Source organism: Arthrobacter ginsengisoli (assembly GCF_031456935.1).
GTDB classification, from domain to species: Bacteria; Actinomycetota; Actinomycetes; order Actinomycetales; family Micrococcaceae; genus Arthrobacter; species Arthrobacter ginsengisoli.
The window spans coordinates 1-56,516 of record NZ_JAVDVQ010000007.1 but is presented as its reverse complement, the minus strand read 5'-3'; the positions used below and the strand labels follow the sequence as shown (position 1 = coordinate 56,516).

Sequence of the window (56,516 nt, the reverse complement as noted above, 5' to 3'; positions counted from 1 at the left end):
GATTTTCATCGCCGGATCCTCCGTCGCCGCCGCGATCTCCGGGCCCATCGCCGGAATGCTGCTCAGCCTCCACGACGTCCTCGGCCTGCGCGGCTGGCAGTGGCTGTTCGGCTTCGAGGGGCTGCTCTCCGTGGTGGTCGGGGCCATCGTATTCTTCCTGCTGGACGCCAAAGTCCAGGACGCCAGATGGCTGAGTAGCCGTGAAAAGTCCGCCCTGGGCGCCGCGATCGCGGCAGAGGACGCCCTGCACGCGACCGCCAAAGGACATACCGGCCGCTGGGGAATGCTGCTGAACCCGCAGATCCTGCTGCTGTGCGGCATCTACTTCGCCATCCAGCTATCCGTCTACGCCAACACGTTCTGGCTCCCCAGCATCATCAGGCGGATCCCGGGAACCACGGACCTCAGTGTGGGATTCCTGTCCGCGATTCCCTGGGTCTGCGCCGTGGTGGCCATGTATTTTGCGGCGCGGTGGCAGGACAAGGCGCAATCCAAGCGCCCGCTGCTGGTGGTCGCGCTCCTGGTCGCCGCTGTCGGGACCCTCGCGGCCGCCGTCGCCTCTCCGGTCCTGGCGCTGGTCTTCCTGTCAGCCGCCGCGATGGGCTTCAAGAGTGCGTCCCCGTTGTTCTGGACCATCCCCCAGTCGGGCCTCCATCCGCTGGTCCTGGCTCCGGCGATAGCCATCATCAACTCGCTGGGGAACCTGGGCGGCTTCGTGGCGCCCGTCGGATTCGGGATCATCAAGGAACAGACCGGAAGCGTCGCGCCGGGGCTCTTCGCCCTTGCCGCCGCCTCTGCCGCCGCCGCCGGGCTGGTCTATTTCCTCAAGGAATACCGGGCCGACGGCCGTCCCCCGGCCCGGGCCGAGGAAATGTCCCGCGAAACCGTGCGTTCCACGGGCACCGCGGACGCTGCCGCGGCCGTCACCGGAAGAATCATGCCGTGACCGACCTGGATCTTGACGTTAGCTGGAGCGCGGGCAGGCGGCGGTCCCGCCGGGGAAGTGCTGGTCCGCCGATCCAGGTCCACCGGGCGGCAGGGAACACTGTCCTGCTCCGGCAGAGCATCACCGACAATTTTGAAGCGCCCTTCCTTTACCTGCTCTTCGGCGAGGACCGCGCCTTGCTTCTGGATACGGGCGCGACGGCGGATGTCACCCGGTTTCCGTTGCGGGCGACGGTCGACACACTCATGGAGGGGTGGCTGAACGGGCATCCCAAGGACGATTACGAACTCGTTGTGGCCCACTCGCACGCCCACGGGGACCATATCGCCGGGGACGGGCAGTTCACAGGCCGGCGACATACCCGGGTGGTGGGACACGCCGCCGAAGATGTTGCAGCCTTCTTTGGCCTCGATAGCTGGCCCCGGGGCAGGGCGAGATTTGATCTCGGCGGTCGCGTGCTTGAGGTGATCCCGACGCCGGGGCACCACCCTTCCGCCGTCTCCATCTACGACGGCGACACGGGTATGCTGCTCACGGGAGACACGGTTTATCCCGGCCGGCTCTATGTGCAGGACGTTCCGGCCTTTCAGGATTCGCTCCGCACCCTTTGCGACTTCAGTACAGCGCATCCGGTCAAGGCCGTCCTTGGCGCACACATCGAAATGTCGACCAGGCCGTTCAAGGATTTTCCGCTCGGCTCGAGCTGGCACCCTGATGAGGCTTCCCTCCCGATGACGGTCCGCGATTTGCAGACCATCAGGGATGCGGCCGTGCGGCTGGCCGGCCGTCCCGGGGCGCACCGGTTCACCAACTTCATAATCTGGAACGGGCCCTGCCGGCGGGAGGCGGCAGTCCAGTCCGTCCGGCTCCTCCTGTCCACGGCACTTGGCCGGTAGCACCCGCCAAAGGTTGCCGGCTGGCGGCCGTCCACGGCAGCCGGGTCGCCGCCCGGGAGGATAATGGCACCAAGAGCCGGCAGCCAGCACCGGCGGGAGGGGTCCGAATGCAAGCGGCGCCGCGCATCACCGTGGAGGTACCCGTCCTCAGAATCGGCTCAGGGCCGGCCGACTATGAGGGCCTGGGCAGCCGCGTCGATGCTCTGCGCCGGCAGCAGGGCCTCCACCTGACCCTGCTGCACGTTGGTGTGCTGGAGGACTTCGCCCAGGACGTCACGGACTGGACCAAAGGCAACACGACTGCCGAGGAAGCCATCCGCATGACGGTTGCCTGGCTGGAGGGGCTGCCGGCGCTGGGCGGCTTCTCCGCCAGCACCGCGAGGCTGGTCCTGCTGGGCGGCGGGCGTGTGAGCGGGCTGGAAGTGGAAGTGCCCCACCATGTAAGGGACTATCAGGTCTCGCTCGTGAAGGCGCTGCATGAACTGCTGGACGAGATGCTGGTGGACAATGTCGATGACTTCATCCTCAGCTCAAGGGCCCTCGGCTTCAGGTACCCGCGCTGGACCCCCCACATTGCCGTCGGCCGCCCCAAGACGCGGGACCGCGGGCCGTGGGCGATTGAACCATTGGCAGTCGAATTCGGCGGATCACGGATCAGGAACCGCCAGTTCCTCCCTGCCCCGGATGCCGGATAAGGACCACCGGACCACGGTTTGACACTCCAGCCACGTGGAGGGCACATGACAATTCGAAGCGCAGGCATCCTGCTCTACCGCCGCGGCCCTGGATCGGAAGTGGAGGTGTGGATCGCCCATATGGGCGGACCGTTCTGGTCGCGCAAGGAGTCGCGCGCCTGGTCAATTCCCAAAGGGGAATACCTCCCCGACGAGGACCCACTGGCCGCCGCGCAACGCGAGTTCGCCGAAGAAATGGGGACCCCAGCACCGGCTGCAGACTATCTCCCGCTGGGTGCCTTCCGGCAGCCCTCGGGCAAGATCATCACGGTGTTCACTGCCGAGTCCGACTTTTCGCCCGAACGGATCGTGAGCAACACCTTTTCACTGGAATGGCCGAAGGGGTCCGGTATCGTCCGAAACTACCCTGAGGTCGACAACGCCGAGTGGACAGCAGCGCCCGCAGCCCGCACCCGGCTGGTCAGGGGCCAACTGCCGGTCCTCGACGCTCTCCTTCGGCAACTGGGGAACGACGTCCCATGACGGCGGACTCACCGCCGTCGCCCTTACGGTCGCCATGCCAAGTGTCGGCGTGGCGTTGCTGGCCAGGCGGCGGACTGCCATTCTAGGGGAATCCGCACTCCCGCAGCGATGAAAGGGAAAGACGATGCCGCTCTATCTGTCGAAGTTCAGCTATACCCCTGAGACCTGGGCCCGGATGATCAGCAACCCGGAAGACCGCGGAAAAGCTGCCAAGGCATATATCGAATCGGTTGGAGGGAAGCTCCACGGCTTCTGGTACTCATTCGGCGCCCACGACGGCTACAACCTGTGGGAGGCCCCGGACAACGTCTCCATGGCCGCGGTGTCGCTGGCCATCGCCGGAGGCGGTGCCCTGCGGTCATTCGAAACGACCGTGTTGTTGAGCGTTGACGAAACGATGGACGCCCTGCGGATGGCGGCGGAGGTCAAGTACCGCGCCCCCGGCGCCTGATGTTCGCGACCAACCACAGAGAGGCTTTCCTCGATGAATGTGACCGAACCGACCGGGCGGCCGGAACCGTCTGCCAGCCAACGCGCGGCGAGCCTCAAGGAGCGCGTCTACATCAGTTTCACCAGCCTGGCGGTAGTACTGGCGCTTGGGAGCCACGCCAACGAGACGACTCCCGCGGCTGCGGCGGCGACCCTCAGCATCGTGGTCATCGGTTCCCTGCTGGGGATCCTTGTCGCCGATCTGCTGAGCCACCTGACGGTCCACGCGAAACTTCCCAGCAGTGAGGAGTTTCGCGGCATGGTCGCCGTCAGCACCGAGGCTCTCAGCGTTTTGGTGACACCGCTGCTGCTCCTCACAGCGGCCGGCCTCGGTCTCTGGTCGACGGCGGTGGCACTCCAATGGGCAATCGTCGTCCTGGTTGTCACCCTTCTCGTCATCGGCTACCTCGCGATCCGGCGTCTCGATCTGCCGTTCCACCACAAGGTCATCATCGTCTTCGCCGAAGTCGTGCTGAGCATTTCAGTGATCGGGCTGGAGCTGCTGGCCCACAATCTCTGACCGCAGCCGCCTGGACCGCCTTGGCCAGGGATTATCCGACGGGTTCAAACGTTGGGTAAGTAGCGCCCTGACACCACTACCCCTAGAAGGAGACTGCTTGCTTATCGTATTAACCGGGATTGACGGCTCGGGGAAAACGACGGCGGCCCAGGCCATGATTGATGCCGCCCGTCACGCGGGGAACAAAGTCCTGCTCCTCCGGAACCACGCAGGCCGCCGACGGATGTCCCTGCTCGGCGCCAAATTCGGGGTTCACCTGCCCCCGCGGCTGGCGGACCTCATCGAAACGGCAGTTCGCACTTTCAACGTCCTGAACGCGCACCGCCGCGCCCGGCGATTCCAGGGCCTGGTCGTCATGGACCGGCACCTTCACTGCCAGCTCGCGCTGCGCCAGGTGCGCGGACTTCCCAGGGGACGCTGGCTGCCATTCCTCATCCGCACGCTCCCCCAGCCCGACCTGGTCATCCATCTCGACGTCGACCCGTGCGAGGCCTATGCGAGGGTAGTCGCGCGGGGTACGGACTCAGAACAACTCGAAGACCTCGAGTCCCTTCATGAGGCCTACCGGTTACTGCCCGAATTCCCGCGGTTCACCAGCATCCCCGCAGGCGGGCCGCCTGCCGACGTGCTCTCCCGGCTGCACGCCGCCATGACGGTCGCCAGCCACGGGCCGGCCGGAGTGTTCTCCCCCACCGACCCCGCCCGAGTGGATCCGGCTCCGGTGTCCCGCGCTAACTAGCGGGCGAGGTACTCTTCGTGCTGGCGGTGCGCTTCCGCGACGAGTGCCCGAATCTTGTCGATGTCCTTGGCCTTGTTCCGGTATTTCGGATCCATGGCCAGGATCTGGGACTCTTCTGCGGTCAGCAGCCGGTAGATGCGCTCGCGTTCGGAGGCGTCGGCGGTGTATTCAAGGTCAAGGTAGTTGACGGCGTGCCGGCGGGCATTGTTGATGGAGGTCTGTGCAATGCCGGCCTTGCTCAGCAGCGAGGCGATGACGGTGACCGTCAGCACGCCGATGATGATGCTCAGGGACACACCGGTGCTGATCTCGACGACGGGAACGGGCTGGCCGTCGTTGATGAACGGCAGGGTGTTCTCGTGCAGGGCGTGGAGTACCAGCTTGACACCGATGAAGGCAAGAATGGCAGCCAACCCGTAGGCGAGGTAGATGAGGCGGTCCAGCAGTCCGTCGATCAGGAAGTAGAGCTGGCGCAGGCCCATCAGGGAGAACGCCGTGGCGGTGAAGACGATGTAGACATTCTGGGTCAGCCCAAAAATCGCAGGGATCGAGTCCAGGGCGAAGAGAATATCGGTTCCTCCGATGGCAACCATGACCAGCAGCATCGGCGTCAACGCCCGCTTGCCGTCCTGGATGGTGAAGAGCTTGTCCCCGTCGTAATGCTCGGTGGTGTGGAAAAGTTTTCTGGCAATGCGGATCATGAAGTTGTCGGCCTGGTCGTCGCCATGGGCATCCGGGCGAAGCAGATTGCCCGCGGTGATCAGAAGAATCAGGCCGAAGATGTAGAACACCCACGCGAAGGAATTGATCAGCGCCGCGCCAAGGAAGATGAATCCTGTGCGGGCGATCAGTGAAAAGATGATGCCGAAAAGCAGTACTTTCTGCTGGTCCTCACGGGGCACCCGGAAACTCGCGATGATAATCAGGAAGACAAAGAGATTGTCCACGGAGAGGGCCTTCTCCGTGATGTAGCCGGCGAAGTACTCCGAGCCCATGCCGCTGCCGCCGAAAACCCACACCAGGACACCAAAGATGACGGCCACGCCCACGTAGAGAGCCGACCACACGGCCGCCTCCCTGAGCGTGGGCACATGGGCCTTGCGTATGTGGAAGAAGTAGTCAAAGGCGAGCAAGGCCACGATGACGACCATGGTGATTGCCCAGATCAGGGGGGAAACGGTCATTTTGCTCGTCCTTCCGTGCAGGAACCGGCACTTGCCGCCGGCCAGGAGGGTGGACAGAAGTATATCCGCACCGGCCAAGACGCCGCCGGATCCCCGCCTAACCAATTCGCACAGCACTTTCACAGGAACGCGCTATTGAAGATACAGCTGTATCCACAAGAATGGTCGAAACTGATAGCGGTATTCGCGGATTCAACGGTGACCGCGGCCTCCCTGCGTCAGTGGCGAGCGTTTTGACCTTTCGGCCCCGAAACCTACCAATGACGGGTTTCCAGCATGTTGACTCTGCGCAAGCACGTACTTCCTTCGGTACTGGCCGTGATGCTGCTGTCGGCGACGGCCTGTACGTCCGAGTCCGGAGCCGGCTCCCCAGGCCCGGAAGCGACCAGCCATGTCACCAGCGGCCCGGGCAGTAAGTCCACCGGCCCCAGTGTCGCGGTTCCGCGGCTGGTGCCGGCCGGGGGTGTGGACGCGCGGGCGGTGCTGGCGGAGTTCAAGGGCCGGGGCATGGTGGGCCATCTGGAGGCGCTGCAGCGTGTCGCTGATGACCATGACGGCAACCGGGCGTCGGGGACTTCCGGGTATGAGGCCTCCGCGCGCTATGTCGAGGAGCAGCTGCGCGCGGCCGGGTACAACCCGGTCCGGCAGGCGTTCACTTTCCGCGGCGAGGGCCGGAACCGCAGTCAGGTCGAGAGCTTCAACATCCTGGCCGATACCGGGGGCAGCGCCGAGAACACCGTGGTGGTCGGCGGCCATCTGGACTCGGTGCGGGAGGGGCCGGGGATCAACGACAACGGCAGCGGCGTCGCGGCCATGCTGGAGGTCGCCCGGTGGCTGAAGGACAGCGGGATCACGCCGGTGAACCGGGTCCGGTTTGCGTTCTGGGGCGGCGAGGAGGACGGGCTCTACGGGTCCCGGCACTACGTCGATGAGCTGGGCCCGGCCGGTACGGCGCAGACCGCGGCGAACCTGAACGTGGACATGCTGGCCTCCCCGAACGGGGTGCGGTCCATTCACGACGGCGACGGCTCGGATTTCGGCCACGCCGGGCCGGCCGGTTCGAAGCAGATCGAGGACGTCTTTTTCCGGTTCTTCCAGGAGAACTCGCTGCCGGCGGAAACCACTGCCTTTGACGGCGGCTCCGACTATGACGCGTTCCTGCAGGCCGGCATTCCCGGCGGCGGACTGTTCAGCGGCGACGAGGAAAAGAAGTCCACGGCCCAGGTGCAGACCTACGGCGGCGTGGCCGGCAGGCACCTCGATTCCTGCTACCACGAGGCCTGCGACACGATCAGCAACACCGACGCGGACCTGCTCAAGGAAATGTCCGCCGCCCTGGCCTACGCCACCGCCAGCTACGCCGCCGCAGCACGCGGCTAAACCACCCGGTGACAGGGGCGCCCGGTGGCGGCGGGGTGTCTCAGGAATTGATGGATGTCCCGCCGACCACTATTGATCCCTTTTCCCGGGCGTCCCGGGTCGCTCCTTCGCGGCCTCGGTGAAGAGGTCTCCCTGCGCGGCTCCGGAACCCGACCTTCCGCCGCCCGCGCCGCGCAAAATGAAGGCGATCCCGACGGCGACCACTGCGCCAGCCAATGGCCCGGCGACATATACCCAATAATCGCTGAAATTGCCGCCCGCGAGATCAGGCCCGAACGTTCGTGCCGGATTCATCGACGTGCCGGAGATGGGACTGCCCCACAGGCCGGCCAGGGCAATGTACGCGCCCACCGCAAATGCCCCGAGCAACCCGACGTTCTGGGCCCCGGAGGCGGTTCCCAGGATGACGCTGACCAGCGCCAGCGTCAGGAGTGCCTCCATCCAGAACGCGGCGCCGGCTGAATAATCCGCCGCCGGATAGTTCGAACCGTAGGTGGCGGAGACGCCGATCACGGCCTGCAGCAGCAGGCAGGCCAGCGTGGCTCCGAGGAGCTGAACAGCGACGTAGCCTGGCACCCGGCGCCACTGGAAATCACCCCGGAGCGCGAACGCAATGCTGACCGCAGGGTTCAGATGCGCGCCCGAGATCTTGCCCATGAACAGGATGATCCCCATCACCATCAGGCCCGGGGCCACGACCGCCGCCGTGCGGCTGATGACACCGGGGAATGCCTGGCTCATCATGCCACCTCCGGCTGCGACGATGACGAGCAGAAATGTGCCGTACAGCTCCGAGAAGAGACGCCGCCATTCCTGCCGTGGATCACTAAAATCCTGGATCCGCAGCAGGATGTTCTGCTCGACAACTCCAAGCTCGCTGGCGAGGTTGTGGCTGTGCCCCCGGTCCCCACCCGCACCCACGCGTCCGGTTCCGTATTTGCCCTGATTTTCCTCCATGGCTTGTCGCCTCCGCTGGTCCTGGAATCGTGCCATGCCCAGCGCGGACCGGCACCTGAGAACGCTAATGTACCGCTGCCGCTGACGGTTGTCAGCGCCGCGCGGGTGACCTGCTGCCGGCGAGGACCGAAGGAACCGAAGTGCCAGAAGCATCCGGATCGAAGGGCCTTCGCGACGTGCCGACCGGACCCGGACTGCAGATTAGTGGGGACATCCGCAGGACAAAGTTCTAGCATTCAGCCATGACGCAAGAAACCTGGCAAAAGTATTCCGAGTGGCCCCTCGTCGCTGCGGCTTTTCTCTTTCTGGCGGCCTACTCCATCCTCGTCATAGCCGAGCCGCCGGAGCCCTACGCCGCCGCTCTGGCATTCGTCATGGGGTCAACGTGGCTCGCCTTCGGCGTTGACTACATGGTGAAATTGCTCCTGGCACCCCAGCGGGGCCGATGGGTCGTCCGCCACCCGCTGGACCTTCTGATGGTGGTGCTCCCGGTCGCCCGGCCATTGCGGCTCCTGCGTCCGTTCACCTTGCGCCGGGTCATGGAGCGGGCCCCGGGCACCGCCATCAGGACACGCGTCATGGCCTACGTCATTTTCTCCGCGGTCCTGTTGATCTACACCGTTGCCCTGAGCACCCTCCACTTCGAAAAGAACGCTCCGAACGCGAACATCACCTCGATGGGGGACTCCTTGTGGTGGGCGATGGTCACCATCACAACCATAGGTTATGGCGACTTTTACCCGGTCACCATTCCCGGTCGGTGGGCTGCGGCGGCCCTGATGGTCGGCGGGATTGCAGTGCTGGGCATGGTCACCGCGTCTGTGTCGTCCTGGCTCGTTGAAAGTGTCTCTGCCGCAACCGCTGCCCGCAGGCCAGCGGACGAACTCAACGGCAGCAAGGAGCTTGACCGCCTAACCGCCGAGATCAACAGGCTCCGTGACCAACTGGCCCGGGGGCCGGGCGAATCCGACAGTTCCCCTGCCGATAGGGGACGCCGCGAGGAACCACGTTAGAGCCATCCGGCTCCAAGGATGACCCGCCCCGCTTGGTATTTCAGTGACGCCATGGCCGCATCCGGCAGGAACATGTAGAAATGAGTCATGACGACCTCTCCGTTGGTGCTCGGCCCGATGATGCGGTACGTGGATGAGACCTCGGCGAGTGTCTGGGTGGAGACCCGGTTTGCTGCCCGGGTCTCGGTCCGCGCCGGCGGCAGGGACTGGGGAGCCGGTACGTTCGCGGTCCACGGTCACCACTACGCGCTGGTGGAGTTGGACGGACTTGAGCCCGGCAGCGTCACGTCCTACGCCCTCGACGTCAACGGAACCCCGGTCTGGCCCGATCCGGCAACCGGGTTCCCGCCGTCGATGATTGCGACGCTGAAGCCCGGCAAGCCGCTGCGAATGGCGTATGGCTCCTGCCGGACCAGTGTCCCGCATGATGAGTCCGGCAACCGGACCCATGGCGTCGACTCCCTGCGCGCGTACGCTTTGCGGATGGCCTCCGGCGGCGACCTGCCGTGGCCGGATCTGGTGGCCTTCCTCGGCGACCAGGTGTACGCCGACCTGACCAGCGATCAGATGCAGGAGTTCATCCGCGCCCGGCGCGACATCAATGAACCGCCGGGCGAGGAACTCAAGGACTACGAGGAATACGCCCACCTCTACTTTCTGGCCTGGTCAGACCCTGCGAACAGGTGGCTCCTGTCCACCCTGCCCAGCGCCATGATCTTCGATGACCACGACATCCGCGACGACTGGAATACCTCGCTGAGCTGGAAGAAGAAAATGGAGGCCACCTCCTGGTGGCATGAGCGGATTGTCGCAGGGCTGGCCTCGTACTGGGTCTACCAGCATCTGGGGAACCTGTCACCGCAGCAGCGGGCCGAGGATCCCATCTGGCAGCAGATCGCCGGCCACAGCGGCGGGGACGAAATCGACGTGAGCGCGGCGCTGGACAATTTCGCGGACCGGGCTGATCGGGACCCGGAATCCTACCGGTGGAGCTATTGCCGGGATTTCGGGGATACCCGGCTGATCGTGGTGGACTCCCGCGCAGCCCGGGACCTGACCCCGGACGACCGCGCCCTCGTTGACAAGGCCGAAATGGCCTGGCTCGACGGCCGTATGCGCGGCGGTTTCCGGCACCTGCTCGTGGCGACCTCGCTGCCGTTCCTGCTACCGATGGGCCTGCATTACGTCGAGTCCTGGAATGAGGCCGTTTCCCAGGGTGCTTGGGGAAGCGTTGCGGCCGGTGTGGGCGAGAAGCTGCGCCGGGCGGTGGACCTTGAACACTGGGGCGCCTTCCAGAACAGCTTCCGTCAAGTGGCGGACATGGTGACCGAGGTCGCCGATGGCAAACGAGGCCCGGCACCGGACACCATCAGCTTTCTCTCCGGGGACGTCCACTACTCCTACGTTGCGGAGGTGGAACGTGCCTCGGGCAGCCGAATCGTGCAGGCCGTCTGCTCCCCTATCCGGAACCCGCTGCCCCGGCTGATGAGGTCCTTCGCGGCCATCATGTCCTACGGGCTGGCCACGCCGGTCGGTGCGCTGGTGGCGCGCTCGGCAAAGGTCCCGGACCCGCCGTTCCGCTGGTCCGGGACCAGAGGTCCATGGTTCAACAACAACCTGGCCGGCCTGGAAGTCACCCCGGAGGGGCTGAAACTGTGGTGGCAGACCGGCGTGGTCGACGGCGGCGACCACTTGCATCCAAAGCTGGAAACCGTCGCCTCCGTCACCGTCACTCCGCGGCCGGTGGCGGAGACTGAACGAGACAATTAACCGCTCCTGACAGCAGGCGGCAGTGTTGTCGACCGGTGCACGTCTACCGGTATGGGAGCGGCGCCGCGGGGTCAGGAGGGATGGTGTCCGCCGATCCCTGCTGGCCGCCATCCACCGCGATTTCGTCGCAGATGCTGTCGACCTCAGCCCAGAATCTGGCGTCAACCCAGTAGCCCGTATGGCTCAGGATTCGCGGCAACGGCTGGCCGAACACGAATTTGTGCGTCGGCGGGTCGACCAGGCGTACGTCGATATTCCTGGACGCAGGCCAGTCAGCCGTGACGACCGGCCCGCCGATGTAATCGGTCTCGTAGTAGACGTTGCGCCAGCGGACCGCACCGAGGCCTCCGGTGCCGCCGGCGAAATTCCGCAGGAGTCCATCGCTGACCAGCGCGGGAAACGCCCACCGGTACAGCTTGGCCAGTGGAGAGCCGAGCGTGACAAGCCCGACGGTCTTCTCCTCGAGGCGGCCGGACTGGCGTGCCAGCACTGCGGCGGCCACCACACTGCCCTGTGAGTGGGCGGTGAGCACCACTCTGCCGTGGTTGTCATGCAACCGCCAGATCCGACGCGTCAGCTCCGGTACTGCACGCTCGGTGTAGGAAGGCGGGGCGAAGGGGTGGAATGACCGCGGAAAAAACGTCCCGACGTCGAACGGGGACATCAGGACTTTTCGCCACTTCTCCTGCCGGAACGCGAGCCTGAGCACCACCCCGTAGACAACAGGCAACGACGCACTGATCCACGTGGCCAGTCCGATGTTGAGGAACGGCGGTTCCTGGTTGAACACCAGGACTTGAATGACGAAGAGAGCCGCCCCCGCCAGAGCCGAACCGGCGACCGCAATCATCAGGTAAGCCGCCAACGTGGGGGCGTGCTCGCCGATCAGGTGCATCCTCGCCACGTTGCGGACCCAGGGGCTGGGGCGCATTCCGTCCCCTGCCCGTGTCGGTGCGGCACGGGCCCGGCTGAACGGCGCCGGACCGAATGCAGACACCGTCCAGGCGTCCCGTCGTTTCCGGGAGGATTCGTCTGCCGGCGCCGAACCCATTGCCGGCAAACTGGCTTGCAGCTCCTCCGCTTGGTCATAGTCGCGCCGGAGCCCGACCGCGAGCGCCGCAGCCGTCTTCCTCGACTTCACGGACAACCACACGCCGGCGGCCACAGCGAACAGGACCAGGACGCTGATGAGGCCCAGTGCAAGTAGGGAAGCGATGGACCCCACCGTCTTCGGCACCCACAGCACCGGAGCCGCGTTCCCGCCCGCTGCCGGCCAGGTACTGCCGTCCGCCGCGGCTCCCCCGTCAGGGCCGAGCCCGTACTCAACCGTTCCGAGCCACTGGGCCGCGAGCATCATCAAAGACAACAGCACAGCATTGGCCAGCACGAGCGCCACGACATTCAGGACGACAGGCGCCGCCCACGGGAACACACTGACGGCACCGCGGGCCATCACTTTCAGGCGCTGGACACGTCCCGGCCCGCGACCCTCGAGCGTCAGTGCGTTCCGCCACCGGTTGCCCCACGCTCCCACCAGCTGAAACATCAACGGGACCAGCAGCACCACGGTGAGGGTCCAGCCCGCAGCGACCGACGGAACGATTCCCGGCAGGACGCCGGGCGCCTGGGCCGCTTGGCCCGGGCCGCCGCCGGCGGAGGGGACGTCCAGCGGCAGCGTTACGGCGCCGGCGACCGAGGCCAACAGGACGCTGATGGCAACACAGAGCGTTCCGCGGGCGAGGTGCTCGTGCGCATCGTCCGCGGCGAGCATCACCATGACAACAGCAATGACGGCGGCGGAGGCTGCGCTGGCGGCCCGGGAAGTCACGACGGCGCCGCCCGGCTCGAGGTCCCCGGCCTCACCGAGTTCGGACACGCACCAGCCCAGGGTCCCTGCCGCCACCGCAATGCCCGCCGCGAGGTGCAAGTCCGAGAGGTGCTGGTGCCACCGCAGCCCCGACCAGAAGTCGGCGCTGCGCAACCCGCCAGCCTGCGCTGCGGCACAGCGGCCATACGGCACGGGCCTGGCCGCTCCCGGCGTCGGCGGTTCCACGCCTTCATAGCTGGTGCGCGAACGGGAAGCCAGGATGTAGAAAAGCACCGCGACGGCAACAGGCGCGATGATGCCCGCGGCCAGCCGCAGCCCGGGGCGGTCGTACGGCGCAAGAACGTTCAACAGCGGTGAGCCCCACAGTTGGGATCGGCACTGCTGCTGGCCCAGGCATTGGTAGGCGAACAGGTCCAGGCTGGGCATCGTGACCATGATCGCGGTGCTGAGCGTCAGCGCGAGGGCGGCGAGCCGCGCAAACCACCGGTACATCCTGGTCATCGGCTCTGCCGTTGCCTCCTGGTCCCCGGGCATCACCAGGCGCCGGACCATCCACCCGGCCATGTTGGCAAGCATCGACGGCAGCAGCGGAGTCCACAGCACGCGAAGCGGCGAGTGCGATGTCAGTCCGCCCCACGAGTACGCCTCACGGTGGCGGCTGCGGGCGTCGGTTGTCCGATAGAACCCGGCGATGCGGTCGCCTGCGACCCTCGTGGGCCGCGGATCGCCGAGAAGCTCCTCTGGCCGTGTGCCGCCCACGCCGTGCACACGGATCTCCGTAAGGCCGTCGAGGTCCACGGCGGCGGGAACCAGCCCGGCAGAGTCCTTGGTGTCGCTCATCGCGCCCCCTGCGTCTGTCGTCAGCCGAAAACCGGGTTCAGCCGCGGCGTCGGCAGCTGGGGCCGGCGGCGCTCATCCGGGTGGGCCGGCCTGGACTGCCTGGCAAAATCCGCCACGATAACCTCCTGCCTCAGCGGGACAGCGCAGGGCTGAACTCGATATTGGACCTTGTGGCCGCAGATGGCAATGACCGGGGCGCGGGACTGCCGAGGGGTTCTGCGCTAGCCCAGACGGTGGCTGTAGTGGTCAGTTCCGCGCATCCGGACGGCCACGACGAAACCGGACAGGGCCGTGAGTCCTGCGACGACGCCGACGGCGGCCGGAATGCCGTAAGCGTCGGCGATGATCCCGGCGAGCAGGGCGCCGACGGCGAAGCCGCCGTCGCGCCACAGCCGGTAGATGCCCACAGAACGCGCACGCCACTCCGGGTGCGCGACGTCGCCGATGGCGGCGAGCAGGGTGGGGTAAACCATCGCCGTACCGAGGCCAAGGAGGACGGCGGCGGCCAGCCAGATCCCGAAGTCGTGGCCGACGGCGATCATCGCGAGGGCGGCGGCCTGGAGGAGCATACCGCCCACGATCAGCCATTTCCGGCCGTATTTATCCGACAGTGCCCCGGTGACGAGCTGGGCGGCGCCCCAGACGGCGGGATAGACGGCGGCCAGGATGCCGATCTTTTCGATGGTCAGTCCGGCGGCGGCGAACAGGACGGGGAAGAGTCCCCAGGCAAGGCCGTCGTTGAGGTTGTTGACCATGCCGGCCTGGCTGACCGAGGACAGTGATTTATCCCGGAAGCTGGTGAGCGTGAAGATTTCCCGGTTGCTCAGCTGTCCGTGGGCGGTGGCGTGGGCCGACGTGTGGTTCGCGGCTTCAAGCCGGGCATGTCCCCGGGTTTCCTTCACGGCGAAGACCGAGAGGCCCAGACCGAGGGCGATATAGGCCGCGCCGAGCAGGAACGGTCCGGGCCGCAGGCCGTAGGTGGCCGCGATGTAGCCGGTGGCGAGGGCGGTGCCGGCGACGCCGAGGTACCCGGCTGCCTCGTTCAGGCCCATGGCCAGGCCCCGCTTGGACGGGCCGACGAGGTCCATTTTCATGATCACGGTGGTGGACCACGTGAGGCCCTGGCTGATGCCCAGGATCACGTTGGCCGCGACTATCCAGCCCCAGGAGGGTCCGAAGATCAGCATCAGGGGGACGGGCAGGGCAATGACCCAGCCGACGACCAGAACGGGTTTGCGGCCGTAGCGGTCCGAGAGGGTGCCGGCGAAATAGTTGGTGGCGGCCTTGGCGAGGCCGAAGGCCAGGATGTAGGTCAGCGCGGACGTGTAGAGGTCCAGGTGGAAGACCTGTCCGGCCAGCAGCGGGAGGACGGTGCGTTCCTGGCCCAGGGTGCCGCCCACGAGGGCGTTGACGGCGACGAGGAGCATGAACTGGGCGAGGTTCTGCCGCAGGCCCAGCGTGATGCCGGTTCGGCGGTGCCGCTGCTGCGGCGGGTTGGTGGTGCCGGAGTTCATGGTGCTCCACGTGGTTGGGACGAAGGTGTGGCGGCGGCCCTGTTGTGGGGGCCGCCGCCAAGGCTGCCGTCAGTTATTGCTGGTGGTGCGGGTTAGTTGGCGGGGATGGTTTCGCGTGCCTGCCGGTAGGCGGTCCAGGCGTTGTAGCTGCCGTCGAGTTCGACGACGTCGTACCCGGCGCGGCGCAGTGCGCTGGCCGCGACGGCGTTCCGGACCCCGCTTTGGCAGTAGCTCACGATCGTGCCCCGGGCCGGGAGTTCGTCCAGGTGCCACATCACGCGGCCGCCGCTGAGCTGGTGGGAGCCCGGGATGCGCCCGGCGGTGTGCTCGGTGCGGTTGCGCACGTCCAGGACCATCGCGGCCTCGAAACCCTCGAGCTCCTCAGGCTGAATGAGTTTCGGGGTGCTGGTCGGCAGGCCGGTGATGCCGGTGACGTACCCGGCGACGTTGTCGATCCCGACCCGGACCAGGTGGTCCCACATGTCCTGCGCGGTCTCCTGGTCATCGGCCAGCAGCACCAGCGGGTTCGGATCGGTTTCCGGGTTCACGACCCAGGCGCCGAAGCTCGCCACGGATTTGCCGGCCGGGACGTTCAGGGACCCGGTCACGGTGCCCTGGTGGACCTGGTCGTTGGACCGGGTGTCGATGAACGTCAGCGTGTCCGCCGCCAGGGCCTGCGCGACGGCGGCGGGGTCCAGCTCGGCCAGCGGGGCGCGGTCGCCCATCACGGCCGGGCCCTCACGGTTCTCACGCTTCATCCGGCCGAAATACGCGTGCGCGTCCGGCTGGCCGTCGAGGAGTTCATCCACGAAGCCCTGCTCGTCGTTCGCCGCCAGGTACGGGCCCCACCAGGCGTAAAGCCGCTCGTAGCCGACCGTGGAGGACGGGATCGCGCCCAGGGCCTTGCCGCACGCACTGCCGGCACCATGCGCCGGGTGGACCTGGACATAATCCGGGAGGGTCAGGAACTTATCCCGCAGGCTCGCAAAGAGCTGCTTGGCGCCCGCGAAGCGGGTGTCCACACCGCCGGCGGCCTCGTCCAGCAGGTCCGGGCGGCCCAGGTCCCCGGAGAAGACAAAGTCACCCGAGAGCAGGTACCCGGCGTCCTCGCTGAACGCGCCGTCGGTGACCAGGAAGGACAGGTGCTCCGGGGTATGGCCCGGGGTGTGCAGGGCCTTGATGCGGATGTTGCCCAGGGTGATCGTGTCGCCGTCGAACAGCCGCTCGCCCTCGAACCCGTACTGCCAGTCCGGTCCGCCCTCGCCCGAGACGTAAATCTTCGCGCCTGTCGCCGCGGCGAGTTCCCGGGTGCCGGAGAGGTAGTCGGCGTGGATGTGGGTCTCGGTGACCGCGACGATCTTCATGCCGTTCTTCGCCGCCAGCGCCTGGTACACCGCAATGTCCCGGCGGCCGTCCACCACAACCGCTTCACCCTTGGCCTGGCAGCCGATCAGGTAGCTGGCCTGGGCAAGGTCCTCGTCATAAATGCGTTCCAGAAGCATGTTGTCTCCTTCGTAAAGAGGTGGGGTCTCCCCCGTCGACTACTAACAATAATAATACCCCTGGGGGTATCTGGCAAGGTGGGCTGGTGCTACTCGCACCGGCCCCTGCGCTGGTCCTCGCGATCATGCCGCCGTCCATGGTGTCCGCGGTGAAGCCGGCACCGTTGAAGGCATCCGCCACACGGGCGCTGCGGTTGCCGCTGCGGCAGATGGCGATCACAGGGACGCTCGCGTCCAGCTCGGACAGTGGGGCCTGCAGTGATGCCTTTCGTTTCAGGAGTGGCTGATGGAGGGGCCGAACTGCTCAGACGGGTGTGGGTTGGGCTTCCTGGCGGGTGGGGCGGGTGGCCCGGCGCAGGGGGCAGGCGCTGACAAAGAACCAGCAGACGGCGGCCGCGACGAGCGCGGCTCCGGCGACACCCAGGGCGATCGGTCCGCGCAGATCCACGGGGGCCTGCTGGATGAGGACGAACGCGCCCATCACCAGCACGAACCAGCCAAAGCCCTTGCGCAGGACCGCTTCCGGAATGCGTCCAGCGAGCCTGGACCCCATCAGGGTGCCTACGATGGCGGCCGCCGTCACGGCCAGCGTGATCCCCCAGTCCAGCTCAACGGTGGTGAGGTAGCCGGCCAGGCCGGCAAAGGACTTCATGGCGATCACGACGAGCGAGGTTCCGACGGCGATTGCCATCGGCAGGCCGCCAAGCAGCGCCAGGGCCGGGACCACCAGGAATCCACCACCGGCGCCCACCAGGCCGGTGACCAGGCCGACCACGAGGCCGTCGAGCAGGACGCGGAACAGCGGCAGTTCGGTGTGCTTGGGCACCTCGGTGCCCGCGTCAGCCTTCTTCTTGCGTCCGCGGATCATGGCGATGGAGGTGGCCACCATCATCAGTGCAAACGCGATGAGCAGGATCTGGCCGGGGATGTGTCCGCCCAGGAAACCGCCCACGAAGGCGCCGGCCATGCCGGCCCCGCCGAACAGCAGGCCAGTGCGCCACATGACTCGTCCGGCACGGGCGTGACTGAAGACGCTGACAGCCGAGGTTACGCCGACCACGAACAGGGACGCGGCAATGGCTTCCTTGGCTTCGAATCCGGCCACGTAAACCAGGATCGGCACCGTGAGGATGGATCCGCCGCCGCCGAGCACACCGAGCGACAGCCCGATGAGCACCGACAGGACAAGAACGAGGATCAGCGTGGTGGTCATGAGGCCTTGGACTCCGGGGTCCGTGAGCCCGCGACGGGGAACTGCAGGATGGCGGACTCGCGGGTCGGCTCCCGGGCTGCCTTGTTCCAGGGCATGGCCGAGATGGCCTGGCCCATGGCACAGGTGTTTGTGGCGGCTGAGAAGGCCAGGCCGGCGCCGATGGCTCCGGCGAGGAGTCGGATCTTGGGCGAGACGAACTTGCCTCCGGTAAGGCCCAGAACCACGAGGGAACCGGCGGCAAGCCGGACCTGGCGTTCGAGATCCCAGCGCGCCTTGCCGCGGACCACGTCGCCGCCTGCCTCGGCGAATCCGGGGGCGCCGCCCGCCAGGACATAGGCGGTGCTGATGCCCGCGCCGGCCAGGCGCTGCCGCGCTTGCTCGGCCCGCGCTCCCGACTGGCAGACGAGCACCACGCGGCTGCCCAGGCGGGCGGCCAGTTCGTCAGTGTGCTCGGAGAGCAGCGGGAGCGGGACGTTGTAGGAACCGCGGATGTGCATGTTTTCAAACTCGGCGGCCGAGCGGACATCGATCACGATGAGGTCCTGGTGTTCCTGGAACCAGCTGCGCAGCGTTTCCGGAGCCAGCGAGGTGACCGCGGGGGCGGCGGCGGAAGCCTGGGCGGACGAAGTGGTAGGGGGCGTCATGGGTGTCCTTTCGAGACGTTCTAACTAAGCCTGAATACCCCACCGAGTATTGCAGATACCCCCGGGGGTAGTCAAAAATACCCATAGGGGTATATTCTGGAGCATAGCCATCCCTAGCTTTGGAGACACCCATGGACCTCGATTCATCCGAACTCACCCCGGCCATCAACCGGCTCAAGCGCGCTCAGGGGCAGCTGGGGGCGGTCATCCGGATGCTTGAGGAAGGGCGCGACTGCAAGGACACCGTCACGCAGTTGGCCGCTGTCTCGAAAGCGCTGGACCGGGCGGGATTCGCCATCATTGCCAGCGGACTGGAGCAGTGCGCGGTCCGGAAGGACCCAAGCATGAGCACGAAGGAGCTGGAAAAGCTCTTCCTCTCCCTCGCCTGAGGCGCCGGCTGGCCCTGGTGACGCGTCGACCCGGCGGCTCAGGTCCCGCAGAAGGTCCGGTAGGCGCCGAAGCCTTCGGGCGCGGCGGCGGCGTATCGGCCCAGGCCGGGACGCTCGTCGTACGGCCTGGTCACCGCGCCCAGGAGGCGTCCGAGCGGATCCAGGTCGCCGCCCGTGGCGGCCTCGAGTGCTTCCTCCACCAGGTGGTTGCGCGGGATGTAGGCGGGGTTGACCCGGTCCATCGCGTCGGCGTCGGGGCCTTGGGCCCGCCAGCGCGCGGCCCACGCATCGAACGCTGACGGATCGGGCAGCAGGCTCCGCACCGGCCCGGTATCGCCCCGGGCGGCCGCGCCCAGGCTCCGGAAGAACCAGGTGTGGTCAGCCCGGCCCGCCTGGAGAAGACTGAGCACCTCTTCCACGAGAGGCGAGGCCACGCTGTCGTCGAGCCCGGCCGGCAGGCCGAGTTTGGCCGCCATGCCGGCCGACCAGGCTGCGCTGTACTGCCGGCGGAACGCGCCGAGGGACTCCTGCGCCTGGGCGACCGCCTGCTCCTGCTCGTCGTGGAAGAGGGGCAGGAGGGACTCCGCGAGCCGCGTGAGGTTCCATTCCGCCATGACCGGCTGGTTGCGGTAGGAGTAGCGCCCGGTCTCATCGATCGAGCTGTAGACGGTGGCCGGGTCGAAGGCGTCCAGGAAGGCGCAGGGCCCGTAGTCGATGGTCTCGCCGGAGATGGTCATGTTGTCGGTGTTCATGACCCCGTGGACGAAACCCACGAGCATCCACTGTGCCACCAGCGACGCCTGGGCGGCAACCACCGCCCGGAACAGTGCGAGATAGGGCTGCTCGGCCTCCGCGGCGCCGGGATGGTGGCGGGTGATCGCATGGTCGGCGAGGCGGCGCAGGAGGTTGAGGTCGCCCGTGGCGCGGGCGTACTGGAAGCTGCCCACACGCAGGTGGCTGGCGGCGACCCGTGTGAGTACCGCGCCTGGCAGCATGGTTTCGCGGAGCACCGGGCGCCCCGTTGCCACAACAGCCAGGGACCGTGTGGTGGGGATGCCCAGGGCGTGCATCGCCTCGCTCACGATGTACTCCCGCAGCATCGGACCGACTGCCGCCAGGCCGTCTCCGCCGCGGGCGAACGGCGTGCGCCCGGACCCCTTCAGATGGATATCGCGAAGGTGGCCGTCCGCGTCGGTGATCTCACCGAGCAGCAGCGCCCGGCCGTCGCCGAGGCGGGGGGCCAACCAGCCGAACTGGTGGCCGGTGTAGGCCTGGGCCACCGGAGTGGCGCCGCTGGGCACCAGGTTGCCGATCAGCAGACGTATCCCGTCGGGATGCCGCAGGTAGGCGGGGTCCAGCCCCAGTTCGGCGGCCAGCGCCTCGTTGAGCACGAGGAGCTTCGGGTCCGGCGCCTCCTCCGCCCGCCAGGGTATGGCCATTTCCGCGAGCTCCCGGGCAAAGCGTCCGTCCAAGGCGACGGTTGAGGGGGCTGCGGCAGTCATACATCCAGAATATCCTGCGGCACCTTCAGCGGCTGTTGCGGTCCAGTGATTGACCGAGGATGCGCGCACCGTCGGAAAAGGCGCCGGGGTTGGGCCCGGCGTAGTTGAGCCGGATATACGGTCCCGTGGCCTCCGCCGGGAACCACTCGGTGCCGGCGGCGATGACGACGCCGGCGGCCTCGCAGTCGCGGGTGAGCTGTTCCAGATCGGTTCCGTCGGGCAGGCGCGCCCAGAGATTCAGTCCTCCGCTGGGCATGTGCTCGACATGGGCCTGCGGGGCGTGCTCCCGGAGGCTGCCGACCAGCAGGTCGCGGCGGGCCCGGAGCTGGTGGCGGAGGCCGCGCAGATGCGTCTGCCACGCGGGCTGCGTCACGACGTCGAGCGCCGCCGCCTGGAGCACGCCGCTGACATACATCGACTCGGCTCCCCGGTCGGCCAGAATGCGCTCGCGCGCTGGCCCCCGGGCAACGACGGCGGCAACGCGGATGCCCGGCGACACGCTCTTGGTCAGCGAGCGAAGGTAGACGACATGGCCGGAATCGTCGCGGGCCGCGACGGGTGAGGCGGTGGTGGTGATGCCGAAATCGTGCGCCCAGTCGTCTTCCACGAGGAAGGCGCCATGCGCCCGGACGACGTCCAGTACCTGCTCGGCCACCCGCGTCGGCCATTGCGCACCGGTGGGATTCGCATAGTTCGGTTGTGCGTAAAACAGTCGTGCTCCCGTCTCCGCGAAGGCCCTGTCCAGTTCTTCCGGATCCGGGCCCTCGGGCCCGCTCGGCACCGGGACGGCGTGAACACCGGCCTGCGCTGCGGCCAGGATGGCCCCCCAATACGTCGGGGATTCCAGCAGCAGGGGTTGCCCGCTGCCGGCCAAGGCCCGGAACACGGAACTGAGCCCGCTCTGGCTTCCGGGCAGCACAATGACATCGCTTGGGGTTGGCGGGGCGACTCCGGCCGGGGTCGAGGACCGGAGTTCGTGGGCGAACCATGACTGCAGCTCCGGCTGCCCCGCCGCCGGCGGACGCGACCAGACCGCATCGCCGCGGGCCGCCCGCGACAGTGCCGCGCGCACCAGACGCTCCGGCAGGAGTTCCCGGTCCGGATAGCCCGAGTGGAAGGCGATGACATCGTTGGCTGCGGGGCGCATCGCGGTGGCGACCGGCCGCAGCGGCGCCTGGGGTGACCGCAGTGCTGCCGTCTGCCAGCCGTAGTCAGCTGGGCGCGCGGTCCGGACCGCCCGAACGAAGGTCCCGACGCCGGGCCGGCTTTCGATCAGGCCCTGGGCGCTGAGGGTCCGGAGGGCCTTTTGCACGGTCACCGGACTTGCCTGGTAGTCGGCGACCAGCGACCGCGTGGACGGCAGTCTGGCGCCGGGCGGGGCTGCCGCGATCCATTCCCGGAGTCGTTCCACAATGCGCGAACTGCTATCGTTGAACATGAGAGACAATAGTAGCGCTATCGTTGAGTTTCGGCCACCGCTATCCCCGCGGCCGCCCGCCGGCCTGTGGTGGGGACTGCTCGGGGTGGCGGCATTTTCCTTTACCGTTCCATTCACCCGGTTGGCCGTCGGCGGGCTACACCCGCTGTTCATCGGCTCCGGCCGGGCGGTCCTGGCCGCCGTGCTCGCCGCAGGCGCCCTGGCCCTGACCCGGCAGCGCCCGCCGCGGGGCGTCCACTGGGTGCGTCTGGCCGTCGTGGCCGGCGGGATCGTCGTTGGTTTCCCGCTGCTGACCTCGTTCGCGCTCTCGTCCGTCCCCGCCAGTCACGGTGCCGTGGTGATCGCATTGCTGCCGGCTGCGACCGCGACCATGGCAGTGCTGCGCGGACGTGAACGCCCCCCGCTGGCCTTCTGGCTTGTCACCGGCGTCGGCGCGGTGGCGGCGATCGCCTTCGCCTCTGCGCAGTCCGGCGGCTTCGGGCAACTGCACTGGACAGATCTGCTGCTCTTCGGTGCCGTCGTTGCCGCAGCCATCGGATACGCAGAGGGCGGCCTGCTCGCGCGCGAACTCGGCGCCTGGCAGACCGTCTCGTGGGCGCTTGTTCTCGCCTCTCCCCTGATGGTGTTCCTGATGGCCCTCTCGATGTCCCAGCAGCCGCCCTCGGCCACACCCGTGGAGTGGGCAGCCTTTGCCTACCTCGGCGTCGTCAGCATGTTCCTCGGGTTCTTCGCCTGGTACCACGGGCTTGCCATCGGTCCGATGGCCCAGGTCGGCCAGGTCCAGCTCATCCAGCCAGTCCTCAGCATTTGCTGGGCCGGACTACTGCTGGGCGAGCACCTGGCCTGGACCACCATCATCGGCGGACTGGCCGTCGTTCTCTGTGCCGGCCTGGCCGTCCGTGCGCGGCTCAGCCCGTCGCCGTCGAGCATGCCGCGACGAGCCGAGCCCGCAGTCCCGGCCAGGTGAAGCGGTTTAGCGGGCGGACACGTTCTCGATGGCGACTGTCTCGATGATCCTGGTCGACGGCTCACCAACCAGCGCCGGCGCCGTGACTCCGGTTTTCCAGGTGTCGTTCTGCAGCCGTCCGAGGAAGTCCACGGCAGCCTCCTGCGTATCGAAATCCATCTCCAGCATCACGTAGTCGTTCTGGTCAAGCGGACGCGAGATACGGTACGACCGGACCCCGGAAGCCAGGCGGTCCAACGGGTCGCTGTCGAAAGCCCTCCTCCACATGCCGAAGTCCCGGACCTGGTGTTCGATCTGCAGGGTAATCATGGGGCACTCCTGTCGACGGTATTGGCAGCCCAACTGTAGGCCCGAAAGGCCTCTCCACGTAAGAGTGCGCCGTCCCTGCAGTGTCATCCAATGATGCAGGGGCGGCGCCTACATGCGTCAGCGCTACTGGCCTTGGTAGAGATTGAGAATGTTGCCCTCAGTGTCCAGGAACCAAGCGGCCTTGCCGACTGGAGTCGACGCGATCCCGTTCTCTGTCTTCAGACCAGGAAAGTCGTACTCCTCGAACACAACACCGCGGCCGCGCAGTTCCTTGACCTCGGCCTCGACGTCGTCTGTAGCCCAGCCCATCTGGGTGTTTTTCGCCGTTCCCGCGTTGTCCGTCTTGTAGAGCAGGAAAGCCGTGCCCTTCCCGCAGCGGTACATCAGGTTCTCCTCGTCCATGGTTTCAGCGGGTTCGAGTCCCAGCACGTCACGGTAGAAACTCCGTGCCCGGTCGATGTCCTTCGCGGGGAGGACTGCGATGATTTCGAGATCCTTCAGCATGACTAATTTTCTCCCTCTTGATCAGCGTTCTTCAGGTTCCTGGAAGTCACCCCCAGCCGCCACCGGCACCCAGCCGTGGACACCACAAATCTCCTCCTCGAAAGGGTGCTGATGCGCACTATCGTAGGCTTGGGGCAGTGCGGCAACAAGTACCGCGGGGTCTGCTCTAACGAGCTTGACTTCGCGTCTAGGACGGCTGGGATTCCGTATCCGCACTGCTGGCGGCATTGGCCTGGTCGGCCGGGTGGCGCTGCCGACGACTCAGCAGCAGGAAGGGTACGGCGAGCAACTCGATCACACCGCCGATCGCCAGCGAGGCGGGGTAGCCGTACACATCGGCGGCCCGTCCCAGCAGTGGCTGCACCACGACGCCACCGCTCGACCCCATGAGTGAGTCGAAGCTCAGCACCGTAGCCCGCTGTTTCGAGGCGATCATGTCGTTCAGGTATGCCTGCCGAACCGGGGTGCCCGCAGAGGCGACCAGTGCCCAGAGCGCCAGCAGCACCAGGGCGACCCAGAACACCGTGGTGAACCCGAGCACGACCAGGATCAGGGAGCCAATTATGCTGCTGAGAATCACCACGGTCGTGCGTTTGCGAACAAGGCGCCGGACACGCGGCGCAATCCAACCACCGAGCACCTGCGCACCCGCGACGATTGCCGCCGCCAGGCCCGCCACGGAGTAGGCGTGCGGATCGCCAAAGAGCTCAAGGAGGTACGGCTGGAGGGCGTAGAACACGTAGATCCCGACGCCGGCGCTGAAGGGCGCGGCCAGCATCACGTAACGTACCGGCGGATTTTTCAATCCGTTCTCGATCGAGGCGGACAATACGGCACGGGTCGCCTGGATCGGATGGCCCGAGCGTTCGGGGGTGAAACCGACGTCCCGCATCAGCCAAAAGGCCACGAGGAACATCACCAACAGCACCCCCACACGCAACAGAAACGGTACGCCAAGGTTGGTGGCCTGCGCGATCACACCGCCCGCCACCGAGCCGGCCAGCATCGCAACGCCCGACACCATCAGTCCGCGGCCGAGCACTGCCTCCAGCCCGCCCTCGTACCCCGAGAAGCGCAGCGCATCGACGAGCCAGGCTTCAACCGCGCCGGAGAAGAACGTGAAGCCCAGGCCCAGCAGGACCGACACCACCGCCCACGCCCAGAAGGGTGCGGCGAACTGCCACAGCAGGTAGTAGAGGTAGGTCGATGCGGCCAGTGTCGCGGTGCCGAGCAGGAACGAAACGCGGCGGCCCCACCCGTCGGCAACGACTCCGGTGGGCACCTCGAACAGGACCATCCCGGCCGTAAAGAAGGCGTTCGCGGCGAAAGCCTCGAGATTGCTGAGTCCGGCGTCCAGCAGGAAGAGAGTGTTGATGCCCCAGATAAACGATGCCGCCAGCGTATTGCCCAGCGTCAATGTGAGGTAGATGCGCTGGATTTTTCGGGCGGCGGCGTTCATCTGATCGCCGTCCCTGCCAAGGCGAGGGGGGAGCACGAGCCCATTCTCGTCCGCTTCCGACTTCCGCACCAGTGCGGAAGTCGGACAGGACACCCGGCGCCGCTCAAGCGCTCTCCGGCAGCTCAAGGTGAACCGTGACCTGGTCCCCTGCCTTGATGCCGGCCGAGATTCGAACGGCCTTCTTCACGGGCAACAGGTACGATCCGCTCGTGCTGTCCGGGAATAGCGACGTCGACCAGCTGAGCCCGGCAATGCCGGCCGTGACTTTGACGGAGCCAAAGCCCCGGCGGAACGCCACCGTATCCTCCCGGATCTGCGCAGAAACCTCCGCCGGCACCGTGAGGAAGTGCCACCCGGCTTCTCCCGGAAAGAGCCACAGCGTGGCCGTGCAGGTATACCTCAGCACCATCGTCCGATTATCGCCGGAACGCCCGGTGCACGGGCGGAAGCCCAGGCCTAACTTTCTTCAATGACCCTTTTCAGCTCCTGAAGCTGGCCGACTTCGGCCTGCATTGTTTTGGTGATGAGCCCGTCGAGGACTTTCATCAAACCGGATGGCTTGAGGTCCAGGATGAACCGGACGGCGGTGCGGCCCCCGGTTTCCGTCAGGAGGTACTGGCCTTCTGGGCGTGCCGGGCCGGCAATGACCTGGAAGGCCAGCGTGCGGCCGGGATCTGCGGTGGTGATCCGGTAGTCGCCCTGGATGGACCTGCCGCGGGGCCCGGTCAACGTCTGACCGTACACGGCGCCGGTTTCGCCGGGAGGGCCGCTCCTGAGGGCGATGCTTTGGACGCTCCGGCGCCACGCCGGATTGTTCAGCCCGTCGGCGAGGAAAGCGTAGACCTCCGCAGCGGGGCGGTCGATCGTGATCTCGTTTTCGGCGTGTGCCATTGCGTTCCTCTCGGGCGGGGCGGTCCTAGCTGAAAGGTGAGACCACAGCCACCGGGCTCGAAAATGTCCAAGGTGGGGTCGATGGACAACATTTCCTTCGCTACATCACCTGGACCGGCCCTTCTTTGGCAGGCATCCCCCGCGCATCACACACCGGCCACTTTACGGCCCGTGAACGCTACGAGTCGGTCCAGGCTCGCCGCCTTGCCGCGGTCTGACACGACGATAGGGAGCCGCGGGGAGGGAATTCTAGAGTGAACCGCCGGCGACCTCGGGTGTGCCGGTGGCCTCGGAGGGTCCGCCGTGGCCGCCTCCGTGGCCATGATGTCCGCCATGGCCTCCGCTGTGCTGGCCGGCGTCGCCCACACGTTCGCGGGCCAGGAAGGTCTCGACGTCGAAGAGGTTGTCCGCGCGTCGGGCGACGTTGAGCAACGTGGACATCGATGCGACTTCCTCGACCTGTTCCTTGAGGAACCAGAGCATGAACTGTTCCCCCAGGGGGTCGTTTTCCGCCCGTGCCGCGGCGAACAATTCCTTGATGCGGTCCGTGACCTCAACCTCCTGGGCCAAGGCAAGAACGAGTGGTTCCTCGGCCGAACTGAAGTCGTTACGGACCGGGTCGATCCCGGGGATGGTGATCCTGATTCCACGGTCCAGGATGTAACGGACCATCATCATGGCGTGGTTCCGTTCCTCCAGCGATTGGCGGTAGAAGTGCTTGGCCAGTTGGGGAAGGTCCTGCCCGTCGAACCAGGCAGCAATGGCGATGTACTGTTGGGAAGCCGCGAACTCAATTCCCACCTGGCGGGTCAGCAATTCGTTGAATTGGGGGCTCATGGTGCTCTCCTCAGGTTGGGGTTCAAAGGTTTGGACCACGGGAGCCAAGGACCTGCTGGGTCCGGGACTGCCGAAGGCCTCTAACGAGAGTCCTCCGCTTTGGTTCTCTCCGTCAAGGTCCTGGCTCTGCCCGATCCGTAGGCCGGGCTGAAAGCTGCATGGCGTGCCATGATCCCCGCTACGTTGCTTGCACGCCTTGACACTTCCCACCAGCCGGGAGTATCAACTCGGGTTAAGGCAATTCCACGAGCTCACCGCGTAGAACCCGGTGTCCACGTCTGCGGGAGCCCTCTAGTGAGTTCGTACTTACAACAGCAAGCCCGGCGTCGACAGCCGCGCGGCGGAGCCCGATCGGTGCCAGGGGTTGGGGTCGACCGGGCGACGGCGTCTGATGACCCTGCCACAGCCCCTACTGGCCGGAGCATGTCATGATCGCCCTTCACACCGTAATAGCCATCGTCATCGTCATTCTGCTCATCATCAAGGTCAAGGTCGATCCGGTTATCTCGCTGATGATCGGTTCGCTCTACTTGGGCCTCGCGACCGGTGTCGGCTTCACGGCCACGATCATGGCCATCGCCACCGGCTTCGGCGGCATCATGGGCGAGGTGGGCCTGCTCATCGGCTTCGGCGTGCTCATCGGGGCGATGCTCCATGCGATGGGCGCGTTCCGGAAGATGGTGACCATGCTCGTCAACGGCGTGGGCGCGCGTCGGCTTCCTTATGCGCTGACGGCAGCGATGGCGACGATCTTCCCCTCGATCTACGTGGACGTGCAGGTTGTCCTGGCCTCTCCCGTGGCGCGCTCGACCGGGCCCTTCATCGGCAGGACCGGCTTGCCGCACATGTGCGGTGCACTCGGGACGGGGATCTTTGCCGGCTACGTTTTCGTGATCCCGGGACTGGCCGCGGTCTCCATCGCAGGCCTGCTGAACATTCCACTCGGCACCTGGCTGATCTATGGCTTCGTGCTCGGACCGTTAACGGCGATCGTGACGACGTTGATCTTCCGGTTGCTCCTGCGCGGCCGCTACTGGAAACCGGCCAAAGATGAAGAGGTCGATGAGGCGATGGTGGTGCAAGAGACCACCGAGCTGGCCGAGGCGGACACCGCGACACCGCCGATGTTCGTCTGCCTGCTGCCTATCCTCGTGCCGCTGGTGATGATCGCGTTCGGTGCCTTCGCTCAGCTGTTCAATTTCTCCAATGATTTCATCGCGTTTGTTGGGGACGCCAACTTCGCGCTCTTCGTAGGCCTGCTCGGCGCCTACGTGCTTTGCCGGCGCACCCTCGGCCCGGAGGGTACAGGGACGGCGATGAGCGAGGGCTTCCACACCAGCGGCGAGATCCTGCTCATCACTGGCATCGGCGGGTCCCTGGGCGCGGTCATTAGGGAGACGGGCCTGGACACGATCCTGGCCGATCTTTTCACCGCCGATGCACAGGCTCCGGTCATTCTCAGCATCTTGCTCGCCTGGTTCATCGCCGCCGTGCTGCATCTGGCGATCGGGTCAGTGTCAGTGGCTGCCATCACGGCCGCCGGGATCATCGCACCCGTACTCGCGTCGATCAGCGTCTCGCCGATCGCTGTCGGCCTCGCCATCGCCTCCGGCGCGATGTTCGCCCTTCAGGTCAACAGCAACTTCTTCTGGATGTTCAAGTCGCTGCTCGGACTGTCGACCCAAGGAACCTTCAAGACCCTGACGATGGTCACCTCCATCGCCTCTGTCGTTTCGCTGCCGATGGTCATGGCAGTAGCATTCATCGCGTAGGGCGCGGCCGCGCCAGCACGCCAGGGCCCCGTCTGATGCTTGACTGTGCATCAGACGGGCCGTGGCCGAGCGATCATTCCTCAGTGGAGGACCTGGAAGGACGACGGCATGGCCGCGACGGCGTCGATTTCGACGAGGAAGTCGCCAAGGAACGAGCCTACGGTGGTTCGTGCCGGATACGGGGCCTCAACGAACTCTTCGTAGCTTGCGTTGAACCCTGCGAAGTCCCGGCCGGGGTGGTGTAGGTGCACGGTTGTTTTGACGACGTAGGAGAAGTCGAGTCCGTGCCCGGCCAGGACGGCAGCCAGATTCTTCATGGCCTGTACTGTCTGCTCCTCGATGGTGGTCCCGACGGTGTCGCCCGTGACGGGGTCGTGGGGTGTCTGGCCCGCGGTGAAGAGGAATCCGTTGGCGGCGGTGCCCTGGGAGTATGGGCCGGCTGGGCTGGGCGCGAGATCTGTGGTTACCTGCTGTCGAGGCATTGGGCTGGTTCCTTTCTTGTGGCCGGAGACGTCGCCGGCCTGGGTTGGTGATGTTCTAGAGGACCTTGAAAGAAAGGCTTGCGTGCGTTCGTGCTGCGGAGAACCCAGGACATCCGTAGGAGCTCCGCTTTCGACGACTACTCCCTGGTCCATGAAAACGACCTGGTCACTAACCTGGCGTGCGAAGCCGAGTTCGTGGGTGACTACAACCATGGTCATCCCAGCTTCGGCCAGGGACTTCATGACGTCGAGGACTTCGCCAACGAGCTCCGGATCGAGCGCGGACGTGGGTTCGTCGAACAGCATGAGCTTGGGTTTCATGGCCAGCGCCCTTGTTATCGCGATCCGCTGTTGCTGCCCGCCGGAAAGCTCCTGGGGGTAGGAATGTCCCCGGTTGCCGAGCTCGACTCGGTCCAGCAGCGTCTGTGCTTCGGCGGTGACTTCGTTCCGGGGACGGCCCAGCACATGAATGGGTGCCTCCACAATGTTCTCCAGCACGGTCATATGCGGAAACAGATTGAAGCGTTGGAAGACCATTCCTGCCGTCAGTCGTGTTGAGGTTCTGGGATGCCGCGGTTCCGATGGTCTCGGCAAGCCCGGTGGAGGCGAGGAGCGAGCCGAATATGATGCCGGTGCCGAAGAGGAGGATGGTTCCCCAATCGATTCAGGCGGCGTCGGACCAGGTGAGCGTCGCGCGGCGTTCCTTCCAGTTCGTCGGCAGGATGAAAAGCAGCGACGCACCGAGCACAGCCACGATCCCGTCGTCCAGCCGGTCGTCGAGGAAGAGGTACAGCCCGGCGTCGGTGCCGGCGATCAGGCTCACGACGGCCGGGAGCAACCAGAGGCTGACTGTGAACCCGAAGGCGACGAGGGTGTTCACTTCCGCCCGCGACATCCTGCCCTGGGCGGACCTTTGCCCGCGGATGTATTCCTCAACGCCCTCGATCTGACGAACCTCGGGCTTGTTGAGCAGAAACATGATCAGGGCCAGCACCACGAACATGGCGAGGCAGAGCGGGGCCGCAACGGCGGTCCACTGAGCGAAGGAAATTCGTACCCCGGTCGCCTCCTCGATGAGGCCCCGCCCGATGAGATTGGGCGGGGACCCCACCGGGGTGAGCAGGCCTCCGACGCTGGCCCCGTAGGCCAGCATAAGCATCAGGGCCGCACCGACCCGCAGGCGCAGCGGGTCAAAGTCCGCCCGGACTACGCCGCGGTCCTGCATCAGCTGGGCGATCACGGCGAGGATGCCCAGCGCTGTGGGCATGAGCAAGGCCACTGTCGCCGTATTCGACACGAAGGCCGACAACAGGCAAGTGATGAACCCAAAGGCGACGATCACGCGGTACGTGGATCCGGCCACGCCGGGGATGGAGAGCACGGCGAAGGCCAGCCGCTGCGCGATGCCGTGCTTGAGCATCGCCTGAGCCAGGATGAACGCGCCGATGAAGGTAAAAATCGTTGTCGAGCCGAACGGCGCCAGGACTTCGCCTGCGGGAGCCACCCCGAGGATTACAACTCCGGCCACGCCCAGGAGGCCTCCCACGGGAATGGGCACCGGCTCGCAGATCCACAGGATAATCACTCCCAGCAGAACGGCGGCCAGCAGCTGTTGCGTCCTGTCCATCGGAACCGGCAACAGCGAAAAGGTGACCGCCACCGCAGGGGCGAGAAAGAACCCCAGCGTTTGCCTGGCCCGTTCGAACTTCTCTTCCCGGGGAGACAGTCTTTGCTCGCTCAGGCTCCGAAACGTTTTGCCCCCGAGCAGGGCGGCTTGAACGTCAGTGCGCCCGGATAATTTCAGGGGGCCTGCGGCAGGTCCGTGGGCATCGGAGTCCTTCCGTCGTGAGTGCCGGTGACCCGGCACTCACCGCTCATGGCCGTCGCAGCCGACGCGGGGCACCGTGGAGCCGTGCCTTCACATCTTAGAACGCAGTGCCGCAGAACTCCCGGCCGTTCGAGGAACAGCTTGCCCTTTGACCGGATGTCAGAACAAACTATTGACTCGCGCGTTAGAGCGCTCTAACGTTGTTGAACGTGATCCGGCGCACTTGCCGCAGTTCCCACCAACGGTCCAAACGATCGGGCCAAACGATCGAAGGAAGACAACAATGTCGTTGCACACAACACGCCCCACCGCACAGCGGAACAAACCGGGCTCCAAGCACCGCGGGTATCTCACCCGCCTCACGGTCATCTCAACTCTCGGCGGGCTCCTGTTCGGCTATGACACGGGGGTCATCTCCGGGGCGTTGCTCTACATGCAGGGCTCCCTGAGCATGAGCCCGGTCGAAGAAGCCACCGTCGTCAGCGCTTTGCTTTTCCCGGGCGCGGCGGTCGGCGCGCTGAGCGGCGGCCGGCTGGCCGACACGCTCGGGCGCCGCGGCACGCTCCTCGTCTGCGCGGTGCTGTTCCTGGTTGGTGCCCTGGGCTGTGCCATTGCCCCGACAGTGGGCTTCATGGTGGTGGCCCGCGTAATCCTGGGCCTGGGCGTTGGCGCCGCAGCCGTTACCTGCCCCCTCTACCTGGCAGAAATGGCCCCGGCACAGCTGCGCGGCCGCATGGTCACCATCAACGAACTCATGATCGTCACCGGCCAGATGCTGGCCTTTGCCATCAATGCCCTTCTCGACTCGCTCATCCAGGACCCCGAAGTCTGGCGCATCATGCTGGGCGTGGCGTCCATCCCCGCCATCGCACTGCTGATCGGCATGCTCATCCTGCCGGAATCGCCGCGATGGTTCGCGATCCGGGAGCGGTTTGCGGACAGCCGCCGCATCCTCGAGCTCAGCCGCAGCCCGGAGGAAGCCGATTTCGAATACAAGGAAATCGTCGCATCCGCCAAGACAGCTAAGAGTGAACGGTCCCACGCATTGCGTGACCTGAAAAACAATCCCTGGATGCGCCGGCTCCTGTGGATCGGCATCGGCCTGGCAGTAGTCCAGCAGGCAACCGGCATCAATACCGTGAACTACTACGCACCCACGATCCTGGAACGAAGCGGACTCGGCGTCAGCGCATCACTCACAGCCACCGTCGCGGTGGGCGTGACATCGGTGCTGATGACCATCCTGGGCATCTACCTGCTCGGTTTCATCGGACGACGCCGCATGCTGGTCATCGGATTCTCCGGCGTCGTCGCCTCCCAGTCGATCCTCGCCGTCGTCTTCATGCTGCCGCAATCCGATCTCGTCAGCTACAGCATCCTCGCGGCCATGATGCTGTTCGTCGCTTTTGTGCAGTGCTTCATTGGCACGTGCGTCTGGCTTCTCCTTTCGGAGATCTTCCCGATGGCCATCCGCGGGTTTGCCATGGGCATTGCTGTCTTTGCCCTCTGGACTGTCAACGCCGCCATCTCCTTCCTGTTTCCGATCCTCGTTGTCGCCCTGGGCTCGACCGGAACGTTTACGGTCTTCGTCGTCGTGAACGTCGCTTCCCTGGTCTTCGTGTCAAGGTTCGTTCCCGAGACCATGGGGCAGTCGCTGGAAGAACTGGAGGTGCACTTCCGCACCGGGAGCCTGCCCGTCATCGTGCCCCCGACGGCGCCCGGCGAGAAGGCCGCGGCCCAGTAGGTTTCTCGGCACGGCCAGGCCACAATGACGATATCGGCCGGGGCGGCAGACTTCCGCCCCGGCCGCGATACGCTTGCCTGCAGCAAACGGCCGATCGTCGGGGAGAGAAGTGAAGCACCAGGAAGCGGCCAAACGCCCCACCATCAACGACGTCGCGCGCGAAGCCGGTGTCTCCCGCGCCCTCGTTTCCCTGGTACTGCGGGGCTCCCCCAAGGTCAGCGAAGAACGACGGCAGGCAGTTGCCGAGGCCATAGCGGCTCTTGATTATCGGCCCAGCAACGCGGCCCGCTGGCTCGCAAGCGGGCGCACACGAACTGTCGGTGTTCTGCTCGACGATCTGGCCAACCCCTGGTTCGTGGAGCTTCTCGACGGGCTGCAGAGCGTACTCGGCGGGCAGAACCTGCGCATGGTCCTCAGTGACCCCACCTATCTTGCCCGGCCCGGGGAGAGCCCGGTGTCCGCGTTCATGGATCTCCGTGTCGACGGGCTCATTATTGCCGGAGACGTCCTGCCCGATGACAGCCTCGTGCGGGCGACAATGCATACCCCGACCGTCATCGCCGGAGCCCGCGCTCTCCGGCTCCCGTCTGCGGATATCGTCACCAACGACGACGTCGCCGGAGCGCACCTCGCCGTCGAACACCTCATCGGCCTCGGCCACCACAACATCGCCTACCTCAGCGCGCCCACCGAATCCGCAGGGCTGCGGGCCAGTTCCTACCAGGACGCGATGGCCCTCCATGGCCTCGGGGAGCACATCCGGGTGGTCCAAACGGACCTCAGCGAACACTCCGGGTACGAGGCGATGAACAGCCTCCTCCAAACCGGGCGACCGCCCACCGCGGTCCTCGCCGCGAACGACATTCTCGCCGTGGGGGCACTCTCGGCCGCCGACGAACACGGCATGAGCGTTCCGTCACGGCTCTCACTCGTCGGCTATGACAACACCTACCTGGCCGGAATCCGGCACATTTCGCTAACCAGCGTTGACCCCGTGAGCCGGGACGTCGGCATCCGCTGCGCCCAACTGCTCCTCGAACGAATGGCTGATCCCTCCTTGCCGCAACGTACCGAAGTGCTGGCCCCGCACCTGGTGGTTCGCCACAGCACCGGAACAGCCCGCAGAGACTGACGCGGTGGCTGCACCGCCGCCACCGTGGACGAACGCATCGCCGTCATCGCCCGGCCAGTGGCCGTCGCCAGCTTTCGTTGCGGGTCAGTGCCGACGGTCGAGGGCTTCGAGGAGCCGCGTGACCGAACCGCCGAGGTTCCATTCGGATGCGAGGCGCTCGAGGTTGGCGCGCGCGTCGCCGGCGACAGGGTGCAGTTGCGCGCCCGCCTCCTCAAGTGTCGGCAGCTTGAGGTCGCGGACGATCTTCACCACAGCGGGCGCGACCGTGAGGTAGTCCTGAGCCGCCGCAAGCTTCGACCGCACCGAAACGGACAGCCCGCTACCCGTCTCCGACGCCGCCGCGAGCAGTTCGTCGAGCGTGCCGTACTCCCCCAGGAGTGACGCGGCGGTTTTCTCGCCGATCCCGGCGACGCCCGGCAGGCCGTCGGAACTGTCGCCGCGCAGGGTCGCGTAGTCGGCATACTGCGCGGGCAGCACACGGTACTTGGCGACGACGGCCGCGTCGGTGAGGACTTCCAGGTTTTTCATACCGCGCGCGGTGTAGATCACGCGCACCTGACGGGCGTCGTCGACGATCTGGAAGAGGTCGCGGTCCCCCGTTACCACGTCGACGGGAAAATCCGCGTGGCTGGCGTAGGTGCCGACTACGTCATCGGCCTCGTGTTCGGCAGCGCCCACGACGGCGATGCCCGCCAGGTCCAGGACCGTGCGGATCATCGGAATCTGCGCCTTGAGCGCATCCGGCACGACCTCCACGTCCGGGGCACCCGCGACCGCTTCCGCGACCCGATGCGATTTGTACGTCGGAATGAGGTCGACCCGCCACTGCGGACGCCAGTCGTCGTCCCAGCACGCCACGAGATGGGTTGCGTTGTAGTCGGTCGTCAGCCGGGCAATCATGTCAAGCAGGCCGCGAACGGCGTTCACCGGCGTGCCGTCGGCGCGGCGGATCGAGTCGGGGACGCCGTAGAAGGCACGGAAGTACAGCGACGCGGTGTCGAGCAGCATCAGGCGGTGGGGCATAACCGATCCTGACATAGATGCCGCTGCCCGCGGTGGACCTTCGCCGTTCATGTCGTCAGCGGGTCCCCGGACTCCTCATCAGCCCGGCGGTGATGACCGTGCATGCCCGCGGGGTTGGCGAACCCGCGCCTCGCGTTTTGAACTGCGACGCACCCGGGCACGCACCGCCGACTGGTGCACCTTCGCCTGTACTGACAGCAGGCGGGGCACAGCGAAGTACACGGCGGCAGGAACCACCACGGCGGTCAGCGTGAAGGCGCGCAGGACCGGATGCCATCTCGGCGCCAGCACTGATGCCGGGCGCGGTTTCTCCGGGGCCCGCATCCATCAGATTTCGCGGAACTCAGGGTGCAACCGCGAGCGGATCTAGTTCTATTTCGGTGGCAAGGCCCAACTCTTTGAAGCGGCCCTCACCCGCGAATTCGTCACCGCCCTGGACGACCTTCCGGTCGTCGGCGCAGGAGCCGAAGCGATCGCCGATTTCGCGGGACGGTACTTTGATTTATCCAGGAGCCGCCCGAGCCTGGCACGCCTGACCTTCTGGGAGGGGCTCGAACGTGGCCACCCGGTCGGCGCCGAGGCCCGCGCCCTCCGCTCTGCCAACAAAGTGACCGAAATCCTGGGTGCACTCCCCACCGCGACCGAGACGGCAGCGGAAGACCGGCTGCTGACGATCGTCACACTATGCCACGCCTGGGTATCGAGCCCCAATGTCCACCTCGTGATAACCGGAACGCCGGACGGGAACCGAAGGCGCGAGTCCATCATGCGAACCAGCGCACTGCTCGCTCGTGACGCTGCAGGCACAGCCGGCATGCCCGCGTAGGTCAACGGGCGGTCCGTGGGCTCCGGGCAGGTTGAAAGTAATCGGTCAGGAATCCGGCCAGGGCACTGGCCAGGACCAGCACCAGCCTCGGCAGCAGCGTGATTGGGCCGACATAATCGCGAATATCGACCCTGAAGACGAGCATCAGGAAAACCGCGAAGAGAACGTACGCGATCGACACTAAGACCCCGATCATCGTGATGGTGCTTCCCCGTGTCCGCCGCTTCTTCTTGGTGAACTGCTGCGCGTACTCCTGGGCCGTGCCGAAGTCCTCTTCCGCGGGAGTCCCCGCGGCAGCCTCATGAGCCCGAACCTCGTCGAGTACTTCGACGATCTCAGTTTCGGATAACCCACGCAGCCTGAGGTTGAAAGTCAGGTTTCGCTCGTAGCTCATGGTTGTTCCTGTCTGGTCGGGATCTCAGTGAGGGCTTGGCTCATTCGCCGCCAGGCCGCTGCCAAGCGCTCCAGTTCGCGGCGGCCCAGCTCGGTAAGGGTGAACTGCTTGCGGCCCGGACCCGCCTGGCTATGTTGCCACGCGTGCTCCACAAGGCCCTGGTCTTCCAGCCGCTTCAGGAGCGGGTACAACGTTCCGCCCTTGATGCGGGAGAAGCCGTGCTGCCGGAGGACCTCGGCGATGGCGTAGCCATGGCATTCCCCGCGGCTGAGCACCGCGAGCACCGACTGCGGGAGCGGGCACCATTTCCCTGCTGACGGGAGGGCGGGTGTCGGATAAACTCGGGTTCCCACGGTCCATCAACCCGACGCCCCGACGGTTCGGCCAGGCCAGATCGCCGGGCTGAGCAGAGAGAGGCCCGCCATGGACTTCGCCCCGGCCAATGAGCATCCGCTGGATCCTTTCCCGCATTACGCGAGAATGAGGGAAACCGCACCGGTCTTTCACGACGAACAATCGGGGAGTTGGCATGTCTTCCGGTATGACGACGTGCAGCAGGTGCTGTCCGACCATGCCAGGTTTTCCTCACGGATGGGCGGCGGCGATCCGTCGGAGACAGGTCAGCTGTTCGCGTCGAGCCTGATCACCACGGACCCCCCGCGGCACCGGCAATTACGCTCCCTGGTGACCCAGGCGTTCACGCCGAAGGCTGTGGACGCGCTTGCTCCGCGCATCTCAAGGCTCACGGATGAGCTTCTGGCGCGGATCGCTTCACTCGGAACAGCGGACCTGATCCAGGAGCTGGCATATCCGCTGCCAGTCATCGTGATCTCGGAACTCATGGGCGTGCCCGCCGATGACCGTAACCGCTTTAAGCATTGGTCCGATGTCATCGTCAGCCAAACGCGCTCCGGCGCAATCAATGAGGACCACCACGCCACCAACGTGGAGATGACCGAGTACTTCCTGGACCTGATCGAACTGCGTCGGAGCCGGCCCGGCACCGATCTGATCAGCAACCTGCTCTCCGCCGAGATTGACGGGCAGAAGCTGAACGACGTCGAAATGCTGGGCTTCTGCAGTTTGCTGCTGGTCGCCGGCAATGAAACAACCACGAATCTGATCGGCAACGCTGTTCTCTGTTTCACTGAAGTGCCCGGCACCATCGAGCGGATCCTGAAGGAGCCGTCACTGCTTCCCCAGGCCATCGAAGAAGTGCTCCGCTTTCGGTCTCCCGTACAGTCCATGTACCGGGTGGCGGTTGCCGACACCACTCTGAGCGATGTCCAGATTCCGGCCGGCGCCCCACTGGTGGCCTGGATCGGCTCCGCAAACCGCGACGAACGGCAATTCCAGCGCCCTGCCCGGTTCGATATCGACCGGGAACAGATTCGGCATCTGGCTTTCGGCCACGGCATTCACTTCTGCCTCGGCGCCCCGCTGGCACGCCTTGAAGCGAGGATCGCACTGGAGGCCGTCCTGTCCGGGCTGCCCGGGCTCACACTGGCCCCTGGATCGCGCCTTGAACGCATGGACAGCACTATCGTGTATGGACTGCGGACGCTTCCGGCGAGCTGGCAACCGGTTTGACGCTTCCGCGCAAGGCCGTACCGGCCGAAGGCAGAGACCCGTCAGCCTTGTGGATGACGGGTCTCTGCGGCTCCTCGTTTAGGTTGCCGAAATGCCGGCCGTGACGTTTTCGAGGACGATGGCGAGGCCCTGGCCGACGCCGATGCAGATCGCGGCGACGCCCCAGCGCTGCCCGGAGGCCTGCAGGGACCGGGCCAGGGTGCCGAGGATGCGGGCGCCGGAGGCACCCAGCGGGTGGCCCATGGCAATCGCGCCGCCGTGCCGGTTCACGATCGCCGGGTCGATGCCCCAGGCGCTGATGCAGGCCAGCGACTGCGCGGCGAACGCCTCGTTCAGTTCGACGGCGCCGACCTGGTCCCAGCCGATACCGGCCTTGGCGAGGGCCTTGTTCGCGGCCTCCACCGGGGCGTAGCCAAAGAACTGCGGATCGTTGGCGTGCGCGCCGCGCCCGGCGATGCGCGCCAGCGGTTCCATCCCGAGCAGCCCGGCGGCGTTCTCGGATCCCAGCCACGCCGCGGAGGCGCCGTCGGAGAGCGGGGACGCGTTCCCGGCCGTGACCGTGCCGTTTTCGGTCCGGAACACGGTCTTGAGCCCGGCGAGCTTCTCCGCCGAGGAGCCGGCGCGGATGCCCTCGTCGCGGACCAGGTCCGTGCCGGGAACCGGGGCCACGAGGTTGTCATAGAAGCCCTCGTCCCAGGCCGCGGCGGCCAGGTTGTGCGAGTTCGCGGAGAACTCATCCTGCGCCTGACGGCTGATCCCGTATTTCTCGCGCAGCCGTTCGGTCGCCTCACCCAACGACACGGTCCAGTCCGGGCGCATCGCCGCATTCACCAGCCGCCAGCCCAGCGTGGTGGAGACCAGGGTCATGTCACCGGCCGGGTACGGCTTCTCGGTCTTGGGCAGCACCCAGGGCGCCCGGGACATCGATTCGGCGCCGCCGACCAGCATCAGCTCCGCGTCGCCGGTATTGATCTGCCGGGACGCGATGATCGCCGCGTCCAGCGAGGACCCGCAGAGCCGGTTGACGGTCGTGCCCGGGACCGAGACCGGCAAACCGGCCAGCAGCGTGCCCATCCGGGCGACGTTCCGGTTCTCCTCACCGGCGCCGTTGGCGTTGCCGAACACCACCTCGTCGATCCGCTCGACATCCAGCTTCGGAGCGCGCTTCACGGCCGCGCCGATCACATGCGCGGCGAGGTCATCAGGACGGACCCCCGCGAGCCCGCCACCGAACTTCCCAAACGGGGTCCTGACGGCATCGTAAACAAAAGCCTGCTTCATGCTTTCCTCATCTTCTAGTACATCCATTCACGGAACCCGTCGCGCCCCAGGGCAGGTCCCGCCAATCATCCGGTCTAGACTGCCGGGATCCGGATGAGCTTCTTGTTGGAGAATTCGTTGATCCCGTACTGCGCCAGTTCACGCCCGACGCCGGAACGCTTCACGCCGCCAAAAGGCAGGTCAGGGGCACTGCGGCTGATGCTGTTGATCCACACCATGCCGGTTTCCAGCTGGTCGGCGAGCTGCCGGGCGGCTGCAACATCCGCGCTGTATATCGAGCTTGAGAGGCCGAACGGCGAATCGTTGGCCAGATCCACGGCAGCCTCGGGAGAGTCCACCCGGTAGACGACCGCGGCGGGGCCGAAAATCTCCTCCGAGTAGGCCCGCATCTCCGGCGTGACGCCGGTCAGGACTGTCGCGGGGTAGTAAGCGCCGGAGTCGTTGGGGGCGCCCCCACCGCTGACGGCGGTCGCGCCCTTGGAAACGGCGTCCTGGACCAGCTCGGCGATTTCTTCGACGGAAGCCTGGGATGACAGCGGGCCGAAGGTCGTCTTCGTATCGGTCGGATCGCCGGGCGCGATCTTGGTCATGGCTTCGGTGTAGCGGGTAAGGAACTCGTCGTAAATGTCGCCGACGATGATGAAGCGCTTGGAGGCCGTGCAGGCCTGACCGCCGTTGTACATACGGCCGGCCACGGCGCCGGCCACGGCCTTGTCGAGATCTGCATCCGGCAGCACGATGAACGGGTCCGAGCCACCAAGTTCGAGCACGTACTTCTTCATGTGGCGTCCGGCAATTTCTCCGACCGCGGATCCGGCCTTCTCCGATCCGGTCAGGGAAACACCTTGAACCCGCGGGTCGGCAATCATGGTCGCGATCTGGCCGCTGGTGGCAAATGCATTGATGTAGACATCGGCCGGCAGCCCGGCATCACGGAAGACAGCTTCGATGGCCAGCGCGGACTGCGGGCAGTTGCGTGAGTGCTTGAGGATCACGGTGTTGCCGAGCACGATGTTGGGTGCGGCAAAGCGGGCCACCTGGTAGTAGGGGAAGTTCCAGGGCATGATTCCGACCAGCGGCCCGATGGGTTCCGTGCGGACGAGGGCCGAACCGGGTCCGCTGATCTCCAACGGTTCATCGCGGAGGAAGCGCTCGGCGTTATCCGCGTAGTAAGCGTAGATCGAGGCAACGAGGGCAACTTCACCGCGGGCCTCTGCGATCGGCTTCCCCATTTCCAGGGTCAGCAGGGCGGCGAGTTCCTCGGAGCGTTCGCGGTGCAGTTCGGCGACGCGGGTGAGGACGGCAGCCCTTTCGGCCAGCGGGGTCGACCGCCAGTTGCGGTATTCCGTGAAGGAGCGCTTGAGTACATCCTGCACTTCGTCTTCGGTGAGGGTCGGGAACTCGGCAACGCGTTCTCCGGTTGCCGGGTTGATGGTCGCGTAGTTGCTCATGATCCGGAACTCTTTCTGAAGGTTTGTCTTTGCAATCACGATCCCAGCTTCCGGCTATGCAGTCCAATACTTATTACCGGCATGATCAATGATGATTCGGGATCAATCCCGGGTGGCGGAAGCTGACCGTTCGGCACCGTCGTCATCTATTTCATTTTCGCAATAATTGATCCCGCATTAGGTATTGGACTCGAAGTAATCCGCGATGCAAGGGTGGGCAAGTGAAGACGATTAAAATCCACGACGCCGGCGCGACCGTCCACGTCGAACTCAACAGGCCAGAAGTGCGCAACGCCATAGACCAGCTCATGGTGGACGAGTTGCACACCGTGTGCGCTGATTTGGAGCGCAATCCCAAAATCCTCATCCTTTCCGGGGCCGAACTCCCCTCCGGTGGCATCTTTGCGTCCGGGGCGGACATATCCCAGCTCCGGGAACGCCGCCGCGACGATGCGTTGGCCGGCATCAACTCCGGCCTCTTCCAGCGGATCTCCAAACTGCCTATGCCAGTGATCGCAGCCATTGATGGCTTCGCGCTCGGCGGCGGCGCGGAACTGGCCTACGCGGCGGACTTCCGGATTGCCACCCCGCGGATCAAGATCGGCAACCCCGAAACCGGCCTCGGCATCCTTGCTGCCGCCGGCGCAGGCTGGCGCCTCGTGGAACTCGTGGGCGAGCCCCTCGCCAAGGAAATACTGCTCACCGGAAAAGTGCTCGACGCCGCAGAGGCGATGGCTGTCCGGCTCGTCACGGAGTTGCATGAACCAGACCAGCTGATCCCCGCAGCCTTCGCCCTCGCGGCCCGGATCGCAGCCCAGGAACCCCTCGCTGTCCGCCTCACCAAGAGCGTCCTCCATGCACCAAGATCCGCCCACCCAGCCATCGACGAACTTGCCCAGGGCATCCTCTTTGAGTCAGAGGCAAAGTTTGAGCGGATGCAGGCGTTCTTGGACCGAAAAAAACAAAAAGGAGCCACCAAATGACCATCTCCCCTTCAGCGGCTGAAACGGCGGCCGTCCCCTCAAAGGTAGGCGTTCTCGGCGGAGGCCGGATGGGCGCCGGCATCGCCCACGCCTTCCTTGTCTCCGGAGCGGCGGTGACCGTCGTCGAACGTGACGCCGCGGCCGCCGCAGCGGCCCTGGACCGCGTGACCGCGACGCTGGCTAAGGCCATCGAAAAGGCTGCCGTCACCGAGAATCTGGACTCGCTTCTCAGCCGGTTCGCTGTTTCCACCGACGCCGTCGACTTCGGCGGTGCGGGTCTGGTTGTCGAAGCCGTACCGGAGGACTTCAAACTCAAGCAGTCCGCGTTGCTCAACGTGGAGCGCAACATTGCCTCGGATGCCTGGATTGCCACCAACACCTCCTCCCTGTCCGTCACCGAGCTGGCCGCCACTCTCGGCAGGCCCGAGCGGCTCTGCGGGCTGCACTTCTTCAACCCGGTCCCTGCGTCAACACTTGTCGAAGTTGTCCTTGGCCCCCAGTCCGCTCCGGAACTCGCCGACGCCGCCACCAGTTGGGTGCGCGGACTGGGCAAGACCCCGATCGTGGTCAATGACGCACCGGGTTTCGCCAGTTCGCGCCTGGGCGTCGCAATCGCCCTGGAGGCCATGCGAATGCTGGAAGGAGGCGTGGCCAGTGCCCAGGACATCGACGCCGCCATGGAACTGGGCTACCGGCACGCGTCCGGGCCGCTGCGCACCACAGACATCGTGGGGCTGGACGTCCGCCTCGGAATCGCCGAATACCTGCATGAAACGCTAGGCGAACGGTTCGCGCCGCCCCGGATTCTCCGCGACATGGTGGCTCGTGGCGAGCTGGGACGCAAGTCCGGCAAGGGGTTCTACGAATACTCCTAAACGACGGACAGGTAGCCAATGGCGACCAGCGATTTCGCTGGCCGCCATTGGCGTTAATGCGTCCGGGAAGGTTTGCGGCCCGGGAGTTCAGGACGTCGCGCCCGGCCGAAGCGAAGGGGTGAACGTCAGGCGGGAGTGCCGCCAACGCCGAACGGCGACCGCCACACCCCCCAAGGTGTGGCAGCCGCCGTCGCTGGCGCAGACCGCTGGCTACTCCACCGGAGCCAGGACCTTCAGATCAAAGCCCTCGTAACCCGCCTCGCGGACTTCGGCGAGCTTGTTACGGTAGTTGCCGAGGCCACCGAGGTAGAACATCACGGTCTTCTTCTTGCCCGGGATGTTGGCGCCGAAGATCCAAGAGTCGGCCTTCGGGAAGAGCGTCATGTCGGCGATCTCCTGGCAGGTCCGGGTCCAGGCCTCTTCGGCTTCGGCTGTCGGCTCCACGGAGGCCACCTCGCCGGACTCGGCGTCCTTGATCAGCCGGGAGATCCACTCGACCTGCGCCTCGATGCTCGGCGGCAGGTTGGTGAAGGGGCCGTTGGGGCCGAGGATCATGAACATATTCGGGAACCCGGCGGTGGTGACACCGAGGTAGCTCGTGGGTCCGTCCTGCCAGTGCTCCTGGATGGTCTCGCCCCCGCGGCCGCGAATGTCCATCCGCGTGTAGTTGCCGTCCACGGCGTCGAAGCCGGTGGCGAAGATCAGCACATCGATCTCGTGCTCCACGCCGTCGGACGTCCTGATCCCCTTCGGCGTCAGCTCGACGATCGGAGTCTCCTTGATCGACACCAATTCGACGTTGTCCCGGTTGAACGTGGCGTAGTAGCCGCTGTCGCACAGGGGGCGCTTGGCGTAGAGGTCGGTCGGCGTGAGCTTGCGGGCCGTTTCCGGGTCCTTGACGATCTCGGCGATCTTGCCGCGGACAAATGATGCGGCCGCTTCGTTGGCGTCCCGGTCCATGGCGATGTCACCGAAGGTGTTGAACATGAAGCGGAACCCGCCGCCTTCTTCCCACGCCTTCTGGAAGACGGCCTGCCGCTCCGTTTCGGAGACGCTCATGGCCGGAACGGTGCTTTCCTCAAACCCGAAAGCGACACCCGAACCCCGGACCTGTTCCCATATCTTGCCGTAGTCCTTCTTGACGGAGGCGACGTACTCCGGCGTGACAGTGGTGTTGCCGACCGGCACGCTGTACTGCGGCGACCGCTGGAAGACGGTGAGGTGTCCCACCTTGGGTGCGATGGCGGTGATGATCTGCAGGCCGGTGGACCCCGTGCCCATGACTCCGACGCGCTTGCCGGTCAGGTCGACACCCTGCGGCCAGGCGCCGGAGTGGTAGATATCGCCGCCGAACGTGTCGACGCCCGGGATGTTGGGGACGTTGGTGGCTGAGAGCAGCCCGAGTCCGTTGACGATGTACTTCGCCGTGATGGTTTCACCGGTGTCCGTGCCGATGATCCAGCGGTTTGTCGACTCGTCGTAGCGGGCGGACGTGATTCCGGTGTTGAGCTGGATGTCCTTGCGCAGGTCGTAGCGGTCCACGACGTGTTCGAGGTACTTGAGGATTTCGGGCTGGGTCACGTACTTGTGGGTCCAGTCCCATTCGTTCAAGAGTTCCTCGTCGAACGAGTAGCGGTAGAGGTAGCTCTCGGTGTCCGACAGGGCGCCCGGGTAGCGGTTCCAGTACCAGGTGCCGCCGACGCCACCGGCGCGGTCGAAGGCGCGGACGTTGAGACCGAGTTCGTTGCGCAGCTTGTGCAGCATGTAGATGCCGCCAAATCCGGCGCCAACGACGACGGCGTCGAGTTCGGCGGGTGAGGTGGCGGGGGCAGTGTGCCCGTGGTCTTCAGCCATGATGAATACTCCTTCGTATTTCAGGTCGTGTGTTGTGGGGTGGCCGGGGTTTAGTACTTGTACCAGCCGGCGATGCGTGCGAGTTCGGCGTCGGCGGGCTCGGAGTTGCCGGCCGAGAACGGGTACACGTGCTGCTGTCCTTCGGCGATGGAGAGGGTGACATCAACGCCGGCCGCTTCGGCCAGGGCGTTCAGGCGGGTGGCGTTGTCCACGAGGGATTCAACCGAGCCTGCGGTGATGTACAGACGGGGGAACCCGCTGAAGTCGGCGTAGAGGGGGTTGGCCAGCGGGTTCTGCGGGCTGACAGAGTCCCCCAGCACGCCGGCGATCATGCCCTCGAGCAGCGGCACCGAGATCAGTGCGTCCGTGGCGTCGTTGGTGATCAGCGTTTCGCCCTTGTTCTCCATGTCCAGCCACGGCGAGAAGACGATGACCTGGCCGGGCTGTGGCTCTCCCTGCTCCTTGAGCGCCAGGGCAATGGCGATTGCAAGGTTGCCACCGGCGGAGTCGCCAACGGTCGTGATGTCGTGCGGGTGGATGCCGCTGTCAACCAGCGCCTTGAAGGCGGCTACGCCGTCTTCCACCTGCGCGGGGTGCGGGTGCTCGGGTGCCCGGCGGTAGTCAAGGACAAAGGTGACGACGCCGACTGCCTTGGCAACGTGCCCGGCAAGCTTGCGGTGGCTTGATGCCGAGCCGACGGCGAAGCCGCCGCCGTGGGTGTAGAGCAGAACTTTGGCGCGGTCGGCGCCTTCGGGGAAGGCCCAGATGCCGGGGACGCCACCGACGACGTCTTCCTTGTAGCTGACTGCTTCGGGTTCCCGGGTGGGCTGGTGCCACTCGTCGAAGATGCTGCGGAAAAGCCGCATGGTCAGATCCGGAGTGGTCGCCATGATTTCGGACCAGTCCGCGTACAGGTCACGGACGGGATCGGTTGCCTGAACTGTTCCAGTGGCTTCTGCGTCGATTGAGATTGACATCTCATGCTCCTTCGTATGGAAAGCATCCCGGGAGTGGCCCCGAGGTGAAGTGGATCGGAATCTTGGTGCGATTTGCTGCTAGATATAGCGTGGATCACATTTGTGCCGGCTCAGTGTTCCACTTTGAAACACTGAGCCGGGACAGGACCAACCCGGGGTTACTGCGTGGTGTAGCAGCCGTCGACCACGAGTTCCGCTCCGTTGACGAATGACGACTCGTGACACCAGGGTGCACGGAATTGACCCGGATGCCGAACTTGGCCAGGTCAACGGCCGCAGCCTTGGAGAGCAGGCGCACTGCGCCCTTGGAGGCCTGATAGGCCGCCGCACTGGGCGCTCCAATGAGTCCGTAGATGGAGGAGATGTTCACAATGGAGCCGCCACCGGCCGCCTGAAGCGCCGGAGCCGCCAGCTTGCAGCCCAGGAAGGTTCCCTTGGCGTTGATTTCCATGGTCCGGTCCCACTCCTCTTCGGCTGTTTCGTCGAGGGGCTTGAGGATGAGGATCCCGGCATTGTTGACGAGGACGTCCAGCTTGCCGAACTCATTGACGGTTTCTTCCAGCACTCGCTGCCAGTCAGCCGACTGGGTGACATCATGCGTGATGAAGCGTGCGGAACCACCGGCGTCGCTGATCTCCTCGGCAACGGCTTTCCCTGCAGCTTCCCTGACATCGGTGACCACTACCTTGGCCCCCTCGGCGGCGAGGAGCAGGGCGTGCGACCTGCCCATGCCCTGGGCTCCGCCGGTGACGATTGCAACTTTGCCCGACATGCGTCCTGCCATGGTCATTCTCCTTTGAATGCGAAATGTCCGCGCGGTTCTCCCGGCGTGACGAACCCCAGAGGGGCTGGCACAATCCTGCGTGACGCGGATCACCGCCTTGTGTGCCGATGTGGAACAAACCGGCGGTAACGGGAATCCGCCGCGCCGCCGATTGTTGCCCTGAGTGCATCAAAGGAGCGGTGATTTAGTATTGGATACTTATTTGCTCCGGTGTCATTCTTGAATGAATACAGTCTGCGCAACGATGCGAGGTTCACCATGCACGCTTTTGCCGTTTTCCAAGACAGCCACGAGATCCGGGACATCGAGCTGCCGGATCCGGTGCCGACAGGAACCGAAGTCCTCCTGAGGGTCATCCGTTCCGGCGTGTGCCACACGGACACCCACCTGCGGGAGGGTTCCTACGATCTGGGCAGCCGGGGGGCCCTGAAGCTGGTGGACCGCGGCGTCACGTATCCGCTGGTCATGGGGCACGAAGTCGTCGGCGTCGTCGAGAAAATCGGGGACCGTGTGCACGGGGTCAAACCCGGCGACGTCAGGCTGGTCTACCCGTGGATCGGCTGCGGCAAATGCCGGGACTGCCTCGCCGGCCGCGACAACGTCTGCGCCAACGGGCGCAACCTCGGAGTCGCGGAGCATGGAGGCTACGCCGAGCAGATCCTGGTGCGGGACGAAAAGTACCTGGTCGACGTCGAGGGACTGGACCTCAGCTGGGCGGCCACGCTGGCATGCTCGGGGCTGACCGCATTCAGCGCCGTGAACAAGGTCCTTCCGCTGGGACACGACGAGCCTGTCGTGGTGATCGGCGCCGGCGGAGTGGGGCTCACCGCCATCGCAACACTGAGCGCGCTGGGGCATAAGTCGATTTGCGCCGTCGACATCTCCGAGCGGAACCTGGAGCTCGCGCGCAAGGTTGGCGCAACGTCTACCGTCAGCTCCACGGATCAGGGCCTCACCGCAAAGATCATCGACGCCGGCGGCGGCCCGGTGGCGGGCGTCATTGACTTCGTGAACAACAGCCAGACGGCCCCCGTGGCCTTCAACTCCCTGCGCAAGGGTGGAAAGCTGGTCCAGGTCGGACTGTTCGGCGGCGAGCTTACGGTACCCACCGCCCTCATGGCCCTCAAGATGCTCACCATCCAAGGCAGCTTCGTGGGGACCCCGGAGGAGCTGAACCAGCTCATTGCCCTGGCCAAGCAGGACGCCATTCCCCACATCCCCATCATCGACGCCGAGCTCTCCGCCGAATCCGTCGGCGAGAGCCTGGATAAGCTGACGCACGGCGGCGTCCCCGGACGCGTTGTCCTCCGCGCGGCAGTCGGAGCCCAGGGCTGACCAGCCATGCATAACCGGAACGTGCCCGACGACGCCCTTCGCGCCGCCCGGGAACATCTCATCCGCCGGGGCCTCCGCGAGGGAACACAGCTGTCGGAAATCGTCTCCCAGGAAATCGAGTACAGCTGGCGCCGCTCCGTAGGGGTAGAAGCTTCGGCAAGGCCCGAGGCGTTCCTGTTCGTCAATGATTTCGATCCGGACGGAATCCTCATCCGCGCGGCCAAGAGCGTGATGGACCACTGGTTGGAAAGCCTCAACGGGATGGGCATATCCCTGTTCCTCAGCGACCAGTCCGGCCAGATTATCGCCCGCAGGCTGGGCGACAAGGCCCACGGCAGCCGCTTCGACGAATCCTATGCCGCCGAAGGATTCAGTTTCTCGGAACGTTCGGTCGGGACGAACGGGCTCGGCACCCCCATCGAAGGTCGCCAGGCGGTGTTTGTCCGGGGTGCCGAGCATTTCAATGACGTCCTTGCAGCCTTGACCTGTGCCGGGGCGCCGATTACGCACCCCGTCACACGAAGGGTGATCGGGTCCATTTCCTTCGCCTGTGACACCGGCCTGGACAACCCGCTCATGCTGGCCATGGCCCGGGAAGCCGGCGGCCAGATCGAACGGCGACTGCTCGACCTCGGCAGCGCATCGGGGCTCGCCTTGGGGATGTCGCAACTGCGTCTGAGCTCCTCGAAGGCTCCGGTGATCATGCTGGACGCCCAGGCGGTGATGACGAACGTCTCCGGCCTTGCCGTCATGAGCAGCGAACTGCACACGACGCTGTGGGAACAATTGCGTGGTCTTGAGTGGACCGGCGCCAAACAAACCATTGAGATTCCGTCCCTGAATGTGGATGCCATCGTCCAGCGCATTGACGATTCCGGTGGTAGCTCTGCCTTCGCCCTGGAGCTCTCCCGCATTCCGGATGCCGCAAACACTCCGCGGAAGGCCGAGGCCGGGGTGCCCGACGCCGATTCATCGGGCGTGGGAGCAGCGTTTCCGCACGTGGTGCGGAATGCCTTTGACCGGGCAAGTCAGGGACCAGGGGCAATTGCCGTTTGCGGGCAGGGCGGCTCCGGCAAGCTCCACCACACGCTGGCCTGGCTCAATGGGAAAGACTCCGGGCCGAATCCACTGATCCTTGATGCCTGCCTCTTCTCCGGGGAAGGTGATGCCACCTGGTTCGCTGACTCGCGCGAGGCCGTCGCGGAAGGCCGAAGCGTTGTCCTGCGGCATCTTGAGGATCTGCCCCGGAGCGAGCTGAACAGGCTCAAGGCCCTGGATTCGGCCGTGCGGCAGCAGCCGTCCAGCCCGCCGGCGGACCGCACGGTGGTCTCGTCCCCGGCCCGCCTGGTTCTCACTATGAATCCGGACGCATGCCCGGACTTTGTGTCCGAGGTGGTGTCCCAAATCGCCGCGCGTGTCAATGTGCCGGCCCTCTCGGCCACCAAGGAACGCATCCCCTTGCTGGCAGCATATTTTCTGGATGCGGCCGAACCTGCTGACAGATCCACGCTCTCCGCAGTGGCGCTACAGGGACTCATGCGTTGGCGCTGGCCAGGCAATGTCGCGGAACTGCGCGCCACCCTCGAGTCACTGGCGCGGACGCATCCAGGTCGAGTGCTGCAAGCCGATGACCTCCCGGAACATCTCAGGGACAGCAGCAGGCGCCAGCTGTCCAAACTGGAATCGCTCGAGCGAGACGCAATCGTGGCCGCCCTCGAACAAAGCGGAGGGAACCGTTCGGTCGCCGCGGAATCCCTGGGGATGGGCCGAACCACTCTTTACCGGAAACTCCGTACGCTGGGGATCGAAACACCGGAGACCCTGGTGTCCTGACCCCTCATCGGGTGTGCTGCGCCGTCACGGGGCGCGGTCATTCGGCGCGGGGCAGGATCCGCTCCGCTAACTCCAGGACCGCACGCAAGGCAGGGCTGGTGTGGTCCCGACGCCAGGCCATCCGCAGTTCCACCGGAATTGTCTCGTCCAGAAGCTTCACGAAACGCACATGTGGATCCGTGACCGCCTCCGCCACCGAGGACAGCGTGAGCGTGCAGCCCACCTCTGCCGCTACCAGCGAGAGAGCCGTCCAGGAATCCGGGACGATCTGGACAATTTCGAGCTCGAACCCGGCGGCGTGCGTCAGCCGGCGAAGCCGGTCGTTCAACACGGCCCCCGCATGCGGCGGCAACGATACGAAGGTGTCGCCCTGGAAGTCAGCCATCCGGACCTCGCCGGCGTCGGCCAGGCGGTGGCTTGCGGGCACGGCCACAACAAGATCCTCCGCCACCAGCAGCCGCGTTTCGATCCCGGCCGCAATGTAGTCCCAGCGCCCCAGAGCGATGTCCACGTCGCCGCTCAGAACCCGGTCCATGGCAGGTTGCGCAAAGTTCTGGCTGAAGAGCTCGATCTGGATGCCCGGGTGGTCGCGCCGGACCTCCCGGGCGAGCCGCCCCACCAGGGTGTGGGTGGAAGCGCCCGCATAGGCCACGCGGACGCGCCCGACTTCTCCCTTGTCCGCGGCATGGACCGCGATGCTCGCCCGGCGCGTGGCGTCGATGATCTCCGTTGCTGGTCCAATGAACGCTTCTCCGGCGCCCGTCAGCTTGACGCTGCGCGTGCTGCGGTCGAAAAGCCGGGTTCCCAGCTCACGTTCCAGCTGCTGGATGCTGCGGCTGACCGGGGGCTGCGCCATGTGCAGCTTCTCTGCGGCGCGGCCGAAGTGTAGTTCTTCCGCCACAGCCAGGAAGGCGCGGATTTGTTGGATCTCCATTCCACCGATTATTGCACCAGATGCAACAAAACGGCCATCAATAAGTATTGGACGGATAGCAATGCTGTCCGTCATGGTGGATGAAGAACACTATGCGAGGAGCCCATTGATGGACAGCCAACACTCCCCCACCGCTGAGACGTCGGCCTTCGGCCGCAGTTCAGGTGGCCCACTCAGCGGCATCGTGATCGCCGATTTCGGCAGGGTGCTGGCCGGACCGTACTGCACCATGCTGCTGGCCGATCTCGGGGCGACCGTGATCAAGATCGAGAGCCCGGCCGGGGACGAGACCCGGGCATGGCGTCCGCCCGTCCGCGGAAATGACTCGACGTACTTCCTCTCGATCAACCGCAATAAGACCTCAATCAAGCTCGATCTCCGCGATCCCGACGACCGCAGGACGGCCCAACGCATTGCCGAGCGGGCCGACGTCGTCGTCGAAAATTTCAAGCCGGGCGACCTGGTGCGCTACGGACTGGACTACGACACCGTCTCGGCCACCAACTCGGACGTCGTCTACGCCTCGATCACGGGCTTCGGAACCGCCGGCGGGGCCCAGCTGCCCGGCTATGACCTGCTGATCCAGGCGCTGTCCGGACTGATGGACCTCACCGGGGCGCCGGACACCGAGCCGTTCCGCGCCGGCGTTGCAGTGTTCGACGTCATCACCGGCCTCCACGCCTGCATCGGCATCCTCGCCGCATTGCGGCACCGGGACCGCATCGGGGAAGGCCAGCTCGTGGAAATGAACCTGATGTCCTCCGCACTCTCCGGCATGGTGAACCAGACGGCGGCTGTGGTGCTGGGGGGCGCTGTTCCGAGCAGGATGGGCAACGAACACCCGAGCATCTACCCCTATGAGCCTTTCGACACCGGCGACGGACGAATTGTCATTGCGATCGGCAACGACTCCCAATTCCGCACTTTTTGCGCCACGATCGGCCGGCCGGAGCTGGCCACGGACCCCCGTTTCGAGAAAGCGCCGTTGCGCAGCGCCAACCGCACGGAACTGCGGCCGCTGCTGGTGGAGTGCCTCTCGACCCGGACCGCCGCCGAGTGGTTCGACATCCTCACCGAAGCGAAGCTGCCGTGCGCACCGATCCAGGACCTGCGGGCGGGGATCGAATTCGCCGAGCGGATCGGCCTGGAACCCGTCGTGACGGTTGGGCATGGAGAAAATGCCCAACCCGGCGTCCGCAACCCCATCCGGCTGTCCAAGACCCCCGTGAGCTACGACCTCACACCACCCGATCTGGACAGCGGCGCAGAGCTGGTGCGGGCCTGGCTCGCCGACGACGAACACGTTTTGGCCGGTGCCCTTGCCGGCACTCCCACTCAATTCCCCGAGGAGCACTGATGACCACCGCAACGGACCTGTCCGTCAATTCCGACTTCTATGTCCTGGACGACTACCTCAATGACACCGACCGGGCCCTGATCGCCAGGGTCCGCGGCTTCGTCGAGCAGGACGTCACCCCCATCATCAACGAATACTGGGAGAAAGCGGACTTTCCGTATCAGCTCGTACCGAAGTTCGCAGAGCTGGGGATCATCGGCACGGCGATCCAGGGCTACGGCTGCCCGGGCCTGACCCGGCTGCAGACCGGCCTTGTCGCGATGGAACTCTCCCGGGGTGACGGCAGCATCAACACGTTCAACGCGGTCCATTCCGGGCTGGCGATGGGCAGCATCAACCTGCTCGGCAGCGACGAGCAGAAGCAGCGCTGGCTGCCGGCGATGGCGAAACTGGAAAAACTGGGCGCGTTCGCACTGACCGAACCGGAGCACGGCTCCGACTCTGTGGCCCTGGAAACTTCGGCGCGGCTGGACGGTGACCACTACGTGATCAACGGATCCAAACGCTGGATCGGGCTGGGCCACGTGGCGGACCTCGTCATCATCTGGGCCCGGGACACTGCCGATCAGAAGGTGAAGGCGTTTGTCCTGGAAAAGAACGACGACGGCAGCTACCCCGCCGGCTACCAGGCCGAGGCCATCACGGGGAAGATGGCAAAGCGGGCCATCCAGCAGGCACAGATCGAGATCGACGGCCTGCGGATCCCCGCGGAAAACCTGCTGGCCACGTCGAAGTCATTCCGCGACGTCGGAGCGGTCCTCAACACCACCCGCAGCACTGTGGCCTGGGAGTCGCTTGGCCACGCCACGGCCGCCTACGAGCTGGCCGTCAAATATGCCCGCGAACGTGTCCAATTCGGCCACCCGATTGCCAGCTACCAGCTCGTGCAGAACAAGCTCGCCAACATGCTCGCGGACCTCACCGCGATGCAGCTGATCTGCTTCCGCACCGCGGCACTCCAGGACAAGGGCCAGCTAAGCAACGAACAGGCTTCGCTGGCCAAGATGTTCACCGGCGACAAGGCACGGACACTCTGCCGGGATGCCCGGGACATGTTCGGCGGGAACGGAATCCTGCTGGAGCACCATGTAGCGCGCCACCTGACCGATATGGAGGTGGTCCACACCTATGAAGGTACCGACTCCATCCAGTCACTGATCCTGGGACGTGAAATCACAGGCATCTCAGCCTTCTCCTGACCCGCTCCGATTTCGGCACGGCCACTCTACGGGTGGCCGTGCTTTGTCGTTAATGGCCATCGGTTGCAGGGAAGCCTGGATGCCGCCTGTGTTCCATAGTGGAACACATGTGAGCTGCGCCACAGCCCTATCGTTGAAGTAGGCACAGCGCGGCGGTTGCATCAGAGCCGCTGCCGCACCAAACACCGCGTAACGACGCCTGCGTCGAACGCCAGGCGCAAACGCACGAGGCCATTCTGGCCGGCAGTTCCCCAAACCGTTCTGTTTCAAGGGAGAAACACATGACAAAGACACTATACCCACGGCCGGTGATGACACCCCGGCGTGCGGCTATAGCCGCGCTCCTCGGCAGTGCGCTCGAGTACTACGACTTTTTCGTCTACGGCGCCGCAGCCGCGCTCGTCTTCAACGTCCTGTTCTTTCCAAGCGGCGACCCGACCGTCGCACTGATCGCATCGTTCGCCACCTTCGCGGTGGGTTACGTGGCGCGGCCTGTCGGCGCGGTGGTGATGGGACATTTCGGGGACCGGCTCGGGCGTAAACGCGTCATGCTCGCCACCGTCATCATGATGGGCGTCGCATCCTTCGCCATCGGGTGTCTGCCCACTTACGACCAGGTGGGCCTGTTGGCCCCTGCCCTGCTGGTGGTCCTGCGCGTCGTTCAGGGATTCTCGGCCGGGGCCGAATCGGCCGGAGCCTCGACGTTGACCGTTGAACATTCCCCGGTCGGGCGCCGGGGATTCTTCACCAGTTTCGTTATGGTCGGCTACGCCGTCGGCTGCTCGCTGGCGACCATCGTGTTCCTGCCGGTGGCGCTCCTGCCCGCCGAGCACCTCTACAGCTGGGGCTGGCGGGTTCCGTTCTGGCTCAGCGCCGTCGTCGTCGTCATCACGTACTACGTGCGTAGCCACCTGGACGAAACCCCGGTGTTTGCCGAGGCGAAGGAAGGAAGCGCGGTCCGCAAGCTGCCGTTGAACGACGTGTTCAAGTACCACTGGCGCAGTGTGATCCGTGTCGCCGGAGCTTCACTAATGGCAGCGATGCAAACCTTGTTCGCGGTGTTCAGCCTTTCGTACGCAACGTCGGTCGGTGTTGACCGGAGTGCAATGCTCGCCGTCATCTCTGGAGCCATAGCGTTGTCGATTGTCACCATCCCCGCCGCCGGCTACCTCTCCGATGTCATCGGCAGGAAGCCGACGATGCTGATCTCCTCGGTCGGCTGCGCGCTCACGCTGGTCGGGTACCTTTGGGCGATCTCGACGACGGACGTCCTCCTGATCGCGGTCTTCGCCTTCGTCAACATGAGCTTGTTCTTCAGCTGCTACAACGGTGTGTGGACGTCGTTTTTCGCCGAGCAGTTCCCGGCACCGGTCCGGTTCACGGGCATGGCCGTCAGCAACCAGCTGGGCAACCTCGTTGCCGGCTTCGCTCCGATGGTCGCTGCGATACTCCTTGGCACCGGTCCGATGGGCTGGGTCCCGGTGGCGGTCTTTGGCGCAGTTGCCTCCGGAATCGCTGCTATTGCGGTGATAGGCATGCCCGAGACGTCGAAGACTCCGACAGAATTGCTCGGCGGTCCACGGGTTGCCGTCATGAAGGCCGAGCAGGAAGCAGAAAGGCTCACCGCCGCGCACGCGGGCTGAGCCGGCTGCTGAACGGAGACCTCATGCAATCGCCCGCAGCCCTCCTGAGGGGGTGCGGGCGACTGCTCATTTTCACCAAACCGTGGAATTCCGAACCATCGTCCGCCCAGGTGTCCTATTCAGTGAACGAAGGAAGCAGGGTGCTGACGAGGCGTTCGCCGAAACCGCTGTCCATGGGGGAACCGCTGAGGAAGAAGCGGTAGTAGATGGGGCCGAGCAGAAGGTCGGTGACCATTTCGGGGTCGAGCCCGGGCCTGAGTTCGCCTCTGGAGATACCGCGTTCCACCAGGGCGCTCACGTCGGCCAGCCGGTTACTCACCACCCGTTCCCGGTAGACCCTGGCGAGCTCTGGATCGGCGGCGACCTCCGAGACCAGGCCTTGCATGATCCGGCCCATCACGGACGTGCACATGAGTTCGACGGTCCGGTCGACCAGTTTCGTCAGCTCAGCGCCAGTCTCCGCAACATACGGCCGGGTGCTCACGTCGTCGACCATGTCCAGCAGGACAGCCAGGGCAAGGTCGGTCCTGGACCGGTACCGGCGGTAGATCGTTGTCTTCGCTACTCCGGCCCGGGCCGCGACGCCTTCGACCGTGAGGCTGCCGAACCCGGCCTCTCCCAGCAGATCCCGTGTGGCGTCGAGGATTACCTGCTCCGACCGCGCACGCCGCCGCTGATGCCCGGCTCCCGCGTCTGGTCCGGCTCCTACGCCCGCGGGTGTCCCGCCGTCGCCCTTTGAGGAATTCATTGCGAGTGCCTTTCGCTTGCTACCGGCCGGTGCTAAAATTGTAACGCAACGTAGCGTTTCGCAAAACCCCGTGAGGCGCTGTTTCCGATATGAAGAGGTATACCCAGATGACTACAGATCGCTATCAGCGCGGCCTCGACCGCATGATGGAACTCGTCTCCCCCGACCACGCCAACACCTTTGACCACGCCAAGCTGGTCGAGTCATACAAGTCCCTGGATCCGGACCTTGCCGACTACATCGTCTCCTTCGCCTTCGGCGACATTTACTCCCGCACGGCCCTGACCCAGCAGGAACAGACCATGGTGACCATCTCCACGCTCGTCGCCCTGGGCACCGAGCCCCAGCTGAAGCTGCACATCAACACCGGCTTCACCGTGGGCCTGACCAAGGAAAAAATCGTCGGCGCCCTGATCCAGTGCATCCCCTACATCGGGTTCCCCCGCGTGCTCAACGCCCTGACCCTGGTCAAAGAGGTCATGGCAGAGCGGGGACTCACGCCGGAAGCCTGACCGTTCCAGGCGTCCCGACAGCCGGCGCGGCTGCAGGCCAGTCCCACGACCGCCGCGACCCCCCGAGGAAGAAAAGACAGCATGGATTTACGTCTGCAGGGAAAAACAGTACTGATCACCGGCGCCTCACAAGGCATCGGACGGGAAACGGCATTGGTTCTGGCGGAGGAGGGCTGCAACCTCATCCTGGTCAGCCGCGACGGCCAGCGCTTGAATGACCTTGCCGGCACCATCCGCTCGCGACACGGCGTCTCGGTGGGAGTCGTGGCTGCGGACTTGTCCTCGGCGGCCGGCGTGGAGCGAGTGAGTTCAAGTGTTGGTGACATTGACGTGCTGGTGAACAACGCTGGAGCCATTCCGCCTGGCACGATCCAGGATATTGAGGACCGCCAGTGGAAGGATGCCTGGGACCTCAAGGTCTTTGGCTATATCGGTCTGGTCCGCTCGCTGTATGCGAACCTCAAGGCCAGGCAGGGAGTGATCGTCAACATCATCGGCGCTGGCGGCGAAACTTTCAGACCGGACTATATCGCCGGCGCCACCGGCAACGCCGCGCTCATGGCTTTCACCCGGGCACTGGGAAAGTCGGCCGCCCTGGATCGGATGCGTATCGTCGGGATCAATCCCGGGCCGGTTTCCACACCCCGGAACGAGATGTTGCTCAGGGCCAGAGCCACAGCAGAACTCGGCGACGAGAACAGATGGATGGAGCTTAACGCTGCCCTGCCCTGCGGACGATCCGCAACCCCGGCGGAAATCGCCAGTGCAGTGGCGTTCCTGGCTTCCCCGCGGTCCGGTTATACCAACGGAACTATCCTGACCATCGACGGCGCCCCAGCCTCCTGAGGGACTCGCGCCTCCGGCGGCGATAATCGTTACAGTGCGGTTGAGGTGGGCATCTGTCGATCGACACGTAGGGGATCCTTCTATGGTTGTCAAGCGTGGCAGGGCGCCGGGTTTGCGGCGTTGAGTATCCGGTAGATCCGTCGGGCGAGATAGCGTTTCACGCAC

General features: G+C 65.5%; 52 protein-coding genes and 3 pseudogenes (1 of these 55 running past the window's edge). 26 read left to right on the top strand and 29 right to left on the bottom strand.

The window, feature by feature from the left end; genetic code table 11:
• The 7 genes from J2X01_RS10105 to J2X01_RS10075 form a co-directional block, all read left to right on the top strand.
• Positions 1–946, top strand: partial view of an MFS transporter gene (locus tag J2X01_RS10105; RefSeq protein WP_310056446.1) — the 3' portion only. The gene continues 443 nt to the left of window position 1, outside the view; the window shows 946 of its 1,389 coding nt (coding positions 444–1,389); its start codon lies off the left edge, out of view; it ends in the stop codon at positions 944–946.
• Entirely contained in the window at positions 943–1,842 is a 900-nt protein-coding gene (locus J2X01_RS10100) for an MBL fold metallo-hydrolase (RefSeq protein ID WP_310056444.1), read from the top strand. Before J2X01_RS10105 ends, J2X01_RS10100 begins: the two co-directional genes overlap by 4 nt.
• A 107-nt stretch (positions 1,843–1,949) precedes the next feature.
• Complete coding sequence (locus J2X01_RS10095) at positions 1,950–2,537, top strand: hypothetical protein (protein WP_310056442.1); 588 nt, start codon at positions 1,950–1,952, stop codon at positions 2,535–2,537.
• A gap of 45 nt (positions 2,538–2,582) precedes the next feature.
• The gene (locus tag J2X01_RS10090; protein WP_310056441.1) at positions 2,583–3,059 is read left to right on the top strand and encodes an NUDIX hydrolase; all 477 of its coding nucleotides are present in this window, start codon (positions 2,583–2,585) and stop codon (positions 3,057–3,059) included.
• Positions 3,060–3,183: 124 nt separating this feature from the next.
• Positions 3,184–3,510 carry a GYD domain-containing protein gene (locus J2X01_RS10085; RefSeq protein WP_310056439.1) on the top strand — a complete coding sequence of 109 codons (327 nt, stop codon included), beginning with the start codon at positions 3,184–3,186 and terminating at the stop codon, positions 3,508–3,510.
• 33 nt (positions 3,511–3,543) lie between these two features.
• Positions 3,544–4,068 carry a hypothetical protein gene (locus tag J2X01_RS10080; protein WP_310056437.1) on the top strand — a complete coding sequence of 175 codons (525 nt, stop codon included), beginning with the start codon at positions 3,544–3,546 and terminating at the stop codon, positions 4,066–4,068.
• 97 nt (positions 4,069–4,165) lie between these two features.
• On the top strand, positions 4,166–4,807 hold the full coding sequence (locus J2X01_RS10075; RefSeq protein WP_310056435.1) for a dTMP kinase: 642 nt from the start codon (positions 4,166–4,168) through the stop codon (positions 4,805–4,807).
• Here J2X01_RS10075 and J2X01_RS10070 read toward each other — a convergent pair.
• The gene (locus J2X01_RS10070) at positions 4,804–5,991 is read right to left on the bottom strand and encodes a TerC family protein (protein WP_310056434.1); all 1,188 of its coding nucleotides are present in this window, start codon (positions 5,989–5,991) and stop codon (positions 4,804–4,806) included. The two genes, J2X01_RS10075 and J2X01_RS10070, sit on opposite strands and share 4 nt — an antisense overlap.
• A 276-nt stretch (positions 5,992–6,267) precedes the next feature.
• Between J2X01_RS10070 and J2X01_RS10065 the strand changes: the two genes are divergently transcribed.
• Complete coding sequence (locus J2X01_RS10065) at positions 6,268–7,371, top strand: M20/M25/M40 family metallo-hydrolase (protein WP_310056432.1); 1,104 nt, start codon at positions 6,268–6,270, stop codon at positions 7,369–7,371.
• Between the two features lie 69 nt (positions 7,372–7,440).
• Here the strand turns inward: J2X01_RS10065 and J2X01_RS10060 are convergent, their stop codons facing one another.
• Positions 7,441–8,328, bottom strand: a complete 888-nt coding sequence (locus tag J2X01_RS10060; protein ID WP_310056430.1) for an MIP/aquaporin family protein — start codon at positions 8,326–8,328, stop codon at positions 7,441–7,443.
• Positions 8,329–8,570: 242 nt separating this feature from the next.
• Between J2X01_RS10060 and J2X01_RS10055 the strand changes: the two genes are divergently transcribed.
• Positions 8,571–9,341, top strand: a complete 771-nt coding sequence (locus J2X01_RS10055) for a potassium channel family protein (protein ID WP_310056429.1) — start codon at positions 8,571–8,573, stop codon at positions 9,339–9,341.
• Positions 9,342–9,428: 87 nt separating this feature from the next.
• Positions 9,429–11,111, top strand: coding sequence for an alkaline phosphatase D family protein (locus J2X01_RS10050; protein WP_310056428.1), 1,683 nt, complete (start codon positions 9,429–9,431; stop codon positions 11,109–11,111).
• A 43-nt stretch (positions 11,112–11,154) separates the two neighbouring features.
• Here J2X01_RS10050 and J2X01_RS10045 read toward each other — a convergent pair whose 3' ends face one another.
• From J2X01_RS10045 to J2X01_RS10020, 6 genes and pseudogenes are all read right to left on the bottom strand, one after another.
• Complete coding sequence (locus tag J2X01_RS10045; RefSeq protein ID WP_310056426.1) at positions 11,155–13,779, bottom strand: hypothetical protein; 2,625 nt, start codon at positions 13,777–13,779, stop codon at positions 11,155–11,157.
• Between the two features lie 221 nt (positions 13,780–14,000).
• Entirely contained in the window at positions 14,001–15,293 is a 1,293-nt protein-coding gene (locus J2X01_RS10040; RefSeq protein WP_310056424.1) for an MFS transporter, read from the bottom strand.
• A gap of 92 nt (positions 15,294–15,385) precedes the next feature.
• Positions 15,386–16,795 carry an MBL fold metallo-hydrolase gene (locus J2X01_RS10035; RefSeq protein ID WP_310056422.1) on the bottom strand — a complete coding sequence of 470 codons (1,410 nt, stop codon included), beginning with the start codon at positions 16,793–16,795 and terminating at the stop codon, positions 15,386–15,388.
• A gap of 91 nt (positions 16,796–16,886) precedes the next feature.
• A pseudogene (locus J2X01_RS10030) lies at positions 16,887–17,087 on the bottom strand (rhodanese-like domain-containing protein); the annotation flags it as partial.
• A 12-nt stretch (positions 17,088–17,099) separates the two neighbouring features.
• Positions 17,100–18,008, bottom strand: a complete 909-nt coding sequence (locus tag J2X01_RS10025) for a sulfite exporter TauE/SafE family protein (protein ID WP_310056420.1) — start codon at positions 18,006–18,008, stop codon at positions 17,100–17,102.
• Complete coding sequence (locus tag J2X01_RS10020; RefSeq protein WP_310056418.1) at positions 18,005–18,652, bottom strand: rhodanese-like domain-containing protein; 648 nt, start codon at positions 18,650–18,652, stop codon at positions 18,005–18,007. The genes J2X01_RS10025 and J2X01_RS10020 overlap by 4 nt, the downstream gene beginning before the upstream one ends.
• A 131-nt stretch (positions 18,653–18,783) precedes the next feature.
• Between J2X01_RS10020 and J2X01_RS10015 the strand changes: the two genes are divergently transcribed.
• The gene (locus tag J2X01_RS10015) at positions 18,784–19,041 is read left to right on the top strand and encodes a metal-sensitive transcriptional regulator (RefSeq protein ID WP_310056417.1); all 258 of its coding nucleotides are present in this window, start codon (positions 18,784–18,786) and stop codon (positions 19,039–19,041) included.
• Positions 19,042–19,079: 38 nt separating this feature from the next.
• Here J2X01_RS10015 and J2X01_RS10010 read toward each other — a convergent pair whose 3' ends face one another.
• Entirely contained in the window at positions 19,080–20,543 is a 1,464-nt protein-coding gene (locus tag J2X01_RS10010) for a protein adenylyltransferase SelO (protein ID WP_310056415.1), read from the bottom strand.
• A 25-nt stretch (positions 20,544–20,568) separates the two neighbouring features.
• Positions 20,569–21,981 carry an aminotransferase-like domain-containing protein gene (locus tag J2X01_RS10005; RefSeq protein ID WP_310056413.1) on the bottom strand — a complete coding sequence of 471 codons (1,413 nt, stop codon included), beginning with the start codon at positions 21,979–21,981 and terminating at the stop codon, positions 20,569–20,571.
• On the opposite strand from J2X01_RS10005, the gene J2X01_RS10000 reads away from it, so the two are divergent.
• Positions 21,980–22,948, top strand: coding sequence for a DMT family transporter (locus tag J2X01_RS10000; protein WP_310056411.1), 969 nt, complete (start codon positions 21,980–21,982; stop codon positions 22,946–22,948). The genes J2X01_RS10005 and J2X01_RS10000 overlap by 2 nt on opposite strands.
• Positions 22,949–22,954: 6 nt before the next feature.
• On the opposite strand, the gene J2X01_RS09995 is transcribed toward J2X01_RS10000, so the two are convergent.
• From J2X01_RS09995 to J2X01_RS09970, 6 genes are all read right to left on the bottom strand, one after another.
• Positions 22,955–23,257 (bottom strand): hypothetical protein, encoded by a 303-nt coding sequence (locus J2X01_RS09995; RefSeq protein WP_310056409.1) that lies wholly within the window; start codon positions 23,255–23,257, stop codon positions 22,955–22,957.
• A 123-nt stretch (positions 23,258–23,380) separates the two neighbouring features.
• On the bottom strand, positions 23,381–23,761 hold the full coding sequence (locus J2X01_RS09990; protein ID WP_310056407.1) for a VOC family protein: 381 nt from the start codon (positions 23,759–23,761) through the stop codon (positions 23,381–23,383).
• 187 nt (positions 23,762–23,948) lie between these two features.
• On the bottom strand, positions 23,949–25,220 hold the full coding sequence (locus J2X01_RS09985; RefSeq protein WP_310056405.1) for an MFS transporter: 1,272 nt from the start codon (positions 25,218–25,220) through the stop codon (positions 23,949–23,951).
• 103 nt (positions 25,221–25,323) lie between these two features.
• On the bottom strand, positions 25,324–25,629 hold the full coding sequence (locus tag J2X01_RS09980; RefSeq protein ID WP_310056403.1) for a DUF1905 domain-containing protein: 306 nt from the start codon (positions 25,627–25,629) through the stop codon (positions 25,324–25,326).
• A gap of 47 nt (positions 25,630–25,676) precedes the next feature.
• Positions 25,677–26,111: an SRPBCC family protein gene (locus J2X01_RS09975; protein WP_310056401.1), complete on the bottom strand. Its 435-nt coding sequence runs from the start codon at positions 26,109–26,111 to the stop codon at positions 25,677–25,679.
• 249 nt (positions 26,112–26,360) lie between these two features.
• Complete coding sequence (locus J2X01_RS09970; RefSeq protein ID WP_310056398.1) at positions 26,361–26,948, bottom strand: ferritin; 588 nt, start codon at positions 26,946–26,948, stop codon at positions 26,361–26,363.
• Between the two features lie 428 nt (positions 26,949–27,376).
• On the opposite strand from J2X01_RS09970, the gene J2X01_RS09965 reads away from it, so the two are divergent.
• Positions 27,377–28,720, top strand: a complete 1,344-nt coding sequence (locus J2X01_RS09965) for a GntP family permease (RefSeq protein WP_310056395.1) — start codon at positions 27,377–27,379, stop codon at positions 28,718–28,720.
• 80 nt (positions 28,721–28,800) lie between these two features.
• Here J2X01_RS09965 and J2X01_RS09960 read toward each other — a convergent pair.
• From J2X01_RS09960 to J2X01_RS09950, 3 genes and pseudogenes are all read right to left on the bottom strand, one after another.
• Positions 28,801–29,163 (bottom strand): annotated as a pseudogene (locus tag J2X01_RS09960) (RidA family protein); the annotation flags it as partial.
• 102 nt (positions 29,164–29,265) lie between these two features.
• Positions 29,266–29,754 (bottom strand): annotated as a pseudogene (locus J2X01_RS09955) (amino acid ABC transporter ATP-binding protein); the annotation flags it as partial.
• 112 nt (positions 29,755–29,866) lie between these two features.
• The gene (locus tag J2X01_RS09950; RefSeq protein ID WP_310056393.1) at positions 29,867–31,069 is read right to left on the bottom strand and encodes an SLC13 family permease; all 1,203 of its coding nucleotides are present in this window, start codon (positions 31,067–31,069) and stop codon (positions 29,867–29,869) included.
• 244 nt (positions 31,070–31,313) lie between these two features.
• Here J2X01_RS09950 and J2X01_RS09945 point away from each other — a divergent pair, with 244 nt between their 5' ends.
• Together J2X01_RS09945 and J2X01_RS09940 are read left to right on the top strand one after the other, a co-directional pair.
• Complete coding sequence (locus tag J2X01_RS09945; RefSeq protein ID WP_310056391.1) at positions 31,314–32,774, top strand: sugar porter family MFS transporter; 1,461 nt, start codon at positions 31,314–31,316, stop codon at positions 32,772–32,774.
• Between the two features lie 109 nt (positions 32,775–32,883).
• Positions 32,884–33,906: a LacI family DNA-binding transcriptional regulator gene (locus J2X01_RS09940; protein WP_310056389.1), complete on the top strand. Its 1,023-nt coding sequence runs from the start codon at positions 32,884–32,886 to the stop codon at positions 33,904–33,906.
• Positions 33,907–33,990: 84 nt separating this feature from the next.
• Here J2X01_RS09940 and J2X01_RS09935 read toward each other — a convergent pair whose 3' ends face one another.
• Positions 33,991–34,929 carry a 5'-3' exonuclease gene (locus J2X01_RS09935; RefSeq protein WP_310056388.1) on the bottom strand — a complete coding sequence of 313 codons (939 nt, stop codon included), beginning with the start codon at positions 34,927–34,929 and terminating at the stop codon, positions 33,991–33,993.
• Positions 34,930–35,362: 433 nt separating this feature from the next.
• Here J2X01_RS09935 and J2X01_RS22005 point away from each other — a divergent pair, with 433 nt between their 5' ends.
• Complete coding sequence (locus tag J2X01_RS22005; protein WP_374724957.1) at positions 35,363–35,755, top strand: hypothetical protein; 393 nt, start codon at positions 35,363–35,365, stop codon at positions 35,753–35,755.
• Position 35,756: 1 nt separating this feature from the next.
• Here J2X01_RS22005 and J2X01_RS09930 read toward each other — a convergent pair whose 3' ends face one another.
• Together J2X01_RS09930 and J2X01_RS09925 are read right to left on the bottom strand one after the other, a co-directional pair.
• Positions 35,757–36,149, bottom strand: coding sequence for a DUF1129 domain-containing protein (locus J2X01_RS09930; protein WP_310056387.1), 393 nt, complete (start codon positions 36,147–36,149; stop codon positions 35,757–35,759).
• Positions 36,146–36,502 carry a PadR family transcriptional regulator gene (locus J2X01_RS09925; RefSeq protein ID WP_310056385.1) on the bottom strand — a complete coding sequence of 119 codons (357 nt, stop codon included), beginning with the start codon at positions 36,500–36,502 and terminating at the stop codon, positions 36,146–36,148. Before J2X01_RS09925 ends, J2X01_RS09930 begins: the two co-directional genes overlap by 4 nt.
• Positions 36,503–36,629: 127 nt before the next feature.
• On the opposite strand from J2X01_RS09925, the gene J2X01_RS09920 reads away from it, so the two are divergent.
• A complete protein-coding gene (locus tag J2X01_RS09920; RefSeq protein ID WP_310056383.1) occupies positions 36,630–37,739 on the top strand; it encodes a cytochrome P450 in 1,110 nt (369 codons plus the stop codon).
• Between the two features lie 78 nt (positions 37,740–37,817).
• Here the strand turns inward: J2X01_RS09920 and J2X01_RS09915 are convergent, their stop codons facing one another.
• Entirely contained in the window at positions 37,818–39,020 is a 1,203-nt protein-coding gene (locus tag J2X01_RS09915) for a thiolase family protein (protein WP_310056381.1), read from the bottom strand.
• A 74-nt stretch (positions 39,021–39,094) separates the two neighbouring features.
• The gene (locus J2X01_RS09910) at positions 39,095–40,510 is read right to left on the bottom strand and encodes an NAD-dependent succinate-semialdehyde dehydrogenase (protein ID WP_310056378.1); all 1,416 of its coding nucleotides are present in this window, start codon (positions 40,508–40,510) and stop codon (positions 39,095–39,097) included.
• A 182-nt stretch (positions 40,511–40,692) separates the two neighbouring features.
• Here J2X01_RS09910 and J2X01_RS09905 point away from each other — a divergent pair, with 182 nt between their 5' ends.
• Both J2X01_RS09905 and J2X01_RS09900 read left to right on the top strand, forming a co-directional pair.
• On the top strand, positions 40,693–41,454 hold the full coding sequence (locus J2X01_RS09905; RefSeq protein WP_310056376.1) for an enoyl-CoA hydratase/isomerase family protein: 762 nt from the start codon (positions 40,693–40,695) through the stop codon (positions 41,452–41,454).
• Positions 41,451–42,329, top strand: coding sequence for a 3-hydroxyacyl-CoA dehydrogenase family protein (locus J2X01_RS09900; RefSeq protein ID WP_310056374.1), 879 nt, complete (start codon positions 41,451–41,453; stop codon positions 42,327–42,329). Before J2X01_RS09905 ends, J2X01_RS09900 begins: the two co-directional genes overlap by 4 nt.
• Positions 42,330–42,539: 210 nt before the next feature.
• Here J2X01_RS09900 and J2X01_RS09895 read toward each other — a convergent pair whose 3' ends face one another.
• The 3 genes from J2X01_RS09895 to J2X01_RS09885 form a co-directional block, all read right to left on the bottom strand.
• The gene (locus tag J2X01_RS09895) at positions 42,540–44,183 is read right to left on the bottom strand and encodes a flavin-containing monooxygenase (protein WP_310056373.1); all 1,644 of its coding nucleotides are present in this window, start codon (positions 44,181–44,183) and stop codon (positions 42,540–42,542) included.
• Positions 44,184–44,233: 50 nt separating this feature from the next.
• Positions 44,234–45,160, bottom strand: a complete 927-nt coding sequence (locus J2X01_RS09890) for an alpha/beta hydrolase (RefSeq protein WP_310056371.1) — start codon at positions 45,158–45,160, stop codon at positions 44,234–44,236.
• A 94-nt stretch (positions 45,161–45,254) separates the two neighbouring features.
• Positions 45,255–45,944: an SDR family NAD(P)-dependent oxidoreductase gene (locus tag J2X01_RS09885; protein WP_310056369.1), complete on the bottom strand. Its 690-nt coding sequence runs from the start codon at positions 45,942–45,944 to the stop codon at positions 45,255–45,257.
• A 219-nt stretch (positions 45,945–46,163) separates the two neighbouring features.
• Here J2X01_RS09885 and J2X01_RS09880 point away from each other — a divergent pair, with 219 nt between their 5' ends.
• Positions 46,164–47,279: an alcohol dehydrogenase gene (locus J2X01_RS09880; RefSeq protein WP_310056367.1), complete on the top strand. Its 1,116-nt coding sequence runs from the start codon at positions 46,164–46,166 to the stop codon at positions 47,277–47,279.
• A gap of 21 nt (positions 47,280–47,300) precedes the next feature.
• Positions 47,301–49,112: a sigma-54-dependent Fis family transcriptional regulator gene (locus J2X01_RS09875; protein WP_310056365.1), complete on the top strand. Its 1,812-nt coding sequence runs from the start codon at positions 47,301–47,303 to the stop codon at positions 49,110–49,112.
• Between the two features lie 37 nt (positions 49,113–49,149).
• Here J2X01_RS09875 and J2X01_RS09870 read toward each other — a convergent pair whose 3' ends face one another.
• Positions 49,150–50,046: a LysR family transcriptional regulator gene (locus J2X01_RS09870; protein WP_310056363.1), complete on the bottom strand. Its 897-nt coding sequence runs from the start codon at positions 50,044–50,046 to the stop codon at positions 49,150–49,152.
• A 109-nt stretch (positions 50,047–50,155) separates the two neighbouring features.
• Between J2X01_RS09870 and J2X01_RS09865 the strand changes: the two genes are divergently transcribed.
• The 3 genes from J2X01_RS09865 (at position 50,156) to J2X01_RS09855 (ending at position 54,245) form a co-directional block, all read left to right on the top strand.
• Entirely contained in the window at positions 50,156–51,403 is a 1,248-nt protein-coding gene (locus tag J2X01_RS09865) for a CaiB/BaiF CoA transferase family protein (protein ID WP_310056361.1), read from the top strand.
• Positions 51,403–52,602 (top strand): acyl-CoA dehydrogenase family protein, encoded by a 1,200-nt coding sequence (locus J2X01_RS09860; RefSeq protein ID WP_310056360.1) that lies wholly within the window; start codon positions 51,403–51,405, stop codon positions 52,600–52,602. Before J2X01_RS09865 ends, J2X01_RS09860 begins: the two co-directional genes overlap by 1 nt.
• A 281-nt stretch (positions 52,603–52,883) precedes the next feature.
• Entirely contained in the window at positions 52,884–54,245 is a 1,362-nt protein-coding gene (locus J2X01_RS09855) for an MFS transporter (RefSeq protein WP_310056358.1), read from the top strand.
• A gap of 115 nt (positions 54,246–54,360) precedes the next feature.
• Here the strand turns inward: J2X01_RS09855 and J2X01_RS09850 are convergent, their stop codons facing one another.
• Positions 54,361–54,993: a TetR/AcrR family transcriptional regulator gene (locus tag J2X01_RS09850; RefSeq protein ID WP_310056355.1), complete on the bottom strand. Its 633-nt coding sequence runs from the start codon at positions 54,991–54,993 to the stop codon at positions 54,361–54,363.
• A gap of 107 nt (positions 54,994–55,100) precedes the next feature.
• Here J2X01_RS09850 and J2X01_RS09845 point away from each other — a divergent pair, with 107 nt between their 5' ends.
• Positions 55,101–55,505 (top strand): carboxymuconolactone decarboxylase family protein, encoded by a 405-nt coding sequence (locus J2X01_RS09845; RefSeq protein ID WP_310056353.1) that lies wholly within the window; start codon positions 55,101–55,103, stop codon positions 55,503–55,505.
• Between the two features lie 81 nt (positions 55,506–55,586).
• Positions 55,587–56,351, top strand: coding sequence for a short-chain dehydrogenase/reductase (locus tag J2X01_RS09840; RefSeq protein ID WP_310056351.1), 765 nt, complete (start codon positions 55,587–55,589; stop codon positions 56,349–56,351).
• Positions 56,352–56,516: the final 165 nt, after the last annotated feature.

Excerpts from the sequence above, each read along its gene's own strand:
- J2X01_RS09930 (WP_310056387.1), bottom strand. The coding sequence starts at position 36,149 with ATGAGCTACGAGCGAAACCTGACTTTCAACCTCAGGCTGCGTGGGTTA.
- J2X01_RS09980 (WP_310056403.1), bottom strand. The coding sequence starts at position 25,629 with ATGGTGCTGAGGTATACCTGCACGGCCACGCTGTGGCTCTTTCCGGGA.
- J2X01_RS09900 (WP_310056374.1), top strand. The coding sequence starts at position 41,451 with ATGACCATCTCCCCTTCAGCGGCTGAAACGGCGGCCGTCCCCTCAAAG.
- J2X01_RS10050 (WP_310056428.1), top strand. The coding sequence starts at position 9,429 with ATGACGACCTCTCCGTTGGTGCTCGGCCCGATGATGCGGTACGTGGAT.
- J2X01_RS09990 (WP_310056407.1), bottom strand. The coding sequence starts at position 23,761 with ATGCTGAAGGATCTCGAAATCATCGCAGTCCTCCCCGCGAAGGACATC.
- J2X01_RS09965 (WP_310056395.1), top strand. The coding sequence starts at position 27,377 with ATGATCGCCCTTCACACCGTAATAGCCATCGTCATCGTCATTCTGCTC.
- J2X01_RS09860 (WP_310056360.1), top strand. The coding sequence starts at position 51,403 with ATGACCACCGCAACGGACCTGTCCGTCAATTCCGACTTCTATGTCCTG.
- J2X01_RS10000 (WP_310056411.1), top strand. The coding sequence starts at position 21,980 with ATGAGAGACAATAGTAGCGCTATCGTTGAGTTTCGGCCACCGCTATCC.
- J2X01_RS10095 (WP_310056442.1), top strand. The coding sequence starts at position 1,950 with ATGCAAGCGGCGCCGCGCATCACCGTGGAGGTACCCGTCCTCAGAATC.
- J2X01_RS10055 (WP_310056429.1), top strand. The coding sequence starts at position 8,571 with ATGACGCAAGAAACCTGGCAAAAGTATTCCGAGTGGCCCCTCGTCGCT.
- J2X01_RS09945 (WP_310056391.1), top strand. The coding sequence starts at position 31,314 with ATGTCGTTGCACACAACACGCCCCACCGCACAGCGGAACAAACCGGGC.
- J2X01_RS10015 (WP_310056417.1), top strand. The coding sequence starts at position 18,784 with ATGGACCTCGATTCATCCGAACTCACCCCGGCCATCAACCGGCTCAAG.
- J2X01_RS10005 (WP_310056413.1), bottom strand. The coding sequence starts at position 21,981 with ATGTTCAACGATAGCAGTTCGCGCATTGTGGAACGACTCCGGGAATGG.
- J2X01_RS09935 (WP_310056388.1), bottom strand. The coding sequence starts at position 34,929 with ATGCCCCACCGCCTGATGCTGCTCGACACCGCGTCGCTGTACTTCCGT.
- J2X01_RS09890 (WP_310056371.1), bottom strand. The coding sequence starts at position 45,160 with ATGTCAATCTCAATCGACGCAGAAGCCACTGGAACAGTTCAGGCAACC.
- J2X01_RS09870 (WP_310056363.1), bottom strand. The coding sequence starts at position 50,046 with ATGGAGATCCAACAAATCCGCGCCTTCCTGGCTGTGGCGGAAGAACTA.
- J2X01_RS10085 (WP_310056439.1), top strand. The coding sequence starts at position 3,184 with ATGCCGCTCTATCTGTCGAAGTTCAGCTATACCCCTGAGACCTGGGCC.
- J2X01_RS09845 (WP_310056353.1), top strand. The coding sequence starts at position 55,101 with ATGACTACAGATCGCTATCAGCGCGGCCTCGACCGCATGATGGAACTC.
- J2X01_RS10025 (WP_310056420.1), bottom strand. The coding sequence starts at position 18,008 with ATGACCACCACGCTGATCCTCGTTCTTGTCCTGTCGGTGCTCATCGGG.
- J2X01_RS10040 (WP_310056424.1), bottom strand. The coding sequence starts at position 15,293 with ATGAACTCCGGCACCACCAACCCGCCGCAGCAGCGGCACCGCCGAACC.
- J2X01_RS10010 (WP_310056415.1), bottom strand. The coding sequence starts at position 20,543 with ATGACTGCCGCAGCCCCCTCAACCGTCGCCTTGGACGGACGCTTTGCC.
- J2X01_RS09840 (WP_310056351.1), top strand. The coding sequence starts at position 55,587 with ATGGATTTACGTCTGCAGGGAAAAACAGTACTGATCACCGGCGCCTCA.
- J2X01_RS09855 (WP_310056358.1), top strand. The coding sequence starts at position 52,884 with ATGACAAAGACACTATACCCACGGCCGGTGATGACACCCCGGCGTGCG.
- J2X01_RS09850 (WP_310056355.1), bottom strand. The coding sequence starts at position 54,993 with ATGAATTCCTCAAAGGGCGACGGCGGGACACCCGCGGGCGTAGGAGCC.
- J2X01_RS09885 (WP_310056369.1), bottom strand. The coding sequence starts at position 45,944 with ATGGCAGGACGCATGTCGGGCAAAGTTGCAATCGTCACCGGCGGAGCC.
- J2X01_RS09920 (WP_310056383.1), top strand. The coding sequence starts at position 36,630 with ATGAGGGAAACCGCACCGGTCTTTCACGACGAACAATCGGGGAGTTGG.
- J2X01_RS09970 (WP_310056398.1), bottom strand. The coding sequence starts at position 26,948 with ATGAGCCCCCAATTCAACGAATTGCTGACCCGCCAGGTGGGAATTGAG.
- J2X01_RS09975 (WP_310056401.1), bottom strand. The coding sequence starts at position 26,111 with ATGGCACACGCCGAAAACGAGATCACGATCGACCGCCCCGCTGCGGAG.
- J2X01_RS10060 (WP_310056430.1), bottom strand. The coding sequence starts at position 8,328 with ATGGAGGAAAATCAGGGCAAATACGGAACCGGACGCGTGGGTGCGGGT.
- J2X01_RS10080 (WP_310056437.1), top strand. The coding sequence starts at position 3,544 with ATGAATGTGACCGAACCGACCGGGCGGCCGGAACCGTCTGCCAGCCAA.
- J2X01_RS10065 (WP_310056432.1), top strand. The coding sequence starts at position 6,268 with ATGTTGACTCTGCGCAAGCACGTACTTCCTTCGGTACTGGCCGTGATG.
- J2X01_RS09865 (WP_310056361.1), top strand. The coding sequence starts at position 50,156 with ATGGACAGCCAACACTCCCCCACCGCTGAGACGTCGGCCTTCGGCCGC.
- J2X01_RS09995 (WP_310056409.1), bottom strand. The coding sequence starts at position 23,257 with ATGATTACCCTGCAGATCGAACACCAGGTCCGGGACTTCGGCATGTGG.
- J2X01_RS10090 (WP_310056441.1), top strand. The coding sequence starts at position 2,583 with ATGACAATTCGAAGCGCAGGCATCCTGCTCTACCGCCGCGGCCCTGGA.
- J2X01_RS09895 (WP_310056373.1), bottom strand. The coding sequence starts at position 44,183 with ATGGCTGAAGACCACGGGCACACTGCCCCCGCCACCTCACCCGCCGAA.
- J2X01_RS09915 (WP_310056381.1), bottom strand. The coding sequence starts at position 39,020 with ATGAAGCAGGCTTTTGTTTACGATGCCGTCAGGACCCCGTTTGGGAAG.
- J2X01_RS10070 (WP_310056434.1), bottom strand. The coding sequence starts at position 5,991 with ATGACCGTTTCCCCCCTGATCTGGGCAATCACCATGGTCGTCATCGTG.
- J2X01_RS10020 (WP_310056418.1), bottom strand. The coding sequence starts at position 18,652 with ATGACGCCCCCTACCACTTCGTCCGCCCAGGCTTCCGCCGCCGCCCCC.
- J2X01_RS10035 (WP_310056422.1), bottom strand. The coding sequence starts at position 16,795 with ATGCTTCTGGAACGCATTTATGACGAGGACCTTGCCCAGGCCAGCTAC.
- J2X01_RS10045 (WP_310056426.1), bottom strand. The coding sequence starts at position 13,779 with ATGAGCGACACCAAGGACTCTGCCGGGCTGGTTCCCGCCGCCGTGGAC.
- J2X01_RS09985 (WP_310056405.1), bottom strand. The coding sequence starts at position 25,220 with ATGAACGCCGCCGCCCGAAAAATCCAGCGCATCTACCTCACATTGACG.